This is a genomic window from Vibrio sp. Vb1166 (assembly GCF_033338695.1).
Taxonomy (GTDB): domain Bacteria; phylum Pseudomonadota; class Gammaproteobacteria; order Enterobacterales; family Vibrionaceae; genus Vibrio; species Vibrio alginolyticus.
This window is the reverse complement of record NZ_JAWOTE010000009.1, coordinates 57,672-114,711: the sequence shown is the minus strand read 5'-3', so window position 1 is coordinate 114,711 and position 57,040 is coordinate 57,672. Positions and strand designations below refer to the sequence as shown.

At 44.7% G+C, this 57,040-nt stretch carries 63 protein-coding genes (2 of these 63 only partly in view); 19 read left to right on the top strand and 44 right to left on the bottom strand.

Annotation, left to right across the window (positions count from 1 at the left end):
* The 7 genes from R7E51_RS11730 to R7E51_RS11700 all read right to left on the bottom strand — a co-directional run.
* A protein-coding gene (locus R7E51_RS11730) for a propionyl-CoA synthetase (protein ID WP_206958241.1) crosses the window boundary here: on the bottom strand, positions 1-960 show its 5' portion. It extends 918 nt beyond the left edge of the window; only the first 960 of its 1,878 coding nucleotides appear in the window; it begins with the start codon at positions 958-960; its stop codon lies beyond the left edge, outside the window.
* A gap of 77 nt (positions 961-1,037) precedes the next feature.
* Positions 1,038-2,234 (bottom strand): 2-methylaconitate cis-trans isomerase PrpF, encoded by a 1,197-nt coding sequence (prpF, locus tag R7E51_RS11725; RefSeq protein ID WP_005377286.1) that lies wholly within the window; start codon positions 2,232-2,234, stop codon positions 1,038-1,040.
* A 9-nt stretch (positions 2,235-2,243) separates the two neighbouring features.
* Positions 2,244-4,835 carry a Fe/S-dependent 2-methylisocitrate dehydratase AcnD gene (gene acnD / locus R7E51_RS11720; RefSeq protein ID WP_136976232.1) on the bottom strand — a complete coding sequence of 864 codons (2,592 nt, stop codon included), beginning with the start codon at positions 4,833-4,835 and terminating at the stop codon, positions 2,244-2,246.
* A 156-nt stretch (positions 4,836-4,991) separates the two neighbouring features.
* On the bottom strand, positions 4,992-6,134 hold the full coding sequence (gene prpC, locus R7E51_RS11715) for a bifunctional 2-methylcitrate synthase/citrate synthase (protein ID WP_005377283.1): 1,143 nt from the start codon (positions 6,132-6,134) through the stop codon (positions 4,992-4,994).
* A 132-nt stretch (positions 6,135-6,266) separates the two neighbouring features.
* Positions 6,267-7,163: a methylisocitrate lyase gene (prpB, locus tag R7E51_RS11710; protein WP_005388185.1), complete on the bottom strand. Its 897-nt coding sequence runs from the start codon at positions 7,161-7,163 to the stop codon at positions 6,267-6,269.
* Positions 7,164-7,175: 12 nt separating this feature from the next.
* On the bottom strand, positions 7,176-7,889 hold the full coding sequence (locus R7E51_RS11705; RefSeq protein WP_005377279.1) for a GntR family transcriptional regulator: 714 nt from the start codon (positions 7,887-7,889) through the stop codon (positions 7,176-7,178).
* 264 nt (positions 7,890-8,153) lie between these two features.
* Positions 8,154-8,552, bottom strand: coding sequence for a GFA family protein (locus R7E51_RS11700; RefSeq protein ID WP_017633774.1), 399 nt, complete (start codon positions 8,550-8,552; stop codon positions 8,154-8,156).
* A gap of 265 nt (positions 8,553-8,817) precedes the next feature.
* On the opposite strand from R7E51_RS11700, the gene R7E51_RS11695 reads away from it, so the two are divergent.
* The 5 genes from R7E51_RS11695 (at position 8,818) to R7E51_RS11675 (ending at position 13,715) form a co-directional block, all read left to right on the top strand.
* Positions 8,818-9,789, top strand: coding sequence for a tripartite tricarboxylate transporter substrate binding protein (locus R7E51_RS11695; RefSeq protein WP_005388181.1), 972 nt, complete (start codon positions 8,818-8,820; stop codon positions 9,787-9,789).
* A 238-nt stretch (positions 9,790-10,027) separates the two neighbouring features.
* A complete protein-coding gene (locus R7E51_RS11690) occupies positions 10,028-10,522 on the top strand; it encodes a tripartite tricarboxylate transporter TctB family protein (protein ID WP_005388179.1) in 495 nt (164 codons plus the stop codon).
* Between the two features lie 19 nt (positions 10,523-10,541).
* On the top strand, positions 10,542-12,068 hold the full coding sequence (locus R7E51_RS11685; RefSeq protein ID WP_005388177.1) for a tripartite tricarboxylate transporter permease: 1,527 nt from the start codon (positions 10,542-10,544) through the stop codon (positions 12,066-12,068).
* A gap of 279 nt (positions 12,069-12,347) precedes the next feature.
* A complete protein-coding gene (locus R7E51_RS11680; RefSeq protein WP_104979245.1) occupies positions 12,348-12,863 on the top strand; it encodes an adenylate kinase in 516 nt (171 codons plus the stop codon).
* Positions 12,864-12,944: 81 nt separating this feature from the next.
* Positions 12,945-13,715, top strand: coding sequence for a sulfite exporter TauE/SafE family protein (locus tag R7E51_RS11675; protein ID WP_206958239.1), 771 nt, complete (start codon positions 12,945-12,947; stop codon positions 13,713-13,715).
* Positions 13,716-14,008: 293 nt separating this feature from the next.
* On the opposite strand, the gene R7E51_RS11670 is transcribed toward R7E51_RS11675, so the two are convergent.
* From R7E51_RS11670 to sctW, 14 genes are all read right to left on the bottom strand, one after another.
* Positions 14,009-14,980, bottom strand: coding sequence for a TAXI family TRAP transporter solute-binding subunit (locus tag R7E51_RS11670; RefSeq protein ID WP_005388171.1), 972 nt, complete (start codon positions 14,978-14,980; stop codon positions 14,009-14,011).
* Positions 14,981-15,239: 259 nt separating this feature from the next.
* Entirely contained in the window at positions 15,240-15,605 is a 366-nt protein-coding gene (locus R7E51_RS11665) for a hypothetical protein (protein ID WP_017821699.1), read from the bottom strand.
* Positions 15,606-15,958: 353 nt separating this feature from the next.
* Entirely contained in the window at positions 15,959-16,963 is a 1,005-nt protein-coding gene (vopD, locus tag R7E51_RS11660) for a type III secretion system translocon subunit VopD (protein WP_172563236.1), read from the bottom strand.
* A 10-nt stretch (positions 16,964-16,973) separates the two neighbouring features.
* A complete protein-coding gene (gene vopB / locus R7E51_RS11655) occupies positions 16,974-18,173 on the bottom strand; it encodes a type III secretion system translocon subunit VopB (RefSeq protein ID WP_172563235.1) in 1,200 nt (399 codons plus the stop codon).
* A 7-nt stretch (positions 18,174-18,180) separates the two neighbouring features.
* Positions 18,181-18,666, bottom strand: a complete 486-nt coding sequence (gene vcrH / locus R7E51_RS11650; RefSeq protein ID WP_005377258.1) for a SycD/LcrH family type III secretion system chaperone VcrH — start codon at positions 18,664-18,666, stop codon at positions 18,181-18,183.
* 12 nt (positions 18,667-18,678) lie between these two features.
* A complete protein-coding gene (locus tag R7E51_RS11645; protein WP_275259329.1) occupies positions 18,679-20,502 on the bottom strand; it encodes a virulence-associated V antigen in 1,824 nt (607 codons plus the stop codon).
* 10 nt (positions 20,503-20,512) lie between these two features.
* Positions 20,513-20,797 (bottom strand): LcrG family type III secretion system chaperone, encoded by a 285-nt coding sequence (locus R7E51_RS11640; RefSeq protein WP_054867031.1) that lies wholly within the window; start codon positions 20,795-20,797, stop codon positions 20,513-20,515.
* A gap of 60 nt (positions 20,798-20,857) precedes the next feature.
* Complete coding sequence (locus R7E51_RS11635; protein WP_206958234.1) at positions 20,858-21,271, bottom strand: LcrR family type III secretion system chaperone; 414 nt, start codon at positions 21,269-21,271, stop codon at positions 20,858-20,860.
* The gene (gene vcrD, locus R7E51_RS11630; protein WP_086013006.1) at positions 21,271-23,397 is read right to left on the bottom strand and encodes a SctV family type III secretion system export apparatus subunit VcrD; all 2,127 of its coding nucleotides are present in this window, start codon (positions 23,395-23,397) and stop codon (positions 21,271-21,273) included. Before vcrD ends, R7E51_RS11635 begins: the two co-directional genes overlap by 1 nt.
* On the bottom strand, positions 23,381-23,722 hold the full coding sequence (gene vscY / locus R7E51_RS11625) for a type III secretion system chaperone VscY (RefSeq protein WP_005377248.1): 342 nt from the start codon (positions 23,720-23,722) through the stop codon (positions 23,381-23,383). Before vscY ends, vcrD begins: the two co-directional genes overlap by 17 nt.
* A gap of 5 nt (positions 23,723-23,727) precedes the next feature.
* Positions 23,728-24,105, bottom strand: a complete 378-nt coding sequence (gene vscX / locus R7E51_RS11620) for a type III secretion system protein VscX (RefSeq protein WP_064368455.1) — start codon at positions 24,103-24,105, stop codon at positions 23,728-23,730.
* The gene (gene sycN / locus R7E51_RS11615) at positions 24,102-24,476 is read right to left on the bottom strand and encodes a type III secretion chaperone SycN (RefSeq protein WP_005388159.1); all 375 of its coding nucleotides are present in this window, start codon (positions 24,474-24,476) and stop codon (positions 24,102-24,104) included. Before sycN ends, vscX begins: the two co-directional genes overlap by 4 nt.
* On the bottom strand, positions 24,463-24,747 hold the full coding sequence (locus tag R7E51_RS11610; RefSeq protein WP_005377239.1) for a TyeA family type III secretion system gatekeeper subunit: 285 nt from the start codon (positions 24,745-24,747) through the stop codon (positions 24,463-24,465). The genes sycN and R7E51_RS11610 overlap by 14 nt, the downstream gene beginning before the upstream one ends.
* Positions 24,728-25,621, bottom strand: a complete 894-nt coding sequence (gene sctW / locus R7E51_RS11605) for a type III secretion system gatekeeper subunit SctW (protein WP_005388156.1) — start codon at positions 25,619-25,621, stop codon at positions 24,728-24,730. Before sctW ends, R7E51_RS11610 begins: the two co-directional genes overlap by 20 nt.
* Before the next feature lie 185 nt (positions 25,622-25,806).
* Here sctW and vscN point away from each other — a divergent pair, with 185 nt between their 5' ends.
* The 10 genes from vscN to R7E51_RS11555 all read left to right on the top strand — a co-directional run bounded on the left by vscN (position 25,807) and on the right by R7E51_RS11555 (position 34,369).
* Entirely contained in the window at positions 25,807-27,129 is a 1,323-nt protein-coding gene (gene vscN / locus R7E51_RS11600) for a SctN family type III secretion system ATPase VscN (protein WP_005377237.1), read from the top strand.
* Positions 27,126-27,587 (top strand): type III secretion protein, encoded by a 462-nt coding sequence (locus tag R7E51_RS11595; RefSeq protein WP_005377236.1) that lies wholly within the window; start codon positions 27,126-27,128, stop codon positions 27,585-27,587. The genes vscN and R7E51_RS11595 overlap by 4 nt, the downstream gene beginning before the upstream one ends.
* A 9-nt stretch (positions 27,588-27,596) precedes the next feature.
* Entirely contained in the window at positions 27,597-28,808 is a 1,212-nt protein-coding gene (locus tag R7E51_RS11590) for a type III secretion system needle length determinant (protein WP_206958232.1), read from the top strand.
* Positions 28,805-29,773, top strand: a complete 969-nt coding sequence (gene vscQ / locus R7E51_RS11585; RefSeq protein WP_025768125.1) for a SctQ family type III secretion system cytoplasmic ring protein VscQ — start codon at positions 28,805-28,807, stop codon at positions 29,771-29,773. The genes R7E51_RS11590 and vscQ overlap by 4 nt, the downstream gene beginning before the upstream one ends.
* Positions 29,770-30,420, top strand: a complete 651-nt coding sequence (vscR, locus tag R7E51_RS11580) for a SctR family type III secretion system export apparatus subunit VscR (RefSeq protein ID WP_005377232.1) — start codon at positions 29,770-29,772, stop codon at positions 30,418-30,420. Before vscQ ends, vscR begins: the two co-directional genes overlap by 4 nt.
* Before the next feature lie 13 nt (positions 30,421-30,433).
* Positions 30,434-30,700, top strand: a complete 267-nt coding sequence (gene vscS, locus R7E51_RS11575; RefSeq protein WP_005377227.1) for a SctS family type III secretion system export apparatus subunit VscS — start codon at positions 30,434-30,436, stop codon at positions 30,698-30,700.
* A complete protein-coding gene (gene sctT / locus R7E51_RS11570; RefSeq protein ID WP_206958230.1) occupies positions 30,697-31,482 on the top strand; it encodes a type III secretion system export apparatus subunit SctT in 786 nt (261 codons plus the stop codon). Before vscS ends, sctT begins: the two co-directional genes overlap by 4 nt.
* A gap of 15 nt (positions 31,483-31,497) precedes the next feature.
* A complete protein-coding gene (gene vscU, locus R7E51_RS11565) occupies positions 31,498-32,547 on the top strand; it encodes a SctU family type III secretion system export apparatus subunit VscU (protein ID WP_206958228.1) in 1,050 nt (349 codons plus the stop codon).
* Positions 32,548-32,649: 102 nt separating this feature from the next.
* The gene (locus tag R7E51_RS11560; protein ID WP_206958226.1) at positions 32,650-33,360 is read left to right on the top strand and encodes a helix-turn-helix domain-containing protein; all 711 of its coding nucleotides are present in this window, start codon (positions 32,650-32,652) and stop codon (positions 33,358-33,360) included.
* Between the two features lie 112 nt (positions 33,361-33,472).
* Positions 33,473-34,369: a DMT family transporter gene (locus R7E51_RS11555; RefSeq protein ID WP_206958224.1), complete on the top strand. Its 897-nt coding sequence runs from the start codon at positions 33,473-33,475 to the stop codon at positions 34,367-34,369.
* An 89-nt stretch (positions 34,370-34,458) separates the two neighbouring features.
* Here the strand turns inward: R7E51_RS11555 and R7E51_RS11550 are convergent, their stop codons facing one another.
* From R7E51_RS11550 to R7E51_RS11455, 20 genes are all read right to left on the bottom strand, one after another.
* Positions 34,459-35,937 (bottom strand): cation transporter, encoded by a 1,479-nt coding sequence (locus tag R7E51_RS11550; RefSeq protein WP_104979257.1) that lies wholly within the window; start codon positions 35,935-35,937, stop codon positions 34,459-34,461.
* Between the two features lie 9 nt (positions 35,938-35,946).
* Complete coding sequence (locus R7E51_RS11545; RefSeq protein WP_206958222.1) at positions 35,947-36,405, bottom strand: CesT family type III secretion system chaperone; 459 nt, start codon at positions 36,403-36,405, stop codon at positions 35,947-35,949.
* Positions 36,406-36,635: 230 nt separating this feature from the next.
* On the bottom strand, positions 36,636-37,613 hold the full coding sequence (gene vopR / locus R7E51_RS11540; protein WP_206958220.1) for a type III secretion system effector VopR: 978 nt from the start codon (positions 37,611-37,613) through the stop codon (positions 36,636-36,638).
* A gap of 10 nt (positions 37,614-37,623) precedes the next feature.
* Positions 37,624-38,070, bottom strand: coding sequence for a type III secretion system chaperone (locus R7E51_RS11535; protein WP_025768119.1), 447 nt, complete (start codon positions 38,068-38,070; stop codon positions 37,624-37,626).
* Between the two features lie 255 nt (positions 38,071-38,325).
* A complete protein-coding gene (locus R7E51_RS11530; RefSeq protein ID WP_206958218.1) occupies positions 38,326-39,489 on the bottom strand; it encodes a VopS family T3SS effector adenosine monophosphate-protein transferase in 1,164 nt (387 codons plus the stop codon).
* 3 nt (positions 39,490-39,492) lie between these two features.
* Positions 39,493-39,924, bottom strand: a complete 432-nt coding sequence (locus R7E51_RS11525) for a type III secretion system chaperone (RefSeq protein ID WP_005377206.1) — start codon at positions 39,922-39,924, stop codon at positions 39,493-39,495.
* A gap of 185 nt (positions 39,925-40,109) precedes the next feature.
* Positions 40,110-40,748, bottom strand: a complete 639-nt coding sequence (locus tag R7E51_RS11520) for an HrpE/YscL family type III secretion apparatus protein (RefSeq protein WP_053307008.1) — start codon at positions 40,746-40,748, stop codon at positions 40,110-40,112.
* Positions 40,727-41,392: a SctK family type III secretion system sorting platform protein VscK gene (vscK, locus tag R7E51_RS11515; protein WP_206958215.1), complete on the bottom strand. Its 666-nt coding sequence runs from the start codon at positions 41,390-41,392 to the stop codon at positions 40,727-40,729. Before vscK ends, R7E51_RS11520 begins: the two co-directional genes overlap by 22 nt.
* A complete protein-coding gene (gene sctJ / locus R7E51_RS11510) occupies positions 41,385-42,131 on the bottom strand; it encodes a type III secretion system inner membrane ring lipoprotein SctJ (protein WP_086012989.1) in 747 nt (248 codons plus the stop codon). Before sctJ ends, vscK begins: the two co-directional genes overlap by 8 nt.
* The gene (sctI, locus tag R7E51_RS11505; protein ID WP_005387149.1) at positions 42,131-42,475 is read right to left on the bottom strand and encodes a type III secretion system inner rod subunit SctI; all 345 of its coding nucleotides are present in this window, start codon (positions 42,473-42,475) and stop codon (positions 42,131-42,133) included. The genes sctJ and sctI overlap by 1 nt, the downstream gene beginning before the upstream one ends.
* Before the next feature lie 8 nt (positions 42,476-42,483).
* The gene (locus tag R7E51_RS11500; RefSeq protein ID WP_025768115.1) at positions 42,484-43,119 is read right to left on the bottom strand and encodes a YopR family T3SS polymerization control protein; all 636 of its coding nucleotides are present in this window, start codon (positions 43,117-43,119) and stop codon (positions 42,484-42,486) included.
* Entirely contained in the window at positions 43,116-43,475 is a 360-nt protein-coding gene (locus tag R7E51_RS11495; RefSeq protein ID WP_005377200.1) for a YscG family type III secretion system chaperone, read from the bottom strand. Before R7E51_RS11495 ends, R7E51_RS11500 begins: the two co-directional genes overlap by 4 nt.
* Before the next feature lie 3 nt (positions 43,476-43,478).
* A complete protein-coding gene (gene sctF / locus R7E51_RS11490) occupies positions 43,479-43,727 on the bottom strand; it encodes a type III secretion system needle filament subunit SctF (protein WP_005377199.1) in 249 nt (82 codons plus the stop codon).
* Between the two features lie 18 nt (positions 43,728-43,745).
* Entirely contained in the window at positions 43,746-43,949 is a 204-nt protein-coding gene (locus R7E51_RS11485) for an EscE/YscE/SsaE family type III secretion system needle protein co-chaperone (RefSeq protein WP_005377198.1), read from the bottom strand.
* Positions 43,936-45,237, bottom strand: a complete 1,302-nt coding sequence (gene sctD / locus R7E51_RS11480) for a type III secretion system inner membrane ring subunit SctD (RefSeq protein ID WP_206958213.1) — start codon at positions 45,235-45,237, stop codon at positions 43,936-43,938. The genes R7E51_RS11485 and sctD overlap by 14 nt, the downstream gene beginning before the upstream one ends.
* Positions 45,238-45,242: 5 nt before the next feature.
* On the bottom strand, positions 45,243-47,117 hold the full coding sequence (gene sctC, locus R7E51_RS11475; RefSeq protein WP_242531420.1) for a type III secretion system outer membrane ring subunit SctC: 1,875 nt from the start codon (positions 47,115-47,117) through the stop codon (positions 45,243-45,245).
* Positions 47,114-47,542 (bottom strand): YscB family type III secretion system chaperone, encoded by a 429-nt coding sequence (locus R7E51_RS11470; protein WP_017821346.1) that lies wholly within the window; start codon positions 47,540-47,542, stop codon positions 47,114-47,116. The genes sctC and R7E51_RS11470 overlap by 4 nt, the downstream gene beginning before the upstream one ends.
* A gap of 12 nt (positions 47,543-47,554) precedes the next feature.
* Positions 47,555-48,535, bottom strand: coding sequence for a T3SS regulon anti-activator ExsD domain-containing protein (locus R7E51_RS11465; RefSeq protein WP_017821347.1), 981 nt, complete (start codon positions 48,533-48,535; stop codon positions 47,555-47,557).
* Positions 48,536-48,683: 148 nt separating this feature from the next.
* Positions 48,684-49,544 carry an AraC family transcriptional regulator gene (locus tag R7E51_RS11460; RefSeq protein ID WP_005377191.1) on the bottom strand — a complete coding sequence of 287 codons (861 nt, stop codon included), beginning with the start codon at positions 49,542-49,544 and terminating at the stop codon, positions 48,684-48,686.
* A 609-nt stretch (positions 49,545-50,153) separates the two neighbouring features.
* Entirely contained in the window at positions 50,154-50,567 is a 414-nt protein-coding gene (locus R7E51_RS11455; protein ID WP_017821348.1) for a YscW family type III secretion system pilotin, read from the bottom strand.
* A gap of 388 nt (positions 50,568-50,955) precedes the next feature.
* Between R7E51_RS11455 and exsC the strand changes: the two genes are divergently transcribed.
* Together exsC and exsE2 are read left to right on the top strand one after the other, a co-directional pair.
* Positions 50,956-51,402 carry a type III secretion system regulatory chaperone ExsC gene (gene exsC / locus R7E51_RS11450; protein ID WP_017821349.1) on the top strand — a complete coding sequence of 149 codons (447 nt, stop codon included), beginning with the start codon at positions 50,956-50,958 and terminating at the stop codon, positions 51,400-51,402.
* Positions 51,403-51,410: 8 nt separating this feature from the next.
* Positions 51,411-51,716: a T3SS regulon translocated regulator ExsE2 gene (exsE2, locus tag R7E51_RS11445; protein WP_017821350.1), complete on the top strand. Its 306-nt coding sequence runs from the start codon at positions 51,411-51,413 to the stop codon at positions 51,714-51,716.
* 126 nt (positions 51,717-51,842) lie between these two features.
* Here exsE2 and exaC read toward each other — a convergent pair whose 3' ends face one another.
* Positions 51,843-53,363 (bottom strand): acetaldehyde dehydrogenase ExaC, encoded by a 1,521-nt coding sequence (gene exaC, locus R7E51_RS11440; protein ID WP_017821351.1) that lies wholly within the window; start codon positions 53,361-53,363, stop codon positions 51,843-51,845.
* A 239-nt stretch (positions 53,364-53,602) separates the two neighbouring features.
* On the opposite strand from exaC, the gene R7E51_RS11435 reads away from it, so the two are divergent.
* Complete coding sequence (locus R7E51_RS11435; RefSeq protein WP_017821352.1) at positions 53,603-55,369, top strand: sigma-54-dependent Fis family transcriptional regulator; 1,767 nt, start codon at positions 53,603-53,605, stop codon at positions 55,367-55,369.
* 61 nt (positions 55,370-55,430) lie between these two features.
* Here R7E51_RS11435 and R7E51_RS11430 read toward each other — a convergent pair whose 3' ends face one another.
* A complete protein-coding gene (locus R7E51_RS11430) occupies positions 55,431-55,568 on the bottom strand; it encodes a hypothetical protein (protein WP_005377165.1) in 138 nt (45 codons plus the stop codon).
* 578 nt (positions 55,569-56,146) lie between these two features.
* On the opposite strand from R7E51_RS11430, the gene R7E51_RS11425 reads away from it, so the two are divergent.
* On the top strand, positions 56,147-56,350 hold the full coding sequence (locus R7E51_RS11425; RefSeq protein WP_005377162.1) for a hypothetical protein: 204 nt from the start codon (positions 56,147-56,149) through the stop codon (positions 56,348-56,350).
* 93 nt (positions 56,351-56,443) lie between these two features.
* On the opposite strand, the gene gnd is transcribed toward R7E51_RS11425, so the two are convergent.
* Positions 56,444-57,040: the final stretch of a decarboxylating NADP(+)-dependent phosphogluconate dehydrogenase gene (gnd, locus tag R7E51_RS11420; protein WP_005377160.1), read on the bottom strand. The gene runs 852 nt beyond the window's last position; only the last 597 of its 1,449 coding nucleotides appear in the window; the start codon falls outside the window, past its right edge; it ends in the stop codon at positions 56,444-56,446.

Genomic DNA, 57,040 nt, shown 5'->3' with positions numbered 1-57,040 from the left:
CCAAAATGCGCCAGGATCCGGTGTTCGAACAGGCTTGCCTTCGAATAGGATGGTAGTGCAACCGTGAATCAGTGGAGCGTAAACAATGTAAGAGTGCCCTACTACCCAGCCCACATCAGATGCCGCCCAAAAGACGCCATCTTGAGGAATGTTATAGATTGCGCTCATGGAGTACTTCATCGCGACAGCATGACCACCGTTATCACGCACAACGCCTTTCGGCTTACCTGTCGTACCCGATGTATAAAGTATGTAGAGCGGCTCGGTTGCTAACACCGGAACACAACCATGTGGCAGCGCTTGGTTGTACTCTCGCTGCCAATCTAAGTCTCTTTCTTGGTTTAGCTCAGCGTCGCACTCTGGACGTTGGAAAACAAACACTTTCTCAGGCTTCCAACGGCTGTCCATAATGGCTTTGTCTACCATTGGTTTGTATGGAATGACTTTGTTGATCTCAATCCCGCACGACGCCGTCATGATCACTTTCGGCTCTGCATCTTCAATTCGTACAGCAAGCTCATTAGGTGCAAAACCGCCGAATACTACGGAATGAATAGCCCCCAAACGCGCGCAGGCAAGCATCGCCATTGCGGCTTCTGGGATCATCGGCATGTAAATAACGACTCGGTCGCCTTTTTCAACACCTTGAGCAGACAGCATGCCAGCAATTTTGGCTACTTGGTCACGTAGATCGCTATAGGTGTACGTGGCTTTACGACCTGTCACTGGCGAGTCATAAATGAGTGCAGTATTATCACCGCGTCCTTGCTCGCAATGGTAATCTAATGCTAACCAGCACGTATTCATTACACCATCTGGAAACCAACGTTCTATGCCGTTTTCATCAGATTTCAAGATAGTTTTAGGAGATTCGAACCAATCGATATTCTCCGCTTGAGCGCGCCAAAAACTCTCCGGTTCATTCTTCGCCCATAAGTATTCTTTTTCGTATGAAGACATATTGCTTCCTCCAGTATGTCCTGACATTGCTCTCGTTCTACTCAAAGATCGCTCTTTTAATCCAAAGATCGTCTCTTTTAATCGAAGACATAGAAGGGTACACGCACAAATCCCTCCATCAGTATTCTCGCACTTCGGCTCATAATGGCTTTTTGCACCACCCAGCCCTGCTCAGTTTGCTTCGCTTGTGCCCCAACTTTTAACGTTCCTGACGGGTGACCAAAAGTCACGGACTCTTTTTCACCGCCACCAGCGGCTAAATTCACTAACGTTCCGGGCACACACGCAGCAGAAGCAATAGCAACGGCTGCTGTTCCCATCATTGCATGATGTAGCTTGCCCATCGACAGCGCGCGAACGAGCACATCAATATCCGACTCATTAACGGCTTTACCACTTGAAGACAGGTAACTTTTCGGTTTAGAAACAAACGCTATTTTCGGCGTATGTTGGCGTGTTTGAGCTTCTTCTAAATCAGAAATCAGGCCCATTTTTAACGCGCCATATGCACGGATGGATTCGAACATTGCTAATGCTGTGTCATCGTTGTTGATATCGTCTTGCAGCTCGGTGCCCTGATATCCTATCGATTCAGCATCAATAAAAATGGTTGGTATGCCCGCGTTAATAAAGGTCGCGTTGAACGTACCCACATCCGGCACCACCAAATCATCAACTAAGTTGCCCGTTGGGAACATACTTCCTTCGCCATCGGAAGGATCAACAAAATCCACTTGAATCTCTGCCGCTGGAAACGTGACACCATCGAGTTCAAACTCTCCGGTTTCTTGGACGAAACCATTGACGATTGGCACGTGAATCAAAATCGTTTTGCTTATGTTCACTTGCCAAACACGCACCGTCACAATGCCATTTTCTGGAATACGGTCTTGTGGGATCAGACCAGCATGAATGGCGAAAGGACCGACAGCGGCAGACAAGTTGCCGCAGTTACCACTCCAATCGACGAATGGTTTGTCGATCGACACTTGGCCAAATAAGTAGTCAACATCGTGATCGGCTCTGCTGCTGCGCGAAACAATCACTGTTTTACTGGTGCTTGACGTCGCGCCCCCCATGCCATCAATTTGCTTCGCGTAAGGATCAGGGCTGCCAATAACGCGTAGCAACAGTTTGTCACGTGCGGCTCCAGCCACTTGCGCTTCTTGAGGTAAATCCTCTAGGTTGAAAAAGACACCTTTACTCGTGCCGCCACGCATGTACGTCGCGGGCACTTTTATTTGGCTTGTTTGATTCGGAGTATTATTTGACATACGCACTCCTTATTGTGCCAAGAAATCTTGCGCGAAACGCTGCAGAACACCGCCCGCGTTGTACACGTGAACTTCGTCAGCGGTATCTAAGCGACAAGTAACCGGAACATCGACTTTCTCACCATTGCTACGTGTAATAACCAAGGCTAAATCTGCACCCGGCTTGATTTCACCAACCACGTCATACAGTTCAGTACCATCCAGTTCTAATGTATTGCGATTAACACCCGGCTTAAATTGCAGTGGTAACACGCCCATGCCAACCAAGTTAGTTCGGTGAATGCGCTCAAAGCCTTCTGCAACGATTGCTTCTACACCAGCCAATCGAACGCCTTTTGCTGCCCAGTCACGAGATGAACCCTGACCATAGTCAGCACCTGCAACAACAATCAGTGGTTGCTTGCGGTTCATGTAGGTCTCAATCGCTTCCCACATGCGTACAACCTGACCTTCCGGCTCGATTCGCGCCAGAGAACCCTGAACCACTTCACCGTTCTCTTTCACCATTTCGTTAAATAGTTTCGGGTTAGCAAAGGTCGCGCGTTGCGCCGTTAAGTGGTCACCACGGTGAGTCGCGTAAGAGTTGAAATCTTCTTCTGGCACACCCATTTTCGCTAAGTATTCACCTGCTGCGCTGCTTGCGAGAATCGCGTTGGATGGTGATAAGTGATCAGTGGTGATGTTGTCGCCCAGAATCGCCAATGGACGCATACCAGACAATGTTCTTTCTCCCGCTAGCGCACCTTCCCAGTACGGTGGTCGGCGGATATAGGTACTCATCGGACGCCAGTCGTACAGCGGGTTGGGATTTTGCTCTTGATCATTCAGCTTAAACATCTGAATGTAAACTTGCTTAAACTGCTCTGGTTTAACATGAGTACCGACAACTGCATCGATCTCTTCATCGCTTGGCCACAAATCATTGAGATAAATTGGTTTGCCGTTTTGGTCCGTGCCAAGCGCATCGCGCTCGATATCAAAACGAATGGTACCGGCTAGTGCATAAGCGACAACCAATGGTGGTGAAGCCAAGAAAGCTTGTTTGGCGTACGGATGGATTCGACCATCAAAGTTACGGTTACCAGAAAGCACCGCTGTTGCATATAAATCACGGTCGATGATCTCTTGTTGGATTTTTGGATCCAGCGCACCACTCATACCGTTACAAGTTGTACATGCGTAACCAACAATGCCAAAGCCAAGCTTCTCTAGCTCTGGTAATAAGCCCGCTTCTTCCAGATACAAGCGTGCAACTTTAGAACCCGGAGCAAAAGACGATTTCACCCACGGTTTACGTACAAGACCAAGTTCGTTGGCTTTCTTCGCCACAAGGCCAGCAGCAACCACGTTTCTTGGGTTACTGGTATTCGTACATGAGGTAATAGCAGCGATGATCACTGCACCATCTGGCAACTCGCCTTCTTTCTCTTCCCACGCTCCAGAAATACCGCGCTGTGCCAACTCAGAAGTTGGTAAACGACGATGAGGGTTTGACGGACCAGCCAAGTTACGGCTAACTGATGATAAATCGAACTCAAGTACGCGCTCATAAACGGCGCTATCAAGATCGTCTGCCCAAAGACCGGTTTGTTTTGCGTAATTTTCTACTAGAGCAACTTGTTCTTCATCTCGACCAGTTAGTTTCAAGTAATTGATGGTCTGCTCATCAATATAAAACATGCCAGCTGTTGCGCCGTATTCTGGTGTCATGTTTGAAATCGTTGCGCGGTCTCCGATCGTTAGATCACGTGCGCCTTCTCCGAAGAATTCAAGATATGAAGATACCACACGCTCATTACGCAGAAACTCAGTAATCGCGAGGACAATATCCGTTGCGGTAATGCCCGGTTGACGTTTACCCGTCAGTTTGACACCGACAATATCTGGTAGACGCATCATTGATGGTCGGCCAAGCATGACGGTTTCTGCTTCCAGACCACCGACACCTATCGCAATAACACCAAGAGCGTCTACGTGAGGTGTGTGACTGTCCGTACCCACACAGGTGTCTGGGTAGGCAATGCCCTGCTTTGCTTGTACCACAGGAGACATTTTTTCCAAGTTGATTTGGTGCATGATGCCATTCCCAGCTGGAATCACGCTGACGTTTTCAAACGCTGTTTTACACCACTCGATAAAGTGAAATCGGTCTTCATTACGGCGCTCTTCAATCGCGCGGTTTTTGTCGAAGGCATCAGGGTCAAAGCCCGCATGTTCAACCGCTAAAGAGTGGTCAACGATCAATTGTGTCTCAACCACTGGGTTCACTTTTGCAGGATCGCCGCCCTGATCTGAAATGGCATCGCGTAGACCCGCTAAATCGACTAGAGCGGTCTGACCAAGAATGTCATGACAAACAACGCGTGCTGGATACCAAGGAAAATCAAGATCGCGTTTGCGTTCAATTAACTGTTTCAGGCTATCTGTCAATGTGTTCGGGTCACAGCGACGGACCAGTTGCTCAGCTAGCACGCGAGAGGTATAAGGGAGTGTTTCATAGGCTCCAGGAGAAATGGCATTGACGGCTTCGCGTGCATCAAAATAATCCAGTTGAGTTCCCGGAAGCGGCTTACGATATTGGGTATTAATATTTGTGTTCATGGTTTGCTTCCATTCAGTCTTTACATCTTGCCTTCATCAAGGTTTTCCATTGCTCCAGAAACACAGTGATGAGAGGATCTCCTTCCTCTGTTAGAGAGAATGACAAAGGAAGGAGGTGGTCAACCAAAGCATATAATGCCCTCGTTGACCTTCGCGCTAGCGATTCTCGATAGGCACCCATTCTTGATGATCTGGGCCCGTATAATCGGCACTTGGGCGAATAATACGGTTATTGGCACGCTGTTCATAAACGTGTGCAGCCCAGCCCGTTAAACGACTCATCACAAAGATTGGGGTAAATAGTTTGGTTGGAATGTCCATGAAGTGGTAAGCCGATGCATGGAAGAAGTCCGCATTACAGAACAGACCTTTCTCTCGCTTCATCACTGATTCAACACGCTCAGAAACCGCATATAGATGAGTATCACCAACTTGTTTCGATAGCTCTTTGGACCATCGTTTTATTAAGGCGTTGCGAGGGTCACTTTCACGATAAATCGCGTGACCGAAGCCCATGATCTTGTCTTTATTGGCTAGCATTTTCATGATGTTCGCTTCCGCCTCGTCGGGCGTTTGCCAATCTTCAATCATTTCCATCGCCGCTTCGTTCGCACCGCCGTGAAGTGGCCCACGAAGCGTACCGATTGCCGCCGTGATACAAGAATGAATGTCTGACAACGTTGATGCACAAACGCGTGCTGCGAATGTAGAAGCATTAAACTCATGTTCAGCATAAAGAATGAGCGAGCAATGCATCACTTGTTTGTGCAGCGCAGATGGCGCTTTGTCTGTAAGTAATCGTAAGAAGTAACCACCGATGCAATCTTCAGTCTGATCCTCGGTGTTGATACGCACGCCATCATGACTAAAGCGGTACCAGTAACAGATGATGGCAGGGAACAAGGCTAGCATACGTTCGGTTGCTTTCAGTTGCTCCTCGAAGCTCATTTCCTGCTCTAGGTTACCCAATACAGAACAACCCGTGCGCATTACGTCCATTGGGTGTGCGCTTGCAGGAATTAACTCTAAAGCTTGTTTTAGCTCGGCAGGCAAACCTCTAAGGCTGAGTAGGTGTGTCTTGTACGCATCAAGTTCTTGTTGATTCGGCAAGTGACCGCGTAACAGAAGGTGAGCCACTTCTTCAAACTGTGCGTTGTTCGCAAGATCAGTAATATCGTATCCACGATAAGTTAAACCAGTTCCCGTTTTTCCGACAGTACATAAAGCTGTGCTTCCTGCGCTTTGACCACGAAGGCCCGCGCCACCTAATTCTGCTTTCTTTTCTGCAGTTTGAGACATTGTTTGAACTCCTTTTCTGTCTGACTTTTCCCTCTCTGGGGTGTTTTTAGCCAAACGAATTTCACGTTATTAGATGAGATAAATTCCGATTATCTTTTTCTTGGGCTTCCGTCTATTTTTGCTTTTCCCCCGCTATTTCCCTTCAGAGAATAACTGGTCAAGTTTGTCTTCGTAGTCGTGGTAATTCAGGTGCTGATACAACTCTTTACGTGTTTGCATCGAATCAACCAGTGCTTCCTGATTACCCACTTCTAGCAAATGTTTGTAGACCGTTTCAGCAGCTTTGTTCATGGCACGGAACGCACTTAATGGATAAAGCACCATGTCCACTTTTGCTTTCGCTAGCTCATCGCAGCCATACAGCGGTGTCGCGCCAAATTCTGTAATATTCGCCAGAATAGGAACGTGCTTTCCGGTCGCTTGCTCAAGCGCATTTGAGAACTGAAGGTACTGGTCCAGCTTGTTCATCGCTTCTGGGAAGATCATGTCTGCGCCAGCTTCCACACACGCAATCGCGCGCTCGATTGCGCTGTCCATGCCTTCAACAGCTAACGCGTCAGTACGAGCCATAATCACGAAACTTTCATCATTGCGTGCATCAACCGCGGCTTTTACACGATCAACCATCTCTTGCTGGCTGACTATTGCTTTGTTCGGACGATGACCACAACGTTTCTGTGCAACTTGGTCTTCCATGTGCACCGCTGCCGCGCCTGCTTTTTCCATCGCTTTGATCGTGCGAGCAATGTTAAATGCACCGCCAAAACCCGTGTCGATATCAACCAAAAGAGGCAAATCACATGCGTTAGTGATGCGGTCAACGTCAACCAAAACGTCGTTTAATGTTGTGATACCGAGATCCGGCAATCCGTATGACGCATTTGCGATACCGCCACCAGACAAGTAAATCGCTTGGTGACCCAAGTTTTTTGCCATCATGGCGCAATACGGGTTTATAGTGCCGACAATTTGTAGTGGATTATTTTGTTCAATGGCGAGTCTGAATTTCGCTCCCGGTGTTAAGCTCATGACGAATTCCTTCTAGTCTTTGTCTAAACTTTCTGTATGTATAATTTGAGATTGGATGAGCTTTCGACTTCCTGATATGTGTCTTCTCATCAACATTTCTGCAAGCTCTTCATCGCGATTGCGAATGGCTTCCAAAATGAATTTGTGTTCGGTGAGCGCCTCATTCGGGCGAGATTGCGCACGTGGCGACTGGTAACGATACATCCGTAATAAGTGATAGAGTTCATCACACAGCAGAGATATTAACTTACTGTTTCTGCTCGCTTGGATGATGCGATAGTGAAAATCAAAGTCACCATGTTGATGGAAGTAAGACGCGCCTTCCATTTGGTCTATATGCTTGGAATGTGTCGACAATAGCATTTCCAAGCTTAAGAGCTCTTCTTGCGTAATGTGTCGCGCAGCTAACCTTGCCGCCATGCCTTCCAATGCTTCTCGAACGGCATAAAGTTCTATCAGCTTTTCCGGAGAAAAAGTGGTCACTCTAGCCCCAACATGAGGAATTCGCTCGATGAGCCCTAGCCCCTCTAAGCGCATCAATGCTTCACGCAAAGGCCCACGACTGACTTGATATTTCTTTGCTAGCTCAGGCTCTGATATCTTATGGCCAGGCTTCACATCGCCATTAACAATGACTTCAATCAGTGTTTCGGTCAGCGTTTCGGATTTGGTGTGTTCTTTCTCAGAACCCAGCACTTTATAACGAGCTTTCAACTCAGAGTTCATATTCAGATACTCTTGTTACCGACATCGAAATGTCTACAATTTCTTAACCTGAATATAAAGTAGTCGATCAAAGTGTCGACAATCAAGTAAATTGTCGACAATTTAGACTAAGGTCGTAATTTAAATGGGCCTAAAATGCCCGTTAAGTGCCTTTTTTAGCAGAAGTAAAGAATGGTGAGTTCACATTGTCGACAACTTATAAACCTTTAAGCTTATGATCTAAAAACTAAAAGCTCAGCTGTCGAACAATAATCGGATAAAAAGCTATTCTTTAGGTACAAATTGATCAAAGACTTGTTGCGAAGTCATCTTTTGTGAAGCGGAATTGAGGTCATAATAAGCTGGCTTTTCATCGGTAAAAATCTCTAAAGTGAGTTTGAAATCTGGGTTATCGAACAAACCAGCGGAAAGAATGTACTCACCTGTCGGCAACAAATGGTAGAAAAGGTTTGTGCCACACTCACCGCAAAACCCCCTCACTCCCCAGTCTGACGACTGATAACGTTTAGGTTCGCCACCTTTAAACGTCACGTTAGGCCCACAATGCACCGCATGAAGTGCGCCACTCGACCATTTTCGACACATAGAGCAATGGCACAGGCTAACCTCATTTTTAACCTCAGCGATGACTTCAATTGCGCCGCACAAACACGTCCCTTTCATTCTCTTTTCCTCGTTCATTTCCGTCATTTTATTATGGCCTACCAAAGCGTAAAGCCGCGTGACCTAACACCAACTTCTCGCCGTGAACTTTATGAACAAAATAACCGAAATGCTCAATATTCTCTTTATATCTCTTTTACAGACAGATATTTAACACTTAATTAACCTTTACACCAAGTTCAGCTTTAACGCTTACAAGGCATGACAACTGAGCAAAAACAATAAGGCTCAACTAAATAGAGTCGCTAACATAAGGAACGTGAACATGTTAAAGGTACTCAAACCAACGCTCGCCGCTTCAATCATCGCAGCTTCATTTTCATTCAACGCTCTTGCTGCAGATATTGAAAAAATGCACTTTCTTATCCCGGGAGGTGCCGGTGGCGGTTGGGACATGACCGCCCGAGGTACTGGTGATGTATTAATAAAGTCGGACATCGTTGAAACCGTATCATTTCAAAACCTATCTGGTGGTGGCGGTGGCAAAGCAATCGCACATTTGATTGAAACGGCTGATCGTCAAGAAGATACACTCATGGTGAACTCAACACCGATCGTCGTTCGCTCGCTCAGTGGGATCTTCCCACAATCTTTCCGCGACTTGACTCCTGTTGCCGCAACGGTTGCCGATTATGGCGCCATTGTTACATCAGCCGATTCTCCTTACAGCTCTTGGGAAGATGTCGTTAAAGCTTTTAAAGAAAACCCTCGTAAAGTGAAGGTTGCTGGTGGCTCTGCTCGTGGTTCTATGGATCATTTGGTTATAGCAGCGGCTTTCAAAGGTGAAGGTTTTGATGCGCGCAAAGTTCGTTACATTGCCTATGATGCAGGTGGAAAAGCCATGGCTGCCCTACTTTCAGGCGAAACACAACTGCTCTCTACAGGGTTAGGTGAAGTACTCGAAATGTCTAAGTCTGGGCAAGTGAAAGTGTTAGCGATTACAGCACCAAAACGTTTAGAAGCTGCGCCTAACATTCCAACTCTCACCGAATATGGTAATGAAACTGTCTTTGCTAACTGGCGTGGATTCTTTGCAGCACCAGGCACAAGCCAAGAAAAGCTAGATGAATGGAATGCCGCATTTACTAAAATGTATAACACCGACGAATGGCAAGTCGTTCGAGACCGCAATGGTTGGATCGACAACTATAAAGCGGATAAAGCATTCTTCGCGTTTCTTGAAGATCAAGAGCAACAGATGGGTGACTTAATGCGCGAGTTAGGCTTCCTGAAGTAACAGTCGAATTGGGGTCCCTCAGATACCAACCTCAATGAATAACGTAGGTTGGTATTTCCCCATTGTATTTGCACTCTAAGTTTCACCGCATATGGACATTGTCAACAATCGGCATGCACACTCCTTTGTTTATATACCCAAAGCTGCTCGACTAGCAGCGAAATGCTTAATTGTTAATGGTTTAGTTTATTCATTGACGTCCATATGCGGTCTTTTTTACTTTTGTTAGGAGTTGAATATGCCTCGTTCAACCAACTTTTTCACCAAAGAGTATTTGCTCTGTCGTGACCGCGTCGGCGCAATGATCTTTCTACTCTTCTGTCTTTGCTACGGTTATCAAACCTCGCAGATTCCATTGTTTCCAGGTGATGAGTATGAACCATTCACCGCACGTACTCTGCCAACCATCCTGACTTACGTTGGTGTCGGCCTTTCTTTGCTATTGCTGGTGACAGGACAACCAGATAAACAAAGTGGCGCAGTGCTGACCTTCAATTGGAAGTTACTGATTGCCTTTTTAATTTTAATGGCGCTCTACGGCGTGGGCCTGACTTATCTAGGTTTTGTGATAGCTACTGGCTTCTTTTTATTGGCTGGCTTTTATCTGCTCGGGGAAAGACGTAAACCCGTTCTGTTTGGCGCGTCGTTTCCATTCGTGATCGCGTTCTACTTATTACTCACTCAAGGTTTGGACATCTATCTCGAACCGGGTTTGATTTTCACCATCTGGTAGTCAAAGAAAGGACTGAATTATGTTAGATGGAATTCTACAAGGTTTATCCACCGCAGTAATGCCAATGAACATTATGATGGTGATCGTTGGTTGCTTCGTCGGTACATTTATCGGCATGTTACCTGGACTTGGGCCGATCTCAGCCATTGCTTTGATGATCCCAATTACTTATGGCCTAGAGCCCTCCTCTGGCCTTATTTTAATGGCGGGTGTTTATTACGGTGCGGTATTTGGTGGTTCTACATCGTCGATTTTGATCAACGCGCCGGGTTGTTCTTCAACCGTGGTGACAGCATTCGACGGCTACCCAATGGCCCAAAAAGGCCAAGCAGGTAAAGCATTAGCTTTGGCAGCTTATTCATCTTTCACTGGCGGAACGCTATCTGCCATTATGTTGCTTGTTGCCGCACCAGCATTGGCTAGCGTCTCCCTTAGCTTCCAATCGTCGGACTATTTTGCGTTGATGCTACTTGGGTTATCAGCAGTCGCGGCTTTTGCGGGGAAAGGTCAGGTAATCAAAGCGTGGATGATGACCATTCTTGGTTTGATGCTATCTACAGTTGGAATCGATAAAGGCGTAGGCGTTGAACGCTTTACCTTCGGTTTAACGGATTTAATGGATGGCTTTAGCTTCTTGTTGCTTGCAATGGCGACATTCGCACTGGGTGAGACGCTGATGGGCATCCTTAAACCATCAAAAGACACCAGCGATGAAGAACAAGAAAAGCTGAGCAACATTGGCTCAATGAAAGTGACCAAGGAAGAAATCAAAGATGTTGCGCCTGTTTCAATTCGCTCTTCAATATTAGGTTTCTTCACTGGCGTCCTTCCTGGCGCAGGGGCAACCATTGCTGCTTTTTTAAGCTATGGTATGGAGCGCAACCTCGCACCTAAAGAGAAAAAGGATGAGTTCGGTAAAGGCAGTATCCGTGGTTTGGTTGCGCCAGAGTCAGCAAACAACGCAGCGTCTAGTGGTTCATTTGTTCCACTTCTAACGCTTGGTATTCCGGGTTCTGGTACAACAGCAATAATGCTCGGCGCTCTGATCGCTTATGGTATTCAACCTGGCCCTCGCCTGTTTGTTGAACACCCAGATGTGTTCTGGTCAGTGATCATTTCCATGTACTTCGGCAACATCGTACTTGTGATCCTGAACTTACCGTTGATTCCGTATATTTCAAAGCTTTTGGCGGTTCCAAGAACGGTGCTTCTACCGATGATTTTATTCTTCTCAATCACCGGGGTTTATTTGGTCTCTTTTAACACTATGGATGTGTTCGTGATGCTGATTGTGGCTATGGCTGCCATTGCACTTCGGCTCGCTAACTTCCCGCTCGCACCTTTATTGCTGGGCTTCATCCTTGGAGGATTAATGGAAGAGAACTTACGCCGCGCATTAATGATTTCAGATGGAGAACTGAGTTTCCTATGGGAGCGTCCTATTACCCTTACCTTTACTGTTTTAGCTGTATTGGTATTGGCAAGTCCACTAATCGTAAAGCTGATTCAAAAGTTTAAAGCACAGCCAGTCAGCGTTGAGCAGTAATCGCTGTCTCTTTCAACCTAGATAAAGCCATCCATCGTGATGGCTTTATCTTCCGCCCTCCAAATCGTTCGCTTATTGTGCAGATGGTATTGACAAATCACTGTCGTTATATGAAGGTGATTGTATGAACACACACTTAGCGCAACTTAACCAACGAATTATCATCATTCCATAGGAATGGTGGGATTTTTTGATGCGCTCAGTATTTATCGAACCCACCCATAGCGGTGGGTTTTCTGTCTCTACCGTATGGGAAAAGCTCTCTTGGAGGCGGTCACTATGCAAAAAATAGCAGTTTTTGGTAAACCCGGTAGTGGAAAATCGACGGTAAGTAAAGTAATCTCGTCGGCTACCGGTCTTCCTCTTCATCAATTAGATTCAATAGTATATAAACCAAACGGTGATCCCGTTGAGCGTAGCGTTTTTGATGAAGCCCATAGCAATATACTAAGCTCAGATCGTTGGATTATAGATGGCCTTGGACCGATCAGCTCTTTCAACGCTCGTTTAGATGCAGCCGATACTCTCATTTATATTGATCTACCATACTCAGTAAGCTATTGGTTTGTGACGAAACGTCTCCTTAAAGGACTATTCATTAAACCTGAAGGTTGGCCTGATGGTAGTTCGGTACTGAAAGGAACGTTACAAAGCTACAAAGTTCTTCAGCAATGCCCCGCATTCTGGAATGATGACTTTATGTATCGCCTCGAAGGGTACTCTCAAAGTAAAGCCGTTCATGTCATCAAAAACGTTACAGAACTGAACAATTTTGTTTTAGAGCGGGTAAAGTAAACCTCATATCAGAACATTAGAGCATGTAGGTTAGATCATCTGAAGCTCTAACAATAAAAAAGAACATAACAAGGATTGTTTATGCTTTTAGAACTCTCACTTTTATTCATTGCTGGCGTAATTGGTGGGATCATTAACTCCATAGCGGGAGGCGGAAGCTTTATTACTTTTCCGGCTCTATTGGCAGTTGGTGTTCCTCCTATTATGGCTAACGCAACAAACACATATGCTTCATGTGCGGGTTACATTAGTGGAGCCGTCGGGTTCAGAGAAGAGATCATGAAGAACAAGCATGAACTGCTGTTCACAGTCTCATTCAGTTTAGTCGGCGGCGCTGTCGGAGCATATCTGTTGCTCAACACGCCAGAATCGCTATTTATGGAAGCTATCCCTTGGTTACTTTTATTTGCCACCGTGCTCTTTCTCACCGGTTCTCGTTTAACAATGCTAATCAAAACTGTCGCGAAAGAGCACAAACATGCTGGCATACTCGGAGCAATCGCGTTGGGTTTACTACTTGTTGGTGTCTCTGCTTACGGTGGTTTTTTCAACGCAGGTTTAGGGGTTATTGTTCTGAGCTATCTGGTAGTAGCTGGCCACCAAGACATTAATTTAATGAACGGTTTGAAATTGCTCGTATCTACGTGTGTTTCACTCATTGCTATCGTGATTTTTGTTGCCAATGGCTCCATTGACTGGCGCACAGGTAGTGTTGTTTTGGTCGGTACGTTGGTAGGTGGGTATCTTGCAGCTCGTGTATCTCGTCAACTGAATCCCAATCATGTTAAAGGGTTTGTTGCTCTTTCTTCTATTCTCATCACTCTCTACTTTTTCATTGATGTTTATGTTTAAGCAAAACTTGTACAAGTGGATAACACTCCTACAAAAACACCAGCGCGAAAGATTAATGCAGATAGCTTAACGATTTTTTGTGTCACTCCAGCGAGGTTAGGAATCTAATAGCACTACACTGAGCGGCTAATGAAACCATTTTGATCACAAAGTGCTCGGATGGAAAAGCCTGTATCACGCTCCTTCGTCGCTGTACAGGATGACGAGAGATAGAAATATGCCACTCGCAGTTAAACGAGTGGCATTGATCGAGAAAGATGGCGTTTTACATCAATAATAAGAGAGGGTAACGCTTACTTAATCAGCCCTACTTCTTTGTAGTATTTGAGCGCACCTGGGTGAAGAGGCGCAGATAAACCGTCTTTTACCATTTCCTCTTTCTTCAAGTTTGCAAACGCTGGGTGGAGACGGCGGAAATCATCGAAGTTTTCAAATACCGCTTTAACCACGTTATAAACCACATCTTCTGGTACCGCAGTAGAAGAAACAAACGTCGCGCCCACACCAAAGGTTTGAACATCACTATCTGTGCCACGATACATACCACCCGGGACATTTGCGACACGATAGAAGCTGTTGTCTGCAACCAGCTTTTCTACATTAGGTCCAGCTACCGTTACGATATTACTATCACACGACGTAGTGGCTTCTTTAATCGCTCCACTTGGGTGACCAACGGTATAAATCATCGCATCAATTTTGTTATCACAAAGTGCTTTTGATTGCTCTGCTGCTTTTAATTCAGAGACAAGCTTAAAGTCGTCGTTACTCCAACCATACTGGTTCATTAGCACTTCCATAGTACCTCGCTGACCAGAACCAGGATTACCAATGTTAACGCGCTTACCTTTCAAATCATCAAAAGTTTTGATGTTCGCGTCTTTACGTGCAACGACAGTAAACGGTTCTGGATGAACGGAGAATACGGCGCGTAGCTCTTTAAAAGGCCCGCTTTCTTCAAACTTACTGGTTCCTTTGTAAGCATGATACTGCCAGTCTGATTGCGCGATACCGAGGTCCAATTCACCAGCACGAATAGTGTTGATGTTATAAATCGATCCCCCAGTACTTTCTACCGAACAACGGATACCGTGATCTTCTCGCGATTTGTTAACCAAGCGACAAATAGCGCCACCAGTCGGATAATAAACCCCTGTTACTCCACCGGTACCAATCGTGACAAACGTTTCCTCCGCAGACGCAGAAAAGCCTGTTGTGAGTGCCGCCAAAGAAGCCGCAAGTGCGATTTGCTTAAACTTAAACATTGAACATCCCTTTTACTTGTGTTGATGACCGTTTAAGTATAGCAACCGTTAACAATTTGATAACGTTTGAGTTCTCATCCTTGGCGGTTAGCTTAGTAATCACCATTTTATTGGCATATTCTGCCGTTATATAATGGCTCTATATAAGCGTAAACCGTATAGTCTAGAAAATTAAATCTTTAGACTGATATGTCCATTCTAAATTATCTATTAAATAGAAATACTCAGGTCAAATTACTATAATCTTGTTAAATAACCTTTATTCTATATAAATATGATGAGTTATAACTCCAGCCAGAAGACATGATGTACTTGAAATAAATAATACGAATGAGAGAACAAACAATCGTTGAATATGAATTGGAACCTTATCCCTCTTCTCTAACATTTTATATCGTTTCGCATGAAAAGTGCTCAGAAAAACAGTTCCATATTGTAGTACTCCGTGACCTGATAAGAATATATTCAGAGTGTAGTATCGAACTCCATTATCAAGAGCATCTTCAAGATACTTCAACCACTTGGATTTCAAATAAATAACAAACAAAAACCAAGCAAATATACCTAAAATTCCAACCGTAGTCAGATAAATCACTAAATCTGATGCTAAACTTATATCTTCCATCTTCGACTACTTATTAAGTTGAGTTTTATATAATTCTGTTCCCAAATACTCACCAGTCGAACTACCATATTTTGTTATTGAGTATCTAATTACACCCTTCACTACAAAAAATTCTTAAACACACTTTTTGTGAATAATAATGGCACTTTAACTTAATTTTACGCAACAAGGCTACTATGAAGTTGTTAGCTTTGAGCTGAGTTCAACAAAAACAGTAACTTTTATGCAATGTAACTCACTACGTTATATTGCTTTACAAACAAATCACCCAGTAAATATCCGTATCTAGTTTAGATAGCTGAAATAAAAAAAGCGTTGTATAAACAACGCTTTGTAGTTAGTGAAACGGATGGTTACACCGTTGGGACTGACGCTCGCCACGCTTGGTTCTGGCTATCTGAGATAGATCGGAACAAGTCACGTAGCTCTTTCAATAAGCCTTCTTGGAAACTAATGTTTTCATCGGCTTTCTGTTTGGCTGCTTGTGCGCGAGTCGCTTGTACTTCATCATCTTTGCTGCGCGCTTGCGCTTTGGTTTGCTCTACATTCGATGCTGAGTTTGCCATCTGGCCCAAAGCTTGAAGAATCGCGTTCTTTGCTTGGTTTGAGCTCATCAACTTATCGAACTTACGGCCACCACTTGTCAGCTGCGCTGTCGTGTCTGCGATATTGTCTTTCGCTAGTGAGTGCGCACGCTTAACCTGATCTTGCTGAGTTTTAGACAAGCTATTGTTATTTAATAACTCTTCTGCTTGATCGAAGCCAGCTTTTTGCGTTTTCAGTACATTATTGCTCGCCATTTCATTCTTGATTTCTTTCCCTGCTTTGAAAGAACCAAGGGCACCAATAATTGCGGTAGCACCCGCTAATACACCCGAAACGACTGCCATCGCGATCATTGCGCTTGCCGAGTTGTTGAGTTCTGCCGCTTGGCTTTCTAAACTCGCGACGTTTGCTTCAACAGCAATTTCACGTTGTAGCACTTGCTGCTCACGGCTCAGCTTTGATACTTGATACAACAATGTTAATAGCGTCAACGATTGTGATACCGCATCTGATGGTGACTTGATCACCTCCTCACCGTTGAGCGCTTTCATCGTTGTGCTCATTAATGAGCTCACCGTCGGTGCAAGAGCGCTCATTAGGTTTGCAACAACTTGAGCTTGGTTACTCACTGTAGGAGCTTTAGGTGTCTCTAACTGGTAGCGTGCTGCACCAGAAACACCTGACTCACTTTGGCTTTTAACGGCGCCCGCTTCAAGCTTTGTTTCCGGCGCTTTTTCTGCTTTGTTGGTTTTTATGGTATCGCCTAAACCGTATAGTTCACCACGACCCGTTCCGCCTACTTTATCTAGCATAATAAACTCCTTATACCGTTGCAGGACGGCTTAACACCGTTTGCATAGTTTCACTTTTCGCTTGAATCATTTGCATGATGAGGCTCATCAACTCTTGGAAGTCTTCCATCAACTTACCAATCTCTTCTTTGAGCTTATCAATGACAGCCTGGCTTAACGTCATTTTGGCTCGAAGGTCTGTGATATCAGCCTGAATCTCTGTCACGTGAGCACTGTTAGCAGCATGGACACTGTCCGTTGCGCCTTTCCCCACATTGACGGCAAGATCGACGGTTTCTGCGCCATAACGAATCGCTTTCGCTGTTGTTGTCGCAGCTTTTGTGCCCATATCCGCCACTTTCGCCATGTTTGCAGCGGCTTTCGTAGCGATTTCCGTGACCTTTTGAGCTACCTTACCAGCACCTTTTGCTGCAAGTTTCGCGATACCGCCAGCTGCTGCACCACCAAACGTCACAACAGCTCCAATAACCGCGACGGCGATTTCTAATGCCATTACGACTTTGTTTAGCACATCGACATTTACGCCCGCTTCTTTTAGCGCATCTTGAACGGCTGGCTCTTGCAACGCCATGCTCACTGCTCCCATAACGCCACCAGCGATCATAAGTGCACCGGCTGCTGCACCAACACCCGTTGCCACCATTACGGCACCAACAACAATAGAAACCACCGCACTGATCCAACCAAAGATCTTCGCTGCTAAGCCTGATTTTTGGGCTTCTTTTGCAGCGGCTTCCGATTCTTTGATTTTGTCTTGGTTTTCCACCATCTCTTTTTCGTGCTTAGCTTTGGCGACCTTCACTTCCTGAATTTTCAGCTCGTTTTGAGCACTTTTCAGTTTATCCGTGATAGCAGCAAGCTCTACTTCAAAATCATCAGCAGATCCTGCGATGATTTTGACGGCAATCGAACCTGTTTGGTCTGCAACTGCATGGAGAGATTTTGCAATGGTATCGACGATCTTTTGCAGCTGTGTCATGGCTTTTAGCGTCAAATCATTCACTTTGTCACTAACAGCTGCGTTGGGTGCATCTAACTGAACTTTTACTTTTCCGGTGTTCAGTACATCTGCATCTTTACTCTTCACGTTTTCTACCGTCACAGAAGGCGTCGCTGTAGACGCCGTTTTCTGCACGTTATCTAACGTGGCTTGGCCAGATTCAGGGCTATAAACCTGTGTCTGGATGCGGTCAAGTGCAATAGAACTCATAGTCTAATTACTCCTTTTTATTTCTCACCGCTTCTAACATGATGCCTGCACGCTCATGCAAATCTGCATATTGTGATTTTCCGGCAGACATCTCCTTCGCGCTGTAAAACCCACTCTCTGCTTCTGTCAGTTGTTCCAGTTTCAGGTGACATTCAGCAGAGTGAAAAGGTGGGCGTGGATCATTTACGTCCACTAGCGCTGCGTAGCTGTAGGCGTCTATTGCCTGCAGATACTCACCCAACTCCTGACGAGCCGCGCCAAGGCCAATGAAAAATCGCGCCTGATAATGATCAAGCATGCTGAGTAATTGAAATACTTTCGCTGCTTGCTCAATCTTTCCCGATTGGAAAAAGTTGTAACCTACGGCATAAATGTGTTCGATGGTGTCCTGAGACACATCGTGCAACATTTTTAGCGTGCCTCCCTCTTCCAGAAAAGACAGCAGCTCTTCTGCTTGCATTTGGGATGGATCGGTCGCGTTTGTTTTAGTCATGGTTGGTTATCCTTAAATGGCTCGTAGGATTTCTTGTAAAATACTGTGGTACTTCTGAACAAACTTGTTCATCGCTTCAACGGTCGAGTTGTATTGAGAACTGGTGTCGTTCAGCTCAGTGGTTTTGATTTGCACTTCATCGTTAAGCAACTTGGATTTAGCACTGACAGAACTAGAAAAATTAGACAGTTTTTTCGACTTCTCTTCGTCTTGGTACGACGCACCATCACCGATAGTAATACCTTGTGTTTGAAGGAAGTCTCGATGGTTTGTTATCTTATTATCCGTCAAATACTTGTACTCAGGTGAAGCTTCAAAATCCGTTTGATTGCTGTAGTTAAAGTCACTCGCTTTGAAGTTACTTTCTGGATATCCCGGTTTATAAACCCCATCAACACTTTGCGTAGAGTGAATTTTTGATTGCACAACACCAAAAACTTTAAGCTGTATTGTGAGATCCTCTAATGCCTCTTTCTGGTCATTACGTTTCTCTAAACGGTTAACACGACGCTCATTTAGTGCAAGCAGCACTTGCTCATCAAAACGGTCTCCGATGCTGGACTCAACAACGGCCAACAAATCACGAGCCGTTAGAGAGTGCTCTGCTCTCACCTCGCGATCCGCTTTCTCTTTATCGGTGATATTGAGTAGACGCTCTTTCAATGCTCCTAAGTTCTTGCGCAATGCCTCGTATCGCTCAGTAAATGAAGCCCCGGTAGATTCACCTTTTACTATTTTTTCAAACTGTAATCGGATATCTCGTTCGGTGTTTTCTTTGATCAAATTAACTTGAGCTGCCGTTATTTGTGTCTTTTGGACATCGGCTATCGCGCTGTCCTGGTAAAAGTCGTCGATTTCTATATTTGTTAAACTCACCGCGAAGTTGGCGAACAGACTAGAAAGGGTCAAAGGCTCAGTTCCACCAATGACAGTATTAAGTGCTGCTTTTAGATTGTTCGTTCCACTCGCCTCACCATAAGCTGCGCTATATTGGCCTTTCACTTGAGCGGCCATTTCATCTAACGCTTCTTTAAGCTGCTGTTTAGAAATACCAGGAGTCCAGGTAATTCTGCTAGCTAGCGAACTTGCGTCATCGGTGCTTAAAGTAATACCGATGCCTTGAAAACTACTTTTTAATTGAGCTGAGACTTGAAGAGCGAAACTCTCTTTAGTCAACAGAAAGTCCGAGCTCTTCAGCTGCGCGAGATTAACGGAACCTAGGCTACTAAAGGCATTGCGAAGAAAAGAAATAGAAGCATCTCTCACTTCACGGGAGCCCATTTGATTAGCAAGCTCTGCAACAAAAAGAGAAATTTCTTTGGTGGCATTAGCCAGACCTGTCTCGGAGAGGTTGGCGATCTGCTCCGCTTGGTTACCCTGAGTGCCCAGATTAAATTGACTAACAAACTCAGTAGATAACGAGCTATCTACGTTTTCCGTCAGTAACTTACTAAACCAAGACTGAAACTGATTTGATAGCGTTTGGTTTGTTTGAGCATTAAACTCGGCTGCGGTTAATTCGCCATCTGAGTTAGCACTTTGTAGCGACTTTATCCAAACAGATGCGGTGTCGGTCAATGATATATCAGCAAACGCGTTATTTTTCGCTTTTAGGTTTTCAAGTGTATCAACATAAAGCGCGATGCTTTGTGATTCCGTTTGTCCCGAGATAGTTGGCAATGAAGAGATTAGAGAGGCAAGTTGCTGAGTCTCTGCTTCACCCAGTACAGGGGTAAATGCCTCTATCAAGTTTTGTTGGAAAGTGGGTAATGGTGCACTACTCGCAGCTGTGTCTGTTGCTCCTGTCGTAGAGCCAGTCGTTTTCATATTCGTCATTTCCAAACCTCTAAATCATCATGCCGCGCATCACTGTGGGACGCTTTCTGCGTTTACCTGACGTACCTTGTAGCTGATTTTGTTGTTGCCGGCGGCGCTGGACTTCGTCTATTAGCTCTTGCTCTGCACGTTTCATGGTATTTACTGGCGCTTTTATACCGCCAAGTAAAACATCACCCGCAACAGGACCAACACCTAAGCCTTCCAATAGCTCGTTAAAAATATCGGTTCTGTCTTCAGCTTTTCTAATGGCAAGCTCAGCGTTCTCAATCGCATCGGTAAACGGTTGCTTCATCTTGATTCCTATCTTAAAGCGGGTCATCTCATCGGTGCTGTCAGTAACAGTCGTGAGTTTTTACTTTTTCAACTTTTTCAAAGGTCTATAATCTGCTAGGCGTAAACAGTACCAGTCGTCTAGCTCATCATGGCTTGCACCGCATGCTTTTAGATAGAACTGTGCCAATCGCTGGCTGCTCATGTTGCTACCACGTAACACATCGACGTTGCCGCGAATGACCCAATCGGAGGGATAAAGTTGAATGGCATGTTCAGCCAAGAGAAATAATCCGGCAAAGGGGTTACTCAACCCCAATTTTGGACGAACGCGTTTCAGAAGAACGATGATGATTTCACCGTCCTCCACCCGAAAAACGAGCTCTAAGCCCTCAACTTCAATTCGATAACCAAGTTGAATTTCACTTTGTTGCCAAAAGTATGGCGTCACTTCGAGCCCCGCTTGCGCCAGCGAGAGTATTAGTTTTGTTTTCATTACATCCCCACCCTTCCAAGTGGCTGAATATTGATTTGCTGGGTTAGTTCTTGAAATGACAAAACGGGCAGATCGTAGTATTCCGATTCAATAAGCTTTCGCACATATCGGCGTACATCCATAGACACAACTAGCACAGGTTTATTCGGCATGCGGCTTAAGTCACCAATGGTCTGTTTCACATCACTGACAAATTGTTGCGTTACTGACGGGTCTAACGCCAAGTAACTCCCTGCTGAGGTTTGACGAATACCGCTGCGTATTGTGTCTTCGAGATTTTGATCCAATAAGTAAGCGGGCAACATGTTTTGTCCGCTCGCGTATTTGTAGCAAATGTAACGTTTTAAGCTGGAACGAATGTACTCCGTCAGCTGTACAACATCTTTCTCTTTTTGGCCCCACTCAACCATCGCTTCCAAGATCACGCGAAGGTTTCGGATAGAAATGTCTTCAGAAACCAAGCGTTGCAAGATTTCCGTCATTTTTTGCAACGGAACAATACGCTGGGCCTCTTTGACTAGCTCCGAATAACTGCCTTCCATCTGCTCCAACAGATAACGCGTCTCCTGAATACCAATAAAGTCTTGTGCGTACTCCTTGAGAACATGAGACAAGTGGTACGTTAAAATTCTGTCGGGTGTGAGAAAACCGACATGACTGGCTACGAGTTTTTGCTCATAACTCTGTGCCACCCAAATGCTAGAAATACCAGGTAGAAAATCTTCATCTTGCTCATAAGGCACGCCTAATAAATCGATCTGTTCATTCCCTTCTGTCACCAAGAGTTGATCTTTAACAATTCGTCCTCGTGCAACCGGGACTTCTTGTAACTGAATTAAGTACTCGCCATTTTGCATCCCCTCGTTAAAGCGCAGGTGGATGCCTGGGAAAGGCACGCCTAGGTCGAGATATAGTGCGCGCCTCACCCTTGCTAGCTCTTCATTTAATGCGACTGCTTCCAAGCTTTCCTGAAGGCTCGCGTCAAGATCAATCAACAGCGGGACCGTCATGGCGAACTCTTCTTGCTCACCTAACTTACCTTTACTGTTTCTAGAAGGCGTAGGTTTGCTTGGCTTCGCTGCTGGCGAACCGGCCCCTTGCGAAACAAAGCTTGATAAGTCGGTGCTATCTGATTCAGCTTGTTTTTTCTGTTGATAGAAAAGGAAGAAACCACCACCACCAACCACGGCGGCCAAGACCAGAAAAGTGATTTTTGGAAACCCAGGGATGAGTGCGAACAGCACCAAAAGCACACCACCAATAAGAAGCGCACGTGGCTGAGCAATGACCTGCCCACCAATGTCCGACCCAAGATCAGAAGAATCTTCATGAGAAACACGCGTCACGATAATACCGGCGGTAATCGCGATAAAGAGTGCCGGGATCTGCGATACCAAACCATCGCCAACGGTCAAAATCGCAAACAATTCAAGTGCTTCAGAAGCACTCATGCCTTTTTGCGTTACCCCGATCGTGACGCCACCTAAGATGTTGACCACAATGATGACCAGACCCGCAATGGAGTCGCCTTTAACGAACTTCATCGCGCCATCCATCGAGCCATACATTTGGCTTTCTTTTTCAATCAGTGATCGTCGGTGCCTAGCTTCGTGTACGTCAATTACTCCGGCACGCATGTCACCGTCAATACTCATCTGCTTACCAGGCATCGCATCGAGTGAGAAGCGCGCACTAACTTCTGCTACCCTTTCTGAGCCTTTGGTGATCACCATAAACTGAACAATGGTAATGATCAGGAACACAACGATACCGACCACTAAGTTACCGCCCACAACGAAGTTACCGAATGTATAAACGATTTGACCAGCATCGCCTTGTAGCAAGATCAAACGGGTTGTCGTGATAGATAAAGACAGACGAAACAATGTCGTGATCAATAGCACCGCAGGAAATGCAGAGAACTCAAGTGGCGTGGTGATGTAAATCGCTAACATAAGCAGCACCACTGCAATGCTCATGTTGGTGCCAATCAGTACATCCACCAGTGCGGTAGGAAGTGGCAATATCATCATAAAGACGATCGCGAGTAACATCACCGCAAGCATGATGTCTTTGCGTTGCCCTACTTTGTTTAGAATATCGATCAACTTATTCATGTGATTCACTATTTAAAGATTGCAGATAGCGTCGGTGCGCTTGGCGTGCCCCATCGACGTCATTTTGTTTCCAACGCGCTTGGCTTAAACAAAACCAGAGTCCTGCCGAGTCAGGATGAAGGTCGGATTTTAATAAGTGCTCACACACCTCAATCGCCCGGGTATATCGACCACTTTGTAAACACGCCACAGCAAGTGTTTGCATCGCCTCTTTGTGCTGCGGTTCTATTTCTAGAACCGCATCGAGAATAGAAATGGCATGCTCTGGCTTTTGGTATTGAACTTGTAGCGCAGCGTGAACAAGTAAGAGTTCAATGTCTTTGGATCTCAACATGTTGGTTAGACCTGAATAAGGAGATTGAGCGCCATAGTAAGGTAACGCTGATCAAGTTGTGTACTTTGTAGCGTTTCGGATGCTTTGATAAAAGAAACGGAGCCTGAGTCCTGTGCAAGAACTTGCAGCTGAGCCAACGTTTCATCGAACTGTTGGCGGTACTTTTCTGGACGCAACAATTCTGAGTGCAACAATTTTGGCTTGGTTAACGCGATTAGGTATTGGTCTGAAGGCCTGAGGTCATAGAGCTTCTCTAAATGCGTAGCGACCGCCTGTCCATCCGGAAGTAATTGAAACCGTTCAGGGAAATCGGCCTTAACCTCACTATGAGTAACATGCGTGAAGGCTTCTATGCCTACGTTTAAAGTGCTAACTCGAGTCATGAGCCTGCCACATCGTTATGTAGACGAGCCAAAAGCGTAAACGCTTGCTCTAAGGTCGGAAGTGTTACTTCTTCTCCTTTTAGCCTTGCTGAAAAAACCAGAGTTTGCTCATCTAACAAGCCGGTTTTAATTTCGAAAGGCCAGCCTTGATCGGCATGACACAAACACAGTGCACTTTGAATCATGTCACTGGTTTGATGCCAAGATAACGCTCGAGACAACATCAAGAATAACTGCTCACCCTGTCGCTCAATATGCAGCGTACCACTTTGCTCAAAATCCAGCTGCACCCGTCCAGCTGATGAGAAATCGACGGCATCGAGCCCCATTCCTCGGCAAAATTCATCGACGGATGCATCAATCCAACTCATCTTCCCACGCTTCCTCTTCTTCTATATCAATGGCTTCGTCTAGCGCCTTTTGTACCGCTTGGATTAAATTCTGTCGTTGTTCTTCATCGGCGAATACGTCAATTGGGATTGCGCGAACTAACTTATGGAACTCTCGAAAAAAATCGATTTTTTGTTCTACCGCCGTCAATTCCATTGCGTTGGCGACTTTCCATATCTCATCACTGCTTACCCATCGCTGCTCTACCAACGCAATCACATCAGCCATCAAATTAGAAACTTGATAAGCCATAATTCGTCCTTTCCGGTTTAAACATTTGGAACAGCTGATTCACACGATCTTGCAACGTATTTAGAGTTTTGAGTTTTTGCATATCGGACATCAACCACTGCAACTTAACCGAATCGATACTGCTACCTTGAACACTAAGATCTGCACTCATGCCTTGCAGCATAAAGTCAACAGCAGTCGATACCTCCTGCTCACCAAAGCGCGCCACTACATCTTGATAAGCCGCGCCGAGCCCTTGATAACTATGAACGGTATCGCGGTAGAAGCCGCGCAGCTGATGCAAAGAGCTAAACTCTTGCTCTTGGCTGTATTCATCAGCAAAATTTGAGACACGGATTTCCGTATCAATTTGAGACCATGTATCTGGGTTTTGCTCGATTCTTAGAAGTGCTTGGTCAATCAGCGCTAGTAGGTGTTTACTTTCTGGACTCGCACTCAAAAACTTTTTAACGGCTTTTAGGGCGAGGTATTGATGGCTTTTCTCCTCGGAAAACCCATTCAAGTAGGCTTGTAATTGCGCGATGGTCGAGATATTTCCTCCCGCCATTTTTGTAGCCAAATCTTTGATCTTTTGATTCTTTTCAAGATCAGGGACTTTTCTTAAATAGTCCGAAACGAGTTCATGTGCTTCATTAACTCGAACACCACTGTCTTTCACTTTGCGCTTGGTCAGATCTTTCTCTGCTTTTTCGGAACCGAGTGAAGTGAGTTCTTCCATCGCATCAAAAAGTGATTGTGTGGCATTGTGAACACGGACGGTTTCACCGCGATAATTGCCTTTTTGTGAAACGTCGGGGCGAGACGATTCCAACCCGTTTTGGATAGACGCATCAAACTTTGGATTTGTTGCGATATGATTGTTGATAATACTCATTCACTTGCACTCCTTCCGCACAATACAGGCGAATTATAGGAAGTGCGCTTTTTTGAAGCTGTCAAAATCAGACGTGTTTTTTTAGTGCGCTTTCAGTTTTCTAAAAACTCCCGACTGATATTCACTATAAATTGATTCTTATACTTTCTATCCTCTCAGCATCAATCATTGCGCATATTTTTACCTTGAACGATTTCTCATACATCACTGATATCCAACAATCTGCGATTAAACACACGCGTTTGATCCAAATTCGCGGGCGCGTTACACAAGTCACCGGCACCATTATCAAAGCTGTCGTCCCTGGCGTTCGTGTAGGTGAACTGTGTGAGTTGCGTAATCCCGATCAAACTCTGTCTTTGTTAGCGGAAGTGGTTGGCTTCCAGCAGCATCACGCTCTGCTCACCCCGTTAGGAAATATGTTTGGGATTTCCTCAAATACAGAAGTAAGCCCAATGGGCAAAATGCACGAAGTGGGTGTTGGCGACCACCTGTTAGGTACAACGCTTGACGGGCTTGGACGTCCTTTCGATGGTACGCAGAGTCAGGAACCAAGTGCTTGGTATCCTGTTTATCGCGATGCGCCACCACCAATGCAACGTAAACTAATTGAAAAGCCAATCTCTCTTGGCGTTCGATCCATTGATGGGCTACTGACCTGTGGTGAAGGTCAGCGCATGGGTATTTTTGCAGCGGCTGGTGGGGGTAAAAGTACCCTACTGGCAAAACTGATTCGCTCCGCAGAAGTTGACGTGACCGTTCTCGCCTTAATTGGTGAACGCGGACGCGAAGTACGCGAGTTTATTGAGCATGACCTAGGCGAAGAAGGAATGGCCAAATCGGTTTTAGTGGTCGCTACCTCTGATCGCCCAGCAATGGAGCGCGCCAAAGCCGCTTTTGTTGCCACTTCTATCGCAGAATATTTTCGTGACCAAGGTAAACGCGTGCTACTGCTGATGGATTCTGTAACGCGTTTCGCCCGCGCACAGAGGGAGATTGGACTAGCCGCAGGCGAGCCACCAACACGACGTGGCTATCCGCCTTCCGTTTTTGCCGCTTTGCCAAAGCTGATGGAACGAGCTGGACAATCAGACAAAGGATCAATTACAGCACTGTACACCGTGTTGGTGGAAGGTGACGACATGACAGAGCCTGTCGCGGATGAAACTCGCTCCATTTTAGATGGGCACATCATTCTCTCGCGCAAGCTTGCGGCAATGAACCATTACCCCGCCATTGATGTACTTCGGTCAGCAAGCCGAGTGATGAATCAAATCGTTGAACCCGATCATCAGGCGTCTGCTGCTCATATTCGCGAAATGTTAGCTAAGTATGAAGAAGTTGAGCTGCTAATCAAAATTGGCGAATACCAACATGGCGCAGATAGCCTAGCAGATATGGCCATTGCACAAAGTGATGATATACGCGCCTTTTTACGCCAAGGCACTCATGAACCAAGCGATCTTGATGGCGCTATCGCTCAACTTAAAGGGATGGCGAAACAATGATAGAACGTTTATTAGAAATCAAAAAAATTCGCGCTGACCGTGCGGATAAAGCCGTCAAGCGTCAAGAATACCGAGTGTCAAACGCCGCAGCACAGGTTCAAAAGGCCGAACGTTCTGTCGCGGACTATCACGTTTGGCGCCAGGAAGAAGAAGAGCGACGTTTTGCTAAAGCAAAACAACAAACGCTCGTTCTCAAAGAGCTGGAAACATTAAGACAAGAAATCGCGTTGTTAAGAGAGAGAGAAGCCGAACTTAAACAACGTGTGGCCGAGTCAAAAAAAGCGCTTGAAATCGAACGCTCGGCACTTAAAGAAAAGCAAAAAGAGGCGCGACAAGCCCATAAAACCAAAGAAAAATTCGTTCAGTTGCAGCAACAAGAAGTCGCGGAAAAATCGCGAGAAAGGCAATACCAAGAAGAACTCGAACAGGAAGAGTTTCGCACTGTCGACATTATCTAAAGGTTCACTATGCGCATTACCCCAACAACTGAAGCATCGAATACGCTGCACAAATCAACGCCAGAACAAGCGCCTCTCGAGAAGGAGGCCGAGCTTCAATCACAATTCGAGCATGCAATGACGAAGAAGCCTAGCAAGGGAAAGGAGTCTATCGTTGGGGATCCCCAAAAAAATCATACTGGCGAAGAAGACATACCGCTAAGGCACAAGACATCTCAAGGTCTAGATAAGAAACCTAACCTATCGAACCAAGAAGCCAACGCTGACAAAAACATCTCCACTTTAAAAGGTAAAAGTGACGTCGTCACTAAGAGAGACATAGAGAAATCGCAAGACGACGCAGCAAATAGCGAAGAAATAATTAGCGAAAACAATAAACTGCTTAAAAATGATGGAAAAAGCGATGGCGACACAGTTCTAAGCTCCCCTTCTACCGAGCGTGTTGATCCTCACTTTCAAGCTCAAGCTCATTTGAAAGATGATAAACCGACGCCGATGGATAAACATACCTCGCCGGATTGTCTCTCTACGCTTGAATCTGGCTTGCTCCCCCAAAGTGCGAAAGCGACAGAGCTCGCTCAAGATGGGATTAACATTGTTGGCTTAACAAAAAAGCAAACTGAAAAAACGCACAATAAGCGTGCAACTCCGCCGCTACAGAATACAGGCAAACGATCAGACCAAACTGATGGCCTGCCTGAAACCAAGCCTCTTGAAAAAATCGAGACGAAAAGCGCACTATTCGCCGTTAAAACGGATGAAGAAAAAGTGCCTTCTCAGCCCTTTGCAAGTGCGGTAACACAAGGCGATGTCATCCTAAAAAGTGTTGCTTCGCAGGCTCAACCAAGCCCAACGCGAGACGTAAACCAATTACTCCAGCAATTGGTGGACAAAATCTATGTTGCTCTGCCAACCGCATCGGACAACAAAGAGGTTCGGCTGTTTCTAAGTGAAGGGCAATTAAAAGGTGGTGAAATCCACATCAAGTTGGACGCTCAAGGGTATAGCGTGACGATTCGACAAGAGCATGCCCTTTCCATTATTAGCCAGCAAGCTAGACAAGATCTTGCTGAACGGCTAAACCGATTCGGCGGTGAGCAGCCACTTCGCTTAGCGATCAGCGAACAAACTCAACAGCTCGATCAACAACAACATGAACAACAACACTCACGCCAACAACGCAGCGTGTATGAAGAATGGCAAGCGGAGAATGACCTATGACGCCGTTAATAATACCCAAAGTGGATGCAGAAAGTATCGCGCTCAGCAATCAACTTTGTGCAAAACAGTGCCACTTCCAAGGGACTGATGGTCAGAGCGTATCGATTACTGTTGCTCAAATCCCTTCATTTGAAGGGTTCCGTTTAACCACGTTGATTGGAGGGCAAACCCTACAAGTAGACTTTTCTCGTGCGCAGCTCCAACATTGGCTGAAATCGACCTTAAATGCTACTGCGTTTGAGTCCCTGCCTAACTCCCTCCAGTTAGCACTTTTGAGCTCACAGATAGAACCGCATAGTGAGGCAATCAAAGCGCTATTTGGTCAGTTACCCATTCTTAGTCAACTACAGCCGTTAGAGGCGAGCCAGGCCCAAGAGCATACTTTAATGTTAACCCTCAATAAGCCTAACGGCTCTCTTTGTTTGTGGGTTAGCGAAGGATCAGACGTGTTGTTGGATGCGCTACCAAACAGCGCTGCTCTACAAGCTCGACACCTCGCTTTACCTGTGTGGTTAAGTCTTGGAAGGACCCATTTGACGTTAAGCGAATTTAATTCGCTCGAGCTGGGAGATGTCATCTTTTTTGACGATGGTTACATCGCCAAGCAACAAGCCATTTTTCAAGTATCTAACCAGAATCTCTGGCGCTGCCAGCTAGATGACCAAACTCTTCACATTATTGAAAAAGAAACCAATATGAATGACGTAAACACTTCAGAAATGTTAACCGACCACCAGCAACTGCCTGTGGAACTCACGTTTGATATCGGCCATCAAACCATCACGCTAGAGCAGCTTAACCAGCTTCAGCCAGGGTACGTATTCGAGCTAAACCAGCCTGTATCTAAGCCGGTAACATTGCGTGCCAACGGCAAAATCATTGGTGAGTGTGAACTGGTTAATGTTAACGAACATTTAGGTGTGCGCGTACTGGAGCTGTTCGGTGGCACGCAGGAGCCAGCATGATCCAGTTACCCGACGAGCTCAATCTCATTGTCAGCTTAGCACTGCTGGCACTGATCCCATTTATCGCCATGATGGCGACGTCGTTTGTGAAACTCGCCGTTGTATTCTCACTGCTGCGTAACGCTCTCGGTGTACAGCAAATTCCGCCGAATATGGCGCTTTACGGATTGGCCATCATTCTGTCAATTTTCATCATGGCTCCCGTCGGGTTTGAAACCTACGACTACGTAAAGCAGCATGATATCTCCCTTGAAGATTCTGCAAGTGTAGAAGGCCTCATTGAAAGCGGTTTACAGCCTTATCGAGAATTTTTGAAAAAGCATATTCGGGAAACCGAAGCCATATTCTTCACTGATGCTGCACGCACATTGTGGCCACAGAAGTACGTAGACCGTTTAGAGTCGGACAGTTTATTGCTCTTACTGCCCGCATTTACCGTCAGCGAGCTTACTCGCGCTTTTGAAATTGGCTTTCTGTTGTACTTACCGTTCATCGCTATTGACCTAATTGTGTCGAATATCCTACTCGCGATGGGGATGATGATGGTATCGCCAATGACGATTTCCCTCCCCTTCAAATTGTTGCTTTTTGTCTTGCTTGACGGCTGGACAAAGCTCACCCACGGCTTAGTGTTGAGTTACGGTTAATCACGGAGAAAGTATGCATTCTGCTGAAATCATTCATTTCACGACTCAAGCATTAACCCTAGTGTTGTACTTGTCATTACCGCCGATTTTAGTCGCAGCATTGGTTGGTACATTGGTGTCGCTTATTCAGGCGTTAACTCAGGTCCAAGAACAAACGTTAGGCTTTGTGGTCAAACTTATCGCGGTCATTATTACGCTGTTCGTCACAACGCAATGGCTAGGGGCAGAGCTCCACGCCTTCGCCTCGCTTGCTATGGATAAAATTCCTCAAATACGATGAGTTATCACGACTTACACCAGGCTTTATTTTTGTACAGCCTGACGTTACCTCGGTTAATGGCATGCTTCATCTTTTTGCCTATTTTGAGCAAGCAAATGTTAGGCGGCACCATGGTGAGAAATGGTGTGCTTTGCTCACTCGCACTGTTTATATTTCCGATGATTAATCAGCAAAGCTTGCCCACAGAAACCGACGGCATTTGGCTGATAATGATTTTGGGTAAGGAGGTATTAATTGGGCTATTGATAGGGTTTGTTGCTGCTATCCCTTTTTGGGCGATAGAAGCGGCCGGTTTTCTGGTCGACAACCAACGTGGGGCTGCCATGGCAAGTATGTTTAACCCAACGCTAGGCTCACAATCCACACCAACAGCGGTATTACTGACCCAAACGTTGATTACCCTGTTCTTCTCTGGTGGGGGCTTTGTCACTTTTATCTATGCGTTATTCAAAAGCTATACATCTTGGCCGATCGTGGACTTTTTCCCAACCGTTAGCGACGCATGGGTTAGCTTCTTCTACGCGCAATTTGAACAGCTTATGTGGCTTGGTGTGTTGATGTCCGCTCCACTAGTGTTGGCAATGTTTCTTGCTGAGTTTGGTCTGGCGCTTATCAGTCGTTTTGCACCGCAATTGAATGTTTTTTTCCTTGCCATGCCAATAAAAAGTGCCATCGCGAGTGTTTTACTGATCGTGTATCTCGGAATAATGATGGATCACTTTGAAGTACAGTTTTACGGCATTACCCGATTCGCAGAACAACTCAATACCATTTGGCAATAACGCTTAGGATTCTTTATGAGTGCAGAAAAAACAGAGCAACCCACCGCAAAAAAGTTACGCGATGCTCGACAGAAAGGTCAGGTTGCCAAAAGCCAAGAAATCGTATCGTCTGCATTAATTTTGGCGCTCATAATTGTACTGTTTGCGTTCGCCGATTATTACATGTCGCACATCTCAGCGCTTATTCTCCTACCAAGTAAGCTTGCTTATCAGGGTTTCCAAGATGCGCTAGTCGATGTCGCTATCGCCATCGCAAAAGAAATTGCCTATCTACTCGCTCCGATTATTCTGGTTGCTGCACTCGTCGCCATCTTTTCCAATATGGGGCAGTTCGGGTTCCTATTTAGTGGTGAATCCGTTAAACCCGACATCAAAAAGATCAATCCCGTCGAAGGGGCCAAACGCATTTTTTCCCTTAAGAGTGTGATTGAGTTTATCAAGTCGATCCTTAAAGTCTCTCTTCTTTCCTGCATTATCTGGGTGACATTACGCGGTAACATCAACGCTTTAATGCAAATTCCAACTTGTGGGCTAGAATGTGTCCCGACCATTACTGGCGTCATGATTAAACAATTAATGATTATCTCTTCGGTAGGCTTCATCGTCATCGCTGCCGCAGATTTTGCGTACCAGAAATTTGATCACACGAAAAAGCTCAAAATGAGCAAGGACGAAGTGAAGCGCGAATACAAAGAGATGGAAGGCAGTCCAGAAATAAAAAGCAAACGTCGTCAGTTGCACCAAGAGCTACAAGCCTCCAATCAGCGCGAAAACGTTAAACGTTCTAATGTATTAGTTACAAACCCAACACATATCGCGGTTGGCCTTTATTACAAGAAAGGCGAAACGCCCCTGCCCGTCATCACTTTGATGGAAACCGAGGCGGTAGCCAAACGTATGGTCTCAATCGCTAAAGAAGAAGGCGTTCCTGTGATGCAAAAAGTCCCTCTTGCTCGTGCACTATACGCCGACGGCAACGTCGACCAGTACATCCCAAGCGATCTTATTGAAGCAACTGCGGAAGTGCTTCGTTGGTTGGCCTCGTTAGAGTCCGAGGCGGACTGACAAACCACATCCCATTCAAGATCTGGGCTTACAACTGCCCAGCTTTCAACCTCGATACTTTCAACGCTATAATGCGGTATCCTTTAACTGTATGTTGTTTTTATGAAATCTAGCTTAAGCATTCGCTCCTACACGAAACGTATGAGCCGACATACTCATAGTGATTATCATCAACTGGTGCTTCCTCTCCAGGGCAACATACATATTGATATGGATAGTTATGTCGGAAAGGTGGCGGTTGGCGACTGCATAGTCATCCCCAAAAGTTGTGCTCACGGTTTTAATGCCGAAGAGTCATCACGCTTTATTGTTGCGGATATGACCACTTTGCCCACTCATTTGATGGATAATAGTGTGGCTGTGTTTTCGATTAGCCCGCCTCTACTGAGCTTTATCCAATTTGTCGAAAAGCAACTTGAGTATCAGGTTAATGATGAAATTGAAAACTCAATGGTTGCAACCTTCTATCTGTTGCTAGAGCAGCAAAAGCGGTCTCGCTCCGTAGATTCGCGTATTCGAGATGTACAGGTTGTGATCGCCGAGCAGCTTGATCAGCCACTCACCATTGCCTCATTAGCGAATGCCGCTTGCTTGAGTCCGACGCAGTTTAAAAAGCTTTTTAAAGAGCAATTAAAAGTAAGCGTCCATAAGTACATTACACTACAACGTATGGAAAAAGCCAAAGCACTACTGACTCATACAGACCTTCCAGTTCAGTTGATAGCTGAACGAGTTGGCTATAGTGACCTTTCCGCGTTTAGTCGACGGTTTTCAATGCATTTTGGTATGTCTCCTAGAGAGTTTTCCCGATAGTCACTAAAATAGTCTTCTGGAACAAGTATTCCGTCTTTTCAGCACAAAACTCTCTATCGCTTTCTTTTATTCTTTCTACCCTAAAACAGCCATTCACTAGGTAGAAACTACAGTGTTAAAAAAACATTTCACCGACTATCAATTAGGAACTTTATCCATACTTTTTGCTTCAACCCTGTGGGGGACGACGGGCACCGCTGCTAGCTTGGCACCGGATGTCAGTGCTCTCGCCATTGGCGCATTTTCTATGGGTATTGGTGGTTTTATGCAAGCATGTCTATCTGCGAAGTCACTGAAGAGAGATTTTCGAAAAGTCGTACATAAGAAGAAAACGTTACTGATTAGTATTATCGCCTTAGCCACCTACCCACTGGCTTTTTATTCATCAATGCGATTCGCTGGTGTGGCTATTGGTACGGTTATTTCTATCTCCACTGCACCTTTCTTTTCTGCTTTGTTAGAGTGTCTCTTTAGCCGAAATCAGACCATAACCAAGCGCTGGGTGATGAGTTTCACAATCGGGGTCATTGGTATTACCTTGTTGTTGGCTTCTGAGTCATCCGCAAATAGCTTATTTGATCATGATATGAAGCATTGGGGTGTATTACTTGGCCTATTGGCAGGTCTGACGTACGCCATTTACTCATGGGGAGTAAAGGCTATGATTGACCACGGCATTGAATCGCAAACGGCCATGGGAAGTGTTTTTGGTATTGGTGGAGTTTTGCTTCTACCAACACTTTTCATCACGGGTGATAATCTATTTGCATCGTCAACTAATACGACGGTCATGCTCTACATGGCCTTGATTCCAATGGGGTTAGGTTACGTCGCTTTTGGGTTTGGGCTACGGTTTGTTACAGCCAGTGGAGCTAGCATACTCACGCTATTTGAACCTGTTATCGCAGCAGCACTAGCAGTTGCGATTGTTGGGGAAGAAATTTCTTTCATTGGTTGGGTTGGTATAACGTTGACACTTGTGTGTTTGTTTCTTCAGTCGAAAAGTTAAATTCAACCGATATTAGCCAGCCCCAAAAAGGAACGCTGACGGTAGATAAAGTAAGGAGCAGCACCTACTCCCTACTTTACCATTTGAAATTACACCCAGCCTTCTGCCAAGTACATCAATCGCAATTGACTTGGTGAGCCTAATTTTTCTAGCGCATCTAACTGGACGTCACTCAGGTTTGGGCATTTATCAAGATAAACTCGTCCGTTTGCTGCATCTAGGGGGAGCTTGTAGGTGAGCTTTTCGTTTATTTTACTTGCTTCCCCTTTGTCAATCGCTCGAACAGCTGGCATGAGCCAATCCCAATCTTCTCCTAACAGTTTTTTAAACGCCCCGTTAGCAATAGACTCGGTTTTACTTGGTGCATCCTCTGGGCTTAGCTTCAAGATAGAGTCTACGTCAGGAACCAAGTGCTCACTTGGCTCTGAACCCAACATCTTTTTCAGTGTTAATCGCGCGGCTTCCATCTCTTGTGCCTCTTTAGGCGCTTGAGGAGAAGTCATTGCAGTATTCTCCTTAGGACCAAGGTACGCCATTAATGCGCGGACAGAAGCCGGATCTTGCATACTGAAGGTAAAGTCTCCTTTTGCATTGGAAACTTCAAGTCTAGGTAAAACACCAGACATTTCACCTTGCATAAGTTGCTCTTTTACTTCCGTATTTAACCCGTATGCCCCAGCTTGGTTCGCCACAAAACCACCGCCGCTCATGATAGCAGTCGTTGCCGCAGAACCGATTGCCTCTTTTGCTATCGGTGTGACGCCCACCGTTGCTACAGAGCTAACACCGAACGTGCCCAGGCTCCCCGTCGCCATACCTAACGTAGCTCCAATGCCACCTTCAGCCGACAGTATCGCATGACCTTGAGCCAAGGTTTGCTGCATCGGCATAGAAAGACGTTGATCTCGCCCTGGCAGCTGTGAAATTTGTTCTAACTGATGATGGTAAGCCTCAGCATCACCATTTACGGCCGCTTTGTGCAACTCTCGACCTGTAGAAATCAATAAGCCAACGCCAGGTAATGCCAAGTTAATAACGGCGTTAACACCAGAACCTTTTAGCTTTTCTTTGCCCATCTGTAGCAGTTCAGCAGCGAAGCCATCCATTTTTCCTGGATACTGGGCTTCTAAACTCACCTGCATACGCGGATCTTTGCTGATCGAATCAAACGTATTTTTAAGCTGCTGGTACGTATCGCTGCTCACTTTTATTTCATCCAATAGGCTGACAACTTCTAAGATTTTACGCTCAGTAAGTGGCTCACCGCGATAGCCTGAAGGACTCACTAGGGAGTAAGCCAACAGCGCAACCTCAGGTTTTTCTTGCTTAAGTAGCGCCTGCTTTAAATCAAGGTGAGTTTTGATGTTTTCTTGGAAAAACTTAGTGTATTTGCTTCTCAATACGCCTTCGTGAATAGAAGCAAACTTATGACCTTTGTGGAATGTGGAAGGTTCTTTTACTTCACCTCTTTTACTGATCACTCGGTCATCTTTTTGCGCAGCAACTGCACGAAACTGTTCTAGATCAGGTACTGGGCTTTGGCTGATTTTTTGTGTTGTATTAACCATTTTTCTCTCCTACACACGAAGTGATTGAACATGAGCTTGTTCATGATTAGAGGTGGTTGGAATCGCTTGATCCAACATTGCGAAACGCGCTTGCCACAGCTCGGTCTGTTCAATAACTTCGTGAAACCAAGCGGTAAGGTTCGTCGTATTTAGATGCTCAACGGGTTTACGTCCTGCTAAGACAAGCTGTCGACCATTTGGAGCTAAAGCAAGTGCGAGGTTGCCACTACCAATTCCTTGATAGTTAGCATGAGCAAGAAGCTCTAAACCTTTTAGTCGTTGTTCACCGGATTTTTCTAACCCTCCGAACGTTACAGACAACATCAAATCATCCGTATCTGTCGCGATGAAATACAACATGTAGCGATCATCGACCAGTAGCTGACAACGTTCATTTTCTTCAAAATTCAGTTCGGGCAACTCATTGAGTTGGCAAAACTCCAAGAGCAGTTGTTGAATCGTGTTCATAACTTTTTCCTTTTGTTTCAATAACTCTATTGAACAACGATTGCAGATTGAACGATGTCGGTAATGGCTTTATTTTTGTCACTTTTTCGCCTTCATTGTGAGGTTTTCCGCAGAAATCTCGCTCTAAAATCGAGTTGCCAGAGTAATAAAAAAGAGCAGCTCAGAGCTGCTCTTTCAATAAAGGTTAGATGCTTAGCATGGTGTATTTGCTCACTTCTTTTGCAGATTGACTAACCCAGTTTATGGCTATCAAAAATGACTTCTGTTGGCGGGAACATATTCGAAACAGGTGGTCGTTGTGCATCTCCAAACATTGGTGCACCGAATGCAGATGTCGCCCACGGGTCAACAATTTTCACATCCTTACTCCACGTTGATGGATCTTTTATGTCGCTCCCCTCTTGTCGACCAACCAATACATAAAGGTGTGTACCTGAATGACCCTTTTTAAACGCAACCACTTCTACTTTGGGTTCACTTTCAGGTGTTCCTGACATGCCTTGAATCATCTCAGCGGCGGCAGCAAAGGCAAATGTAGTACAGCAGCCGGCTTTCGCGGTTTGTACTGCCTTAGCAATGTTCTGTAGAGTGCTTAATTGCGGTGCGGTTCCTCTTTGTGCTGCAGCTTGAACTCCGTTTGCGGACATCGTCGCTCTGTGATCTTGCATGATTCGCGCTTGATCCGCGTGAAGCTCTTTTAGTCGTGGCTTTCCTTTTGTTTCATAAAACTGTGACCCCTTAACACCGAACGTATTTAAGTCCGTACAGGCAAAATCACCAAGCTTTTGAAGGTTGGCTTTATGTTCGTTGATAAGCGCGGCACTCGATGAAGCTTTATTGGTTTTGGAAGATGAGGCTGCCGTTTGTGCAGTGGGCCAATTTGAGCTAGGACCAGACGACAATCTCTCAAGATTTTTCAGGCTCCCAAGCGTTAACTTGTTTTCACCGTTCAACACATTTTTCAGCATGAGCTTCGCAACATCTTTAGGAATACCCTGCTTAGTAAGCAGGTTCACTACAATATCTTTCGCTTTATTCTGGTGGCTAATACGCGCGCTGATACTTTTATTTTTTGGTGCGCCCTCTTTAACAAAAATATCTTTACCGTTGTGTGCTCGAACCTCTTTGTCGTCAGCTTGATTTTGTGTCGCCAAATGTGACGTTAACTGACTCAACGAGTGCATTTGCGATGTATTAATATTGACCATGTGTGATGCCTTAAACTTGAATAAATGCGTGTACGTCTGTTTGGCTAAAATCTACAACCGTGTTGTTTTGAAATAACTGTCCCCAAGTATCAACTAATTCGTTCAACTGAATGATTAAGTTAGCAATGTTGGTGAGTTCACTTCCAGTCGCGATAGCAACTTGAAGAACAACGTCTTTGCGTGTTGGATTCACACAAAACTGCACACCACCTGTTTCTCGATACAAAAAGTTGTATTCAAGTAAAACTTGAAGTTTATCTAGCGTAATATCATCTTGTTCTATAAGCAGGTTTTTGGAAATCAATAACTCGCCTTTTTCCTCTACGAGCAGAACATCGACACTGTTGTTTTCAGCAAAATGCAGTGACCACATTTGATCGTCATACGCTGTCACGCGCTCAAGGTTCAGCACTTCTCCTAGCTCAGAGAGAAGCATATTAATCTTTCCTGTATCCATGTTGTGTCCTGTCTAATTTATTATAACTAAGTGACATCGATATATTTATTTCAGCGAAGCCACTTGGGTATAACGGCTCATTTAAATAAGCGAATAAGGATAAAAGAGATTTTATGGCGAGATAGAAACCGACACTTTATTTCAACGTCTCATTTTTATTGCTATTAGCCGTTTTATTGAGAAGAAAAATTAAGGTTAAGCTGGAAAATAAAAGAGCGGCAATCGCCGCTCCAAAAATTAAATAGAAGTAGAAAATCACTTAATACCGTGAAGGCTATTTTCTGCATCCATAACTAAAGGATTGAACGAGTCGTTACGAAGTTCTGCTATCGCGTATAGCATGCGCCCCATGCGACCATTTCCATCGGTAAAGCCATGGTACCCGATAACTCCGGCGAACAAATGTTTACCTAAGTCTTTATCTTCTACAGGGTTCTCTTTCAAAAAGCCTTCAATGTGCTGCTTTAACATGCCCTCACCGCCAATACTTGACGGCAAAGTGCCACCCGAAATATTTGGCCCTCGGTAATCACGCTCAACATTAGGCACCAATCGAGCGTGTAGCTCTTTTAGGTTTTCCATATTCAATAAGTCTTTACCATTAGACGCGTATTCTTTCAGTAAAGACGTAATATTTTCGGCATCGTTTCCTTTAGAGTTAGAAGCATTAATGATCCACGCCGCAGCTCTTTCAACATTATTGGTTACGCCACTTTTGTTAAACGCATCCTCCGCCAGTCCTTCTGCGTATACACCTTGGCTTAGATCGGTGCTTGCTAGACCTTCGATATGACGTTGCGCCGATTTAAGATGCATCACCTCCATATCAAACACCGCTTGCATTTGATTAATGCTACCTGCCGGGTTTTTCTGCGCTGCAGATACACCACCGCCGTAGTCTTTTACTACACGTCCAGCAAGCGACTTCGCTGCACTTTCGCCAATCAGTGATGTGAGGTTTTTACCAGAATCGGTTTCTAACATTGCCTCTGTCATCGCTCGCTCTGCTAACTGGTTTAGCTCAGCAGAGTTCGACTGAACTGATTTACTGTCTAACTTCGCAAAGGCATTTAAGACATCTGATGCGGTTTTTATGCTTCCATCCTTGAAGAACATTTGTCCATGCTCAACAGAAGAAGCAGCTTGTAAACGCTGAGCTTGTCCTTGCTCATTATCAAATACGGTTTTTGTAAGGGCTTTCGCTACCGATTGTGGGCTACCTTCGCGAAACAGTTTTCCTGTCGCTTCAAAAAATCGCGCTACTGCACCATTCGTAGGATTGGCGCGAGTAAATTCTTGGGTCGCTGCGTTGATTTGGTATTCTTTGCCACCAATACTCAGCTTACCTTCGTTAAGTATCTCGTTACGAGCTTGCGGCATGGCGGCCTGCAACGCGCTACCACTTCCAAAACTGATCATGTTTTAAACCCTTAATGTGGAAAAATGAGTGGTATTCGTTTCCGGTACTTCGGTTGTTTTATTGGTTACTTCTTGTGTATTCGCACTTTTTAACCACTCGATGAAATTCGCAAATGACTCATCGAAAAAAGATGCAGTTAGCAGTTGCTGAGGCAGGTGTATGAAACCGATATATCCGGTCTCTTCCTCCCAGCATACCGCTGGAGAGCCTTGCGTTAAGGCATCTTTCATATGTTGATGCAAAATATCAGCACTCGGTTTATTACCTGAAATCAGCCCGATAAGCGTCACACGATCTTCTTGTGCACGAATTGTGATTGCTGTGTTTTGCTCAACGAGTAGATGGCAACAATCATCCTCATCAAAAACCAACGGCTCCAATTGGCAGCGGCTGGCAAAATCTGTCAGTAAAGAAGTTATAAATCCATTAGCCATTCGACTAAATAATCCTATTTTTGTTGTTTTAGAGGCGCTGCTTGGTTGCAACACTTATCAACTAAGCAGCTTTCTTAGGTGTATTCTTAAGGATTTATGGCAGTGAATATTTTAGAAATGGTCGGATTTTTTTTGTTTAAAGGCATTAAAATGAAAAAACTCAGCAAGTGCTGAGTTTTTAAGGTTTATTCATGAATCGTAATTTTACGCTCGCTGAGCTGCTTCACCATAGCTTGCTTTAACGCATGCAGCTGTCCATCAATACTGGCGTCGATGATCCCAACTTCTGTTTCCAAAATGCAGCCTCCATTTTTCAAGCGCGCATCTGCTACCACGTCAACGTAACCGACTTCAGGGAAATCACTTAATACACCAGCCACCTTTTCCCTCACCTCAACAACCTGCTCTGGGTGGACATGTAAAATGACCTGCTTTTGGTTGCTCACCAGTTGCAACGCTTCTCGAACTACACTCACCGTGGTATCGACATCATCGAAGGTATCGATGATCTTACGTACTGCTTCTAACACCACATCTGTCATTTTTTCTTCGACTTGCTGATAGTAGTCATTACAACGTGCTAAAGTTTCAACCATCGTTTGCGCATTTTCAATCTTGGCTTGTGCAAGGCCATCTTGATAACCACGTTGTTTTTCGGTTTCGTAGGCTTGCTGGGCATTAGCAATGATGCTCTCAGCTTTGGAGTTCGCGGCTTCAACTAAGTGTTGCGAATCCAGATAACTGGCATAATCTTTCGCTTTCAGCACCTTTAAGCCAGGTGCCAGCTGCAAATTGTCTGTTTTTATTTCAACAAATGAAACCATTGAGGAATAACCTGTTTTGCGATTTTTTTTGTGAGTCGATACGCCAGATCTCGTTGATCCGCTTCCAACCAGTTAGCTGTTTCCGCGTTTTCGCTAAGTTGCTTTTCCAATTTGAATTGCCAACGAAGAACAACATCTTCTGGTGAGTTAATCAAAATAAACCTCATCCAAAAATATCCTAGCGCCCTCATGCTTGCTTCAACAGACCTTTCATCCAGTAGTTCTGGTAACGCACGCTGCCAGCCTTGCGGCCAACTGGATAACAGCATCGGCCCGTTTTGAATTAAGAACCGAGCGCCTTCCAAACCAAAAACGTTGTTCAAAACCTGTTTCGGATGTTTTAAAACAACGCTTCGCATCGCAACGCAATGCAAAGCTCCACCCACCATCAATACGAGTTGATTCAACGCGTCTGTCGGGAGCAATGCCAAACTATGACAAGGTCTGTTAAAAGCCGTCTCAGGAACGGGAGATAACGTCCACTCATTGATACACCATTGGTTGAACATGGGGTTATCTCTCCAACCTTCGATATTTAGTAACCAAGGCTGCTTTTGCTCTATCCAACTTCTATGGATGTACTGGCAAGGCGCATAGTTAAACTGGTGTTGTACCTGCGCGAGTGGTGTTTCTGGTTTAACCACGCTTCGTGTTCCTACGACACCATGTAAAAGTAGCGATATTCGAGCCGATGAGTGCCGCTACCAAGAACACCAAAATAGCGATAAGATTATTCGCCGTCTCTTTGGTGACCTGAACCGACAAAATGCTTTTAAATTGATTGTTTTGAGTAGCAACTCGAACCTCTGATGAGGGTACCATCACTACGCTGATTCGATCGTAGTTCAACCCCTCAATACTATTGTTCACTAATAATTTGATCTGCGGAACATATGAATCAAGCGCAATATCCGCCGCGTGTTTAATAAATACGGAGGCAGAAGCTGGAGTTGGACGCTCTCCTGGACGCAGATCTTGATCTTCCAAAACAACATGAACACGTGCCACCAGCACACCATCAATCTGAGATAAGGTTGAGGAGAGCTCTTGAGATTTCGCGTACACCAAACGTGCTCGCTCTGCTAATGGTGACGAGATCAAATCGTCTTTGGGAAACACCTCTTTCAGTGTGGAAAACTGCTCTCTTGGATAACCTTTTCGCTTTAGCGCGTCTACCGCGAAGGCGATTTGAGAACTGTCTACCATTAACTTGACGGTGTTGTCTTTGTCAGGCTCTTTTGTTGCAACGACACCTTCGGATAGTAAGATCGACAACATCTCATTACCCTCTTTCTGAGTAACGTTGGTGTATAACTCGGTCTGACAACCTACCAGAAACAACGTGAGCATGATGAAAACTGCTCTCATTTTATTCATCATCACTATTGTGCCTTCAATAAGGTTTCTACGTTTTGTGTGGTTTTACCCACGGTTTTCGCGATCAGCTCTTCTTGAAAAGTAATGCGTGTCAGCGCCCACTGCATTTGCAGTAATTGCGCCGGATCATCACCCACCATCTTCATGTTGTCTTGCAGGTTACTTTTCGCGTTATCGATAGTGTTTTTCAACTCGCTGATGTTTTCTAGCAAACCTCCCTCCAGGCCATTACTTGCCTCGGGAACCGACATGGCTTGCTCAAAACGTTCGCTTAAACCGTCTTCGACTTGCGCATCCTGTAACTTATCAATGTTGGTTTGCATCACCTCGGTGTACTGCGTGTTTATCATATGTACTCCTAAGATAAATCTAACTTGTGACTGTGAGTCATGATGTTTTTCACCATCGCATTTTTTTGGATCATGAAGCTAAGTTCATCACGAACCATGTCCAGTGTTGATGCCATATCAGGTAACGACTTCAACTCTGCCCAGCAATGCCATAAGGCTTGTTCTTTCTGGGCACCCAGTGGAAAATGCTGCGCTAGCATTGCTTTTAGTGCTGTTTTATCAGCAGGTGGTTCGGCAATAAGCTGTCCCGAAAAATTCCCTAGTAACTCCTGCTTCAACACCTTTAACAAATCAGATTGTGGCTGCTCGTTGCCTTTTGCACTCTTCGCCTCATGAAAGGCGTACCACATTGCCTCTCGTTTAACTTGAGGGTCGGAGAACGCTTCATTTAACGATGATAAGACACTTTGTTTACTGACAACCTCTGCGTCTTTTAATGATTCGTACCACGCTTTAATCTCCGCCAGTTTGGCTTCTGTTTTCTCTAGCGTCTCTTTTGGAGAAACATGTGAAACTTGCTCTTGCTTGTCACTTCGCTCCATGAGTGCTTTCATCTTGTCTTCATCGCTCCGCTCATAATGGCGCGACTCCGACTGACGCAAAGATTGGTGTTGAAGACTTAGGTTACTTGAATCAATTATCATCCAAGATTCCTAATGTCCTGAGAAAAGCTCGCAGCAAATGCTTGGCTTTCTTCGCTTCCTTGTGACGCAAGTTCTACCCAGCTTTCCGCTTTGCTCAGTAAACCGGCTTTGGCAGAAGCAAGAGCCGCTAAGCTGATCAGATCTGGATAGGCATTACAAAGTGGTTCGAGTAATTGATGAGCCTCTTCATACAAGCCTTTATTCATGAGGCTCATTGCACGAATCATCGCAACGGTCTCTTCAGAACCTGAGCTTGCTTCAAGGCCATCTGCAATCGTGTTGGCTTCTTGATGACGATGCATACCTGTTGCCATCAGCGCGATTTCAGCCAGCAGTTGGCGCGTTTCTCGTTCCATGCTTTACACCTTCTGGAGAATCGACTGCATCACATCTTTAATCGCACGAGTCGTGGTCGCATTGATATTATAAACAACAGACCATTTGTTGATCGCGTGCTGAAGCTCGGCAAGCTTTGATGGATCATCGGCATTGGTTTCTAGATTCTTGATGGCTGCCGTCACTTCTGTGTTGGCATCTTTCGCTTGTTGTTCTAACTTAGCTTTAACATCATCAAGGTTTACACTGTTACTAGCATCGTAAAATGACATAAGACTTCCTCGTATTTTTTAGTTAGCTTCGTATGATTCAACGACCGCATGGGCGGCAGTGTAAGCTTCATACTGTTTGAGTAGTAATTGGTACTGCTGTGGTGAGCACCCTAAATCCAACTGACGTTTCACCACCGCTTGTGCTTCTAAGAGCTTGCTCTTAATCTTGTGCACTTCCGCACCGTTTGTGTCGTTATTTAAAATTTGTTCAAGATTTGTCATTGTTCGTCTCACCTTCATATCCAAGTTCTATTGTTATCACCCGCCCGCCTTTAACCAACTCAATACCAGCAGGTGTAACACTGGATATTCGGTAGCCCTGAGGCGTTCTTGCACCGACCATATAGCGAACATTATCGGTCAGAATCACATATGGAACCTGGCCAAAGTTAACGCTACGAAACGGGAAATCGATGTTGGTGCCTTTACTCACCTTAGGTATGGATTTCAAAACCAAGTACGGTTTCTCACCATATTGTTCCCGGAAGTCTCGGGTTACACCGTAAAATCGAGTCGTTTCGATATCATCAAGCTCACCACGAACTTCGATGCGATCACCGCTGGTGACCAACTGGACTTTTTTCAGTAGATCCGCATCCGTCAATAACGCTTTTAGCGTATCCATGTAGGCACCCGCTCGCTGCAGTTCAACCTTCCACGCAACAAGACCAGGCACGTCTCGCTCCAAAATTTGTTCAACTTGGTTCCAGCGGCTGGCATCATCGATATAGCCTGTCAGCAGCAGTGTGCCGGTCTCATCGCCATTTTCGACTTTCACTTGGTGATAGCCGAGGTTGCGCAAAATAAATCGAACCCCGCGACGGATTTCTTCCATCGTTCTTAAGTCACTTTTGTAATTGATGCCCAATACATCAATTCGACCAAGCAGATCGAGTTTCTGTGTTCGGTCTTCAACATAGCCCTCTAAGACTGCTTGGCGTGCGGCGGCATTCCATTCCACACGAACGTCGCTAAGTTTGAGCTCGCCTAAGATGTTACGTACCAAAACAATGGGTTCTGCTTCTGTAACAATTTCATTGTTGTTTCCGTTAGCTTGGCTGTACCACATACCGGCAAAAATGACACTCGGGACAAAACTACAAAGCAAAGCGATGAGCGTTGTTTTTTTCCAGCTAGAGCGTTGCACAGCAACCACAGGTGTATTCTGTTGGCTAGATTCGTCGCTGACGTTACTCACAATTAACGCATCTTCCGCGTATCCCAGAGCGAACTTCACAACGCCGACCGAGACAACAGCATGGCGTGACAACTCGATACCATCACCTGCAACAGCGATGTCTTCACTGTTAATATTTGCCTCTTCGCAACCTCGTAAAATGACCGAGTCTTGCTGGCAAACGAGGGTGAAATGGTTCGCTTCGACCCCAGCATCAGACAGTACAAGATCAGCAATAAAGTCGTCACTGCCAAGCACGAGAGCACCTTCAGGTAAGGTGACTTCTACTCCGGTATGCACGCCTGATAAAATACGAATTTTCCATTGCTGCATCGCGGTTAAGACTCCTCTGAAGGGCGCACACACTCACTTTGTGAGTCATCACATTCCAATACTTTCACCCGCCAACCCTTTTGCCCTGTTGGTAATTGGCACTGCGTTAATTGAGACGACTTTTGCTGTGACAATAAGTCTTGTTGATAGCGCTCGGCTTGAACCCTCGATGTGCAGCTATATACTTCCACTACCGATTTAAATTCAGCGCTATTGTTGGAGATGTTGTTAAGCTTGCCGATACTTGGTCGCAAGTCATATTCGTTGCCAATCAACACACTATCGCCAATACCATCCACAACAATTCGAGGTTCTAAAATAAACATTCGTACTGTGCGGCGCTTAGTGTTGGTATTACTTCTAAACAGCGCGCCTAAATATGGGATGTCTCCTAGCAATGGCACTTTACGTAACTGATGGCTCACTTCATCTCGGTACACACCACCGATAAGTAAGCTTTGCCCTTGTTTAACCGTCGCTAAGGTGCTGATTTCAGTTTTACGAACGGAAGGAAGATCATCGACGCCACCATCAGCGATTTTTGCACCGTCTTCGAGATGAAGGCTCAGGTTAATTTCAGGTCGTGCAGCAAATCTATCACCAACGATACGTGGGACAATTCTCAGTAACGTGCCATACGTGACCTCTTCCAGCGCTGCGGTTTCTTTACCAACCAGCTTGACGTAAAAAGTGCTGCTGTTGTTCAGTACCGCTTCGACATTTTCCTGAGTTAACAATGTTGGTCTTGAAACCACTTGAGCACTGCCTTTGGATTCCAATAAACGAATTTGAGCCAGCAAGTAATTTAGGTTGGTTGAATCAAGCAAGGACTTAAAGTTCTGTCCACTGCCGAGCGTCACATCCCCCGAATTCACATCACCTGTTGTTTTGATATCGACAATGCGGTTGTTTCCGACAGACACTCCCGCTCGCCAATCAACGCCTAACTGACTTAAATCGTTGGCACTGATATCGACAATCGATAGCGCGACTTCAATTCTTGATTGCGGCTGGTCTAATTGCGCGACCAGTTTACGATAGAGCGGTAATCGTGCTTGAGTATCACGAACGATAATCGCATTAAGGCCCGGCTCTGCTTCAACTGTTGCACCACCATGAACTGAGGCGGTTTTATTACTTTTTACAGGCTTATCTGAACTGGTAACTTCTTTGCTAGACGCACTCGTCACTTGAGTTTGAACACCAGACACGACCCGTTTTAACACCGATGCGATGCCAGGGACCGTAATTGTCTGATCGCGATATGCAATTTCTCTATCCGTTGCAGAAGCGTACTTCAAAGGAATTATCTCAACGAATAATTCGTCGGTTGAATTCGATTTCTGCAGCAAGCGCGTTTCCAATGCCTCCGCCGTTTGTACCACTAAGTCGACATAACGTGGAGGACCCGCAAGATAGACTAACCCTTTGCTCTCAGCAGCTCTCCAACCATAACGAGAATCCCAAACGCCGGTGGAAATTAACGTACTGCGTAGCTCTCTAGCCGTAAGTAATTCCAATTGAAGTAAACGTGAGCGAGTTTCTGTCGCCTTATAGACATGTAAGACGGCTCCATCGAAATACCACATCAAGTTGTACACTTGCGATAAGTAATCGAGGAATTCCGCCGGATCTTCAGGGGTAAAACGCCCATTCACTCGATCGTTGACTTTGTCACTAACAGAAACCGAGATACGATAATTTGCACCGAAGTTATTCAACAACTCTTTTAATGAGTCGTTATCTGCATAGTAGCGGAACGGTTGTTCGGGCCAGTGTAAGTCTGTTGCTTGCGCGTATCCCAAAGGAACAACACTCACTGCGCATAACAATGCCTTTGTTGCAGCACGCCTAATGTTGGGAAAGATTTTTAGCATCATGGTAACCACACTGTATGGTTGATTGTGTGGTTCACGCGTGCTTGTTCCAGTAATGCAATGTAACGTTCGCATAAATTGACGTGCTTAGAAAGCAAAGCAGAGAACCGTTCCACCGAACAGTCCTCAACCCTTACTTTACTTTGCAAAATCAATTGCTGATCATCATTGGTTGTCAGTACGCCGCCATCCTCACGAATGGTTTTTAATGAGAGCTGCATGCAACGTTGTAACGCTTGTTCTTGTTGATAATCTAGATGCTCTTTAAACTGGAAGGGTAACGTCGCTTCCCATAAAATCCATGACGCATGTTGCTTGATGGTCAGTGATAACTGGTCAACCTCGATGTTGTAAGAACCATTTTCTGAGGCAATAAAATCCCCTACCTTTAGCGCTTCCGCTAAAGATTTCATCATCTTATCTAACATTTAACGCCCTATTTAGATCTGGCTGAGGTGATTGCAAGCCTGGCCGCACTGACCACTTTGAGTATCAAAATAGTAGTGATCGATATCACCAACAGTGTGCATGTTCTTGAACCATTGCCATACTTTCGCAACCGCATTTTGGTCGTTGTAAACCACATCGCATGCATCCCAAACTTCGTTCAGCTCAGGGGCTTCAAGTCGCACTTCCAAACACCAATTTTTCCAATCAGAAATAAATTGTTCGGTTGTAGAGGTGTACTCCGCGAACCCTTTCAGCTCGTCTAAAGACGGTTGCCACTTCTCAATTAACAAACGATGACATTCAATCACTTGCAACTGTTGTTCGCTTAACGTCCCAAGTTGCTTTTTAAGTTGATGCTGCTGGCTCTTAATAAGATCGAGTTGCTGTTGAACAAAGACGGCACTGGTGTCTTCCCCTGATAGCTTCGACCAATATTCCTTCTGAATATCGAGTTGATTGATAAGTTGTTCAACTTTAATCGAAGCATGAAGAGCACTTTGATCGACTTGTCGGTTAATCCACTCGTTGAGTGATAAATGGAAACAAAGCATCAACGTTTTTGGGACAGCCAAATTAAAGCGAAAGCCCAGACGAGAGTTGATGTAGTCCAGCCTTTGTTCGAACGTTGTGATTGTGCTGCTATCACTGAGCTGCGATCCAATTTCCAAAAATAAACGCATGGCAAACCGGTCTATCGAAGCACCAAGTTTTTGATACGTTTTAACTAACTGGCTAGCGCATAGGCTATCGACGACATTTCTATCCAACAAGCGTTGAAGTAAAGATAACTGCTCATAATTTATGACGCCTTCACTCAACAATTGTCGGTGATTGACGTGCACAACATTGAGATCCTGCGTAGGTTTCGAGGCGCTTTCATAACGAGCTCCTCTTTGTAAAACAGTCACTTTCCGCTGTGTCACTATGCTGTCTGGAAAAAGCGAACGGCGTCGCCAATGCTGCTTTTTCATTTATGTTCGTCTCCGCACCCCTTTCGAACAATCCAGAAAGAAAGAGATGTAATAATTTTTAATCGTTCGTTGTTACACGATACATAATAGAATTTACACTGGTGAGTGACTTTCAAAATTAGTCAGAAAATTTTAGTCCCAAGTCATTTCATTTCGCGATAGCCACTTGATCGTCTCCCGAACGTACGCGGCTTGGGGTCGTTCCAAAACGACGACGGTAACTCTGCGTAAAGTAAGACTGACTGGAAAACCCTGCCTCCATCGCCACATCTACGATGCTCATCTTGCTCGTCAACAGCAGTTTATGAGCATGCAGTAGTCGACGCTCACTGATCCAAGCTCTTGGAGAAATGCCATAGTGCTCATTAAAAAGCTCTTTAAAAGTGGTTAAGCTGGCACCAAACTCCTGCGCGTAGTCTGTCAACTTCCATTCTTTTAAGTAATGCTGTTCCATAAATCGACGTAACCGTTCCGACGTACGGTTTGTTTGTTGTGACAGCAACGCATACAGTGATTCTCCTCCTTTGCTGTGTAGCAAGAGAATGAGTAGTTCTTCGTATTTTAGGCACATAATGGCATCAGGGTACGCTTGTTGCTCAAGCGTCTGCATGCTAGAAAGCACTTGTTCAACGAGTATGTTCAAACCAAAAGTAAACAAACCAGAACAAACTTTGTCTACCTTAGGCAGCATCATCAAGAGATCACTGTGTTTTTGCAGCAACTGACTAACGAGTTCATTGTCGTAGGCAATGATCGACGCTTTGTATGCCCCATCTAGCGGAGAGTACTCTAACAAGTAATCCCCTTGGGATAGAAATACCCCATTTTCTGCAGCAACATCGATTGTGCAATCACCTGTTTGAACTCGAAGCTGACCATTGTGAACGACAACAATGTGAGACTGGTCTGAGTGAAATACTTCGTCAGATTTTTCATAGCAGGAAAAACTACGAATTTTTCGTGAACTCGAGTCGACCCTTTCTGAGTTTAGTTGGCCTGACACATCCATTTTCTACCCTTCATTATTTTGAGTTTCTCAGTGCAAATGTTGAGAAACTTTCAAAGCACTACTTTGATTGTTGTGATTTCTAAGTACTGCTGTATGAATTAAAGAAGCAAAGAAAAGAGCATAGAAGTTCTATCACTTACCATACCCCCCGAATAATTAGCGAATAACCCAAGCATTACCTTTACCTAAAGGTAAAAGTTTGACTTAGTAAATTTCTGCTGTCCGTCTTTATTATTTTTATCAGATAGCGTTTATCATTAGCCAAAACTTAAATATCATTTGGTTATTTAAGTTTGGTTGTTTTGTTATACATTAGAATACAATTAAATAGATTTCGGCATCGTTTCGAGAACAAAATTAAATTTCCAAAATCATAAAAATGTATGTTTTATAGCCTAAAACGCCAAGCCAACGTGTTCAAGGAGCGAGATATAATCATAAAAAATACTGTTTTTGCAACAAGTATGAGTCTAAAAAACAACTGACCCGATGACTTCAAAGTCATGTAATTAATGTTTATAAAAGACAACAAATCTTTCACAAAAGGAAAGATATAGTCTTTATTTTTATAAATTAGAAAATTCTAATAAAAATGTAGTACTTAAAATTTTATCTGTTTATTTTTGGAACAAGAATCAAGTTTTCTTGTTTATTTCCCTCTAAAAATAAATAGTTCTTTTCTTTTTCCGCAACGAGCTCACCGTTTGAATAAAGCTTTCCAATAATCTTCATTTTTCCTTCACCAGCTTGAATTGGTGCAATTAAAAACGAATACTGCACAGGCAACTGAACGCCTTGGTAGCTCTGAGATGCCGATTTAAAACATTGATTATCAATAATTTTACATATCTCCACTTCAAGAGAAGTAATCGAAGGTGGAAAGTAGCCGTCGACAGAAACCCAACCATAGACTGATGCCTGACTCTGTGTATCAAAGCCATCCACCCCATTGACGGACACAGTCTGACTGCACCCACTCAGTATGAATAACCCAATAAAACCAGCCCATATAGAATTGTTCATTATGACCCCATAAACGTATTTTATATAATCTAGCTCATTTGAAATTCACACAATTCTTTATGTAAAAATATAAAAGATCAACTTATATTTATACTACAAGCGGACAATAAATCGCATTTTTCAACAACACGTAGTTAACATGGACTGTAATTTCAAAAGCAGTTTCTGTTCTCTTTCATTCCTTCCTTAATTGAAGTTTATTAGAGAAAAATGATATTCATATATATCATTGCCATCGAGATATGCATCTGAACACATTTACTTTTGCCTTTCTATTTCTCTCAACACATTTAAAAGCCAAAATATAATAACAACCGACTAATATTGATAAACATGAAGAGATACATCTAATATTTTCCTTGATAAAATTTCAAAAGGGACTATTCCTATGTCAGCACGCCAAACTATCGATGAGATTTTGCTAAAGTTTGCTCATCAAATAGGCTTGCCTGCACTGCATCTAACGGAAAATGAAGTAAGCTTAGCCTTTGATGATAATCTAAGGGTGCATATCATCTTTCATCCTGAATCGACAACTCTGCAGCTCGAAGCTGAGATTGTTGGCCTTCAAATTGTAAATTCCGATCTTTATCGCTCTTTCTTGGCCTTTAATTATCACTGGCCTGAGCACCAGTTATTTTTTAGTTTAGATAACCACCGACATGTCCTATGTTTAAACCGACTCATTAACATTAGGCGACTGGATTACGAATATTTTGAAACAGCTTTAGCAGAATTGCTGACGCACAGCGAGTCGTGGGAAGCGTTATTGTCTTCTCATGTAACTATTGATAAGGCACCACCGATGCCACAAACTTTAGACTTGAGAGTTTAGGTGTCTTTATGTCCAATGACATCCAATCCACATACACCAATTCATCGGTTCATGACGTTCAACAAGCGCAGCAAAGTGATGCAGTGCCGCAAGGAACGTTTCATGGCCGTAAAGTCACCCTACTCTCCTCATCAGAAAGCAGTCTGATGCGAACAAGCTCTAAAAGAGAGCTTGGTGAATGTTTAAATCAATTTGCCAGTCTCGAATCTTGCAATCGCGTTTTGGACTTTGATCCACAACTCAATATTGACAAGCAAAACGCCGCCGTAGAAAAGCTTATGGAACGAAAAGTGGCGATAATTCAACGTTCCTGATATCACAATATAAGCAGGTTAAACATCTAAGGTAACCTTCAGCCGACAAGCTCACGCTAATACAAAACCCCGAAGATTCGGGGTTTTGATTCATACTGCTTTTTCTCTATTAATTACTTAGTTTCACTAGAAGAAGCCTAACGGGTCGATGCTGTAGCTAATCAGCAAGTTCTTAGTATTCTGGTAGTGATCCAGCATCATCTTGTGCGTTTCGCGCCCGATACCCGATTTTTTGTAACCACCGAACGCTGCGTGTGCAGGGTAAGCGTGGTAACAGTTAATCCAGATTCGACCAGCTTCAATATTACGGCCCATACGATATGCGACGTTCGCATCACGTGTCCAAACACCTGCGCCTAAGCCATATTCGGTGTCGTTTGCGATTTCCAACGCTTCAGCCTCATCTTTAAATTTGGTGATAGCAATCACTGGGCCAAAGATTTCTTCTTGGAAGATTCGCATCTTGTTGTGGCCTTCCAACATGGTTGGCTGAATGTAGTACCCCTGGTTGATAGACTCTGGCTGTTCTGACACTCCACCACCAAAGACCACTTTTGCGCCTTCTTCACGGCCGATTTCCAGGTAACTTAAAATCTTATCAAACTGTTCTTGAGAAGCCTGAGCACCAACTTGAGTATCGGTATCGAGCGGATTACCTTGTTTAATCAGATGTGCGCGTTCCGTCAGTTTCTCTACAAACTTGTCATAAATCGCTTCATGAACCAGTACGCGAGATGGACAGGTACAAACTTCACCTTGGTTGAAGAAACCAAGTAACGTACCTTCGATACACTTATCAAGATACTCATCTTCGTAATCGAAGATATCTGAGAAGTAGATGTTTGGAGATTTACCACCTAACTCAACTGTCGATGGGATCAAGTTGTCTGCTGCACATTTCAGAATGTGGTTGCCAACTTGCGTAGACCCGGTAAACGCGAGTTTCGCAATGCGGTTGCTGGTTGCTAATGCTTGACCCGCTTCAGAACCATATCCGTTTACAACGTTGATGACACCAGGAGGAAGAAGGTCACCGATTTTTTCCATCAGAACCAGAATGGATGTTGGGGTTTGCTCTGCTGGCTTCAATACCACACAGCAACCCGCCGCTAGTGCCGGTGCTAGTTTCCAAGCCGCCATCAACATTGGGAAGTTCCACGGAATTATTTGACCAACCACACCAATCGGTTCTGGGAAGTGGTAGCTTGCGGTGTGCTCATCCAGTTCTGCCGCACTGCCTTCTTGCGAGCGAATACAGCCAGCGAAGTAACGGAAGTGATCCACTACTAAAGGTAAATCTGCCGCCAAGGTTTCGCGAACTGGTTTGCCGTTTTCCCAAGTTTCTGCAACTGCAAGCTCTTCTAGATGCTGCTCAATACGGTCAGCAATTTTCAGCAAGATGTTCGAACGTTCTGTCACGCTGGTTTTGGCCCATTTTGCTCTGATGTTGTGCGCGGCATCCAGTGCTAAATTAATATCTTCCTCGCCAGAGCGAGCAACTTTACAATACGCTTGTCCGTTGATTGGTGAGATATTGTCAAAGTACTCACCACCCGTTGGTTTTACCCATTCCCCACCGATAAAGTTATCGTAATGCGATTTAAAGTTAACAATGGCATTTTCACTACCTGGCTGTGCATAGATCATAACTCTTCCTTTTGTTTCTCGTTCAATGTGTTATTGCAGTGTCGTATCGCACTGTTCACAAAGAGCATTACGCAAGTCACACGCCAACTACACCACACTTGTTGTTAATCAAATGTAAAACTATGATTACCAAGCGATAACAAACCAAGTGAGCGACGTTTGAGCGGATGTATGGTGTGAACACCAATGTTCAAGTGTTCCAAAATGGCACACCCTCACTGTGACAAAATGGTACAGTCATGGAACTTCAACATATTAGCGATAACAATTGGCTTTCAACTTCATGGGTCAGAAGTGAACAAGCGGGTTTAAAACAGCGTCGACGCCCTGAAGATATTCGAGTAACGCCAGCAACGCTCCAAGATAGGCGTCACCAACTCAATTTTTTGCTAGAGGCAGTCACTCAATTTGCGCTCCCTTTGTTTAATCAGCTATTTGCTCATAGCGACAGTCGCTTAATTTTGACGGATTCAGATGGTGTCATCATCGGCAGTTGGGGACAGCCTAGATTTCGTGAAAAGTTAACGGAAATCTCGCTAAGCTCTGGAGCATGCTGGCAAGAAAAGGTCAAAGGCACCAACGCGATTGGTACAGCTTTGGTTGAAGCAAAGCCCGTTTCTGTTATTGGTGATCAGCACTTTATCCAACACCATCGTTTTATTAGCTGTTCGGCTAATCCTATTTTCGATCATCTTGGTAACCTCATTGGCGTATTAGATATTACAAGCGAGCAAAAGAGACATGACTTCTCAACGCAAGTACTAGTACAAAACATGGTCCAGCAAGTGGAGAATCAACTACTTAACTTGATTCCACAAGGGCATATTCGTGTGGATTTAGCGTGCGAAAAAGGTTTACTGAATAGTGGTTGGCAAGGAATTATCATTGCAAATGAAGACGGACAAGTTTTGGCTCACAATCAAGTAGCCTCTCAACTTTTTGCGCAAAAAAGTATCATTGGGCAATCCTTAGACGACATTCTATCCACTCGGGGAAATGAGCACCCTTTCGTTTTCAAAACAAAACCGCTTACCGATAAAGATAGCAAGGTCAAGTCTCGTGCTGTAGCGGCGTCCAATGATCTTCATTATGGCGACTCCGCTGTTGAGCACTGTTGGCAGCAAGCTAATCGCGTCATCGATAAAGACATCAGTTTGTTGATTCTCGGAGAGACTGGTGTTGGCAAAAACGAGTTTGTAAAAGCACTCCATAAAAACAGCCAGAGAAAAACGGGACCGTTGGTTTCCGTTAACTGCGGAGCTTTACCAAAAGACTTGGTTGAATCTGAATTGTTTGGCTACGTAGCCGGTGCCTTTACTGGCGCAAACAGCAAAGGCTATCAGGGAAAAATTCGCCAAGCACACAAAGGGATTTTGTTTCTGGATGAAATCGCAGATTTACCCTTGGAAGCTCAAAGCCGCTTGCTCCATGTATTGCAAGATAAAACCGTGCTTCCCGTGGGTTCAAACCAAAGTATTCAAGTCGATACGCAAATCATTGCAGCCACGCATAAAGATCTGGAACATTTGGTCAGCGAAGGATTGTTCCGCCAAGATTTGTATTATCGCCTTAATGGCTTGATCATTGAGCTACCTCGCTTTGAGGAGCGTGAAGATAAACGACAACTGATTGAGAACATTCATCGGCGTCACGCCGAATCTGAACAACAGCTTTGCCCTCACCTACTTTCTCTGATGCTGTCTTACTCATGGCCAGGAAATTTGCGTGAACTCGATAGTTTAATCAAAGTATCCGCCTTAATGGCGCAAGGTGAAGAAATATTGGAACTCACACACGTCCCAGCCCATCTAAGTAAGAAACTCAGCCAAGCTCAAGAAGGGGCTGCATCCGCTGAACCAACTTCAGAACTGCGTGCAACCGTCGAAGATAAGTTACTCAAAACATATCAAGCCAACCAGGGGAACATTAGCAAAACGTCTCGTATGCTTGGTGTGAGCCGAAATACCATTTACAGAAAGTTGAAAAGCCTTGGCATATTAAGTTAATTCTACGACCTCAGATACAAAAAGAGCACCGTTGCGGTGCTCTTTCTCTTTGAAACCTAGCTTACAGGCCGCCTTGTTGTTGCGCCTGTTTTACTAATGCCTGACGTTGAGTTTCCTTCTCAGAGATCACTTGATTGTCCTTGTGCATTTCCTGTTCCAATTCTGCTGGAATGAAAACAAAGTACTTGTTAAGAGTCATCTTAGAACCTCAATTTGCTGTGTTAATTACCTTCTTGGTCGACGTAAACAAAACCAGAAAAACATGTTTTACTGGATCCTTGTTGCTAGTTTCAAAAAATAAAGGATGTTCATATAATAAACATCCTCCATGTGGGCGCTAATTATAGGCGTAGTTTAAAGGCTTACCTAGCACTCTTTTTCACCTTTTGTGCAATCTGAGTTTCGATCGAAAAACGGATTTAGTTGCCCGTAATTACTAAGGTATTGTTAAAAAGAGAAAAAAGCTTTTACTGTAACTGACGACAGGGATGAGCTTACGAGTGTAGGTTCACTTGCAATTGTGTATCGTAGAGTTCGAATACGATAATAATAACGCTACATGCCCTTAATCTGCGTAGTTAAAAACTTTGAAGTGATAGACAACCGAAGTCATATCTGTGCAACTCAGTTTAACGATTTGTCTACCAGTTCAATATTTCACCTTTTTTGAGAAATCTTTAGCCACTTTTTTGTGTGAAACGCCCCAAAAGAGCAGACAATTAAAAGTGTGGCATATGACCACAATTGTCTATCCCCACTTAGCTTCGGGAGGCGTTTATGAAAAGTAACAAACTTGGCCATGTGATGTCTTTCAGCAGGATGTTTTCCTTCATCGCATTCTTGACGGCCACATTCGCATGGATTCTCAGCATGTACGCCCTATTTACTGTTTCTTTAGTGGCTCTTGTGGTCAGTGCAATTCTCTACCTAAAAGACAGGTTTTATCAAAACAAGAAAACGACCACTGAAAAGAGCGCCTAGGCGCTCTCGAAGTTCCGTAAAAGCAAACACAAAAAAGGATGCCACTTGGGCATCCCTTTATATCTTTATATTTATTCGGTTTACTTAAAACGATTACACGTCGTAAGTTGTAGACGCTGTGTCGCCGCCTGTACCAGTCCAGTTAGTGTGGAAGAATTCACCACGTGGACGGTCAATGCGCTCATAAGTGTGAGCACCGAAGTAGTCACGTTGAGCTTGAAGCAGGTTCGCTGGTAGACGAGCTGTTGTGTAACCGTCTAGGAAAGATAGCGCAGAAATCGTACATGGCATTGGGATACCAGACTCTAGAGATTTCGCTGCTACTTTACGCCATGCTGCTAGGCTGCCTTGTAGGATGTTTTTGAAGTACTCATCAGAACCAAGGAATGCGATGTCTGGGTTCGCTTCGTACGCATCACGGATGTTGCCTAGGAACGCAGAGCGGATGATACAACCACCACGCCACATTAGGGCTACGTTACCGTAGTTTAGGTCCCAACCGTTCTCGTTCGATGCTTCGCGCATTAGCATGAAGCCTTGAGCGTAAGAGATGATCTTAGAAGCTAGTAGCGCTTGACGTAGTGCATCAACCCACTCTTGCTTGTCGCCTTCAACAGGAGTGATTGTCTTACCGAATAGAGATTCAGCTTCAACACGTTGGTCTTTCAGTGCAGATAGACAACGAGAGAA

Coding starts and splice junctions, on each gene's coding strand:
- prpF (WP_005377286.1), bottom strand. CDS start 2,234: ATGTCAAATAATACTCCGAATCAAACAAGCCAAATAAAAGTGCCCGCG.
- acnD (WP_136976232.1), bottom strand. CDS start 4,835: ATGAACACAAATATTAATACCCAATATCGTAAGCCGCTTCCGGGAACT.
- prpC (WP_005377283.1), bottom strand. CDS start 6,134: ATGTCTCAAACTGCAGAAAAGAAAGCAGAATTAGGTGGCGCGGGCCTT.
- prpB (WP_005388185.1), bottom strand. CDS start 7,163: ATGAGCTTAACACCGGGAGCGAAATTCAGACTCGCCATTGAACAAAAT.
- R7E51_RS11705 (WP_005377279.1), bottom strand. CDS start 7,889: ATGAACTCTGAGTTGAAAGCTCGTTATAAAGTGCTGGGTTCTGAGAAA.
- R7E51_RS11700 (WP_017633774.1), bottom strand. CDS start 8,552: ATGAAAGGGACGTGTTTGTGCGGCGCAATTGAAGTCATCGCTGAGGTT.
- R7E51_RS11695 (WP_005388181.1), top strand. CDS start 8,818: ATGTTAAAGGTACTCAAACCAACGCTCGCCGCTTCAATCATCGCAGCT.
- R7E51_RS11690 (WP_005388179.1), top strand. CDS start 10,028: ATGCCTCGTTCAACCAACTTTTTCACCAAAGAGTATTTGCTCTGTCGT.
- R7E51_RS11685 (WP_005388177.1), top strand. CDS start 10,542: ATGTTAGATGGAATTCTACAAGGTTTATCCACCGCAGTAATGCCAATG.
- R7E51_RS11680 (WP_104979245.1), top strand. CDS start 12,348: ATGCAAAAAATAGCAGTTTTTGGTAAACCCGGTAGTGGAAAATCGACG.
- R7E51_RS11675 (WP_206958239.1), top strand. CDS start 12,945: ATGCTTTTAGAACTCTCACTTTTATTCATTGCTGGCGTAATTGGTGGG.
- R7E51_RS11670 (WP_005388171.1), bottom strand. CDS start 14,980: ATGTTTAAGTTTAAGCAAATCGCACTTGCGGCTTCTTTGGCGGCACTC.
- R7E51_RS11665 (WP_017821699.1), bottom strand. CDS start 15,605: ATGGAAGATATAAGTTTAGCATCAGATTTAGTGATTTATCTGACTACG.
- vopD (WP_172563236.1), bottom strand. CDS start 16,963: ATGCTAGATAAAGTAGGCGGAACGGGTCGTGGTGAACTATACGGTTTA.
- vopB (WP_172563235.1), bottom strand. CDS start 18,173: ATGAGTTCTATTGCACTTGACCGCATCCAGACACAGGTTTATAGCCCT.
- vcrH (WP_005377258.1), bottom strand. CDS start 18,666: ATGACTAAAACAAACGCGACCGATCCATCCCAAATGCAAGCAGAAGAG.
- R7E51_RS11645 (WP_275259329.1), bottom strand. CDS start 20,502: ATGACGAATATGAAAACGACTGGCTCTACGACAGGAGCAACAGACACA.
- R7E51_RS11640 (WP_054867031.1), bottom strand. CDS start 20,797: ATGAAGCAACCGTTTACCGATGCGATTGAGAACGCTGAGCTTGCCATT.
- R7E51_RS11635 (WP_206958234.1), bottom strand. CDS start 21,271: ATGAAAACAAAACTAATACTCTCGCTGGCGCAAGCGGGGCTCGAAGTG.
- vscY (WP_005377248.1), bottom strand. CDS start 23,722: ATGTTGAGATCCAAAGACATTGAACTCTTACTTGTTCACGCTGCGCTA.
- vscX (WP_064368455.1), bottom strand. CDS start 24,105: ATGACTCGAGTTAGCACTTTAAACGTAGGCATAGAAGCCTTCACGCAT.
- sycN (WP_005388159.1), bottom strand. CDS start 24,476: ATGAGTTGGATTGATGCATCCGTCGATGAATTTTGCCGAGGAATGGGG.
- R7E51_RS11610 (WP_005377239.1), bottom strand. CDS start 24,747: ATGGCTTATCAAGTTTCTAATTTGATGGCTGATGTGATTGCGTTGGTA.
- sctW (WP_005388156.1), bottom strand. CDS start 25,621: ATGAGTATTATCAACAATCATATCGCAACAAATCCAAAGTTTGATGCG.
- R7E51_RS11595 (WP_005377236.1), top strand. CDS start 27,126: ATGATAGAACGTTTATTAGAAATCAAAAAAATTCGCGCTGACCGTGCG.
- R7E51_RS11590 (WP_206958232.1), top strand. CDS start 27,597: ATGCGCATTACCCCAACAACTGAAGCATCGAATACGCTGCACAAATCA.
- vscQ (WP_025768125.1), top strand. CDS start 28,805: ATGACGCCGTTAATAATACCCAAAGTGGATGCAGAAAGTATCGCGCTC.
- vscR (WP_005377232.1), top strand. CDS start 29,770: ATGATCCAGTTACCCGACGAGCTCAATCTCATTGTCAGCTTAGCACTG.
- vscS (WP_005377227.1), top strand. CDS start 30,434: ATGCATTCTGCTGAAATCATTCATTTCACGACTCAAGCATTAACCCTA.
- sctT (WP_206958230.1), top strand. CDS start 30,697: ATGAGTTATCACGACTTACACCAGGCTTTATTTTTGTACAGCCTGACG.
- vscU (WP_206958228.1), top strand. CDS start 31,498: ATGAGTGCAGAAAAAACAGAGCAACCCACCGCAAAAAAGTTACGCGAT.
- R7E51_RS11560 (WP_206958226.1), top strand. CDS start 32,650: ATGAAATCTAGCTTAAGCATTCGCTCCTACACGAAACGTATGAGCCGA.
- R7E51_RS11550 (WP_104979257.1), bottom strand. CDS start 35,937: ATGGTTAATACAACACAAAAAATCAGCCAAAGCCCAGTACCTGATCTA.
- R7E51_RS11545 (WP_206958222.1), bottom strand. CDS start 36,405: ATGAACACGATTCAACAACTGCTCTTGGAGTTTTGCCAACTCAATGAG.
- vopR (WP_206958220.1), bottom strand. CDS start 37,613: ATGGTCAATATTAATACATCGCAAATGCACTCGTTGAGTCAGTTAACG.
- R7E51_RS11535 (WP_025768119.1), bottom strand. CDS start 38,070: ATGGATACAGGAAAGATTAATATGCTTCTCTCTGAGCTAGGAGAAGTG.
- R7E51_RS11530 (WP_206958218.1), bottom strand. CDS start 39,489: ATGATCAGTTTTGGAAGTGGTAGCGCGTTGCAGGCCGCCATGCCGCAA.
- R7E51_RS11525 (WP_005377206.1), bottom strand. CDS start 39,924: ATGGCTAATGGATTTATAACTTCTTTACTGACAGATTTTGCCAGCCGC.
- R7E51_RS11520 (WP_053307008.1), bottom strand. CDS start 40,748: ATGGTTTCATTTGTTGAAATAAAAACAGACAATTTGCAGCTGGCACCT.
- sctI (WP_005387149.1), bottom strand. CDS start 42,475: ATGATAAACACGCAGTACACCGAGGTGATGCAAACCAACATTGATAAG.
- R7E51_RS11500 (WP_025768115.1), bottom strand. CDS start 43,119: ATGATAATTGATTCAAGTAACCTAAGTCTTCAACACCAATCTTTGCGT.
- R7E51_RS11495 (WP_005377200.1), bottom strand. CDS start 43,475: ATGGAACGAGAAACGCGCCAACTGCTGGCTGAAATCGCGCTGATGGCA.
- sctF (WP_005377199.1), bottom strand. CDS start 43,727: ATGTCATTTTACGATGCTAGTAACAGTGTAAACCTTGATGATGTTAAA.
- R7E51_RS11485 (WP_005377198.1), bottom strand. CDS start 43,949: ATGACAAATCTTGAACAAATTTTAAATAACGACACAAACGGTGCGGAA.
- sctD (WP_206958213.1), bottom strand. CDS start 45,237: ATGCAGCAATGGAAAATTCGTATTTTATCAGGCGTGCATACCGGAGTA.
- sctC (WP_242531420.1), bottom strand. CDS start 47,117: ATGATGCTAAAAATCTTTCCCAACATTAGGCGTGCTGCAACAAAGGCA.
- R7E51_RS11470 (WP_017821346.1), bottom strand. CDS start 47,542: ATGTTAGATAAGATGATGAAATCTTTAGCGGAAGCGCTAAAGGTAGGG.
- R7E51_RS11465 (WP_017821347.1), bottom strand. CDS start 48,535: ATGAAAAAGCAGCATTGGCGACGCCGTTCGCTTTTTCCAGACAGCATA.
- R7E51_RS11460 (WP_005377191.1), bottom strand. CDS start 49,544: ATGGATGTGTCAGGCCAACTAAACTCAGAAAGGGTCGACTCGAGTTCA.
- R7E51_RS11455 (WP_017821348.1), bottom strand. CDS start 50,567: ATGAACAATTCTATATGGGCTGGTTTTATTGGGTTATTCATACTGAGT.
- exsC (WP_017821349.1), top strand. CDS start 50,956: ATGTCAGCACGCCAAACTATCGATGAGATTTTGCTAAAGTTTGCTCAT.
- exsE2 (WP_017821350.1), top strand. CDS start 51,411: ATGTCCAATGACATCCAATCCACATACACCAATTCATCGGTTCATGAC.
- exaC (WP_017821351.1), bottom strand. CDS start 53,363: ATGATCTATGCACAGCCAGGTAGTGAAAATGCCATTGTTAACTTTAAA.
- R7E51_RS11435 (WP_017821352.1), top strand. CDS start 53,603: ATGGAACTTCAACATATTAGCGATAACAATTGGCTTTCAACTTCATGG.
- R7E51_RS11430 (WP_005377165.1), bottom strand. CDS start 55,568: ATGACTCTTAACAAGTACTTTGTTTTCATTCCAGCAGAATTGGAACAG.
- R7E51_RS11425 (WP_005377162.1), top strand. CDS start 56,147: ATGAAAAGTAACAAACTTGGCCATGTGATGTCTTTCAGCAGGATGTTT.